At 72.1% G+C, this 56,104-nt stretch carries 55 protein-coding genes (1 of these 55 cut by a window edge); 28 read left to right on the top strand and 27 right to left on the bottom strand.

Annotated features, from left to right (window positions below):
• A protein-coding gene (locus ABZ794_RS20850) for an aldehyde dehydrogenase family protein (RefSeq protein WP_357517036.1) crosses the window boundary here: on the top strand, window positions 1-1,037 show its 3' portion. Its footprint begins 529 nt before the window's first position; the window shows 1,037 of its 1,566 coding nt (coding positions 530-1,566); the start codon falls outside the window, past its left edge; its stop codon occupies window positions 1,035-1,037.
• Window positions 1,038-1,099: 62 nt separating this feature from the next.
• Here ABZ794_RS20850 and ABZ794_RS20845 read toward each other — a convergent pair whose 3' ends face one another.
• Window positions 1,100-2,176 (bottom strand): GNAT family N-acetyltransferase, encoded by a 1,077-nt coding sequence (locus ABZ794_RS20845; protein ID WP_357517035.1) that lies wholly within the window; start codon window positions 2,174-2,176, stop codon window positions 1,100-1,102.
• A gap of 89 nt (window positions 2,177-2,265) precedes the next feature.
• Complete coding sequence (locus ABZ794_RS20840; protein ID WP_238678849.1) at window positions 2,266-2,967, bottom strand: amino acid-binding protein; 702 nt, start codon at window positions 2,965-2,967, stop codon at window positions 2,266-2,268.
• A 151-nt stretch (window positions 2,968-3,118) separates the two neighbouring features.
• Between ABZ794_RS20840 and ABZ794_RS20835 the strand changes: the two genes are divergently transcribed.
• Window positions 3,119-4,198: a phosphotransferase family protein gene (locus ABZ794_RS20835; RefSeq protein ID WP_357517034.1), complete on the top strand. Its 1,080-nt coding sequence runs from the start codon at window positions 3,119-3,121 to the stop codon at window positions 4,196-4,198.
• Complete coding sequence (locus ABZ794_RS20830; protein ID WP_357517032.1) at window positions 4,198-5,409, top strand: acyl-CoA dehydrogenase family protein; 1,212 nt, start codon at window positions 4,198-4,200, stop codon at window positions 5,407-5,409. Before ABZ794_RS20835 ends, ABZ794_RS20830 begins: the two co-directional genes overlap by 1 nt.
• 29 nt (window positions 5,410-5,438) lie before the next feature.
• Here ABZ794_RS20830 and ABZ794_RS20825 read toward each other — a convergent pair whose 3' ends face one another.
• The 6 genes from ABZ794_RS20825 to ABZ794_RS20800 all read right to left on the bottom strand — a co-directional run bounded on the left by ABZ794_RS20825 (window position 5,439) and on the right by ABZ794_RS20800 (window position 12,087).
• Window positions 5,439-6,485 (bottom strand): LacI family DNA-binding transcriptional regulator, encoded by a 1,047-nt coding sequence (locus ABZ794_RS20825; protein WP_210783191.1) that lies wholly within the window; start codon window positions 6,483-6,485, stop codon window positions 5,439-5,441.
• An 82-nt stretch (window positions 6,486-6,567) separates the two neighbouring features.
• Complete coding sequence (locus ABZ794_RS20820; RefSeq protein WP_238690929.1) at window positions 6,568-7,989, bottom strand: GH1 family beta-glucosidase; 1,422 nt, start codon at window positions 7,987-7,989, stop codon at window positions 6,568-6,570.
• Entirely contained in the window at window positions 7,986-8,828 is an 843-nt protein-coding gene (locus ABZ794_RS20815; protein WP_210783187.1) for a carbohydrate ABC transporter permease, read from the bottom strand. The genes ABZ794_RS20820 and ABZ794_RS20815 overlap by 4 nt, the downstream gene beginning before the upstream one ends.
• Before the next feature lie 10 nt (window positions 8,829-8,838).
• On the bottom strand, window positions 8,839-9,810 hold the full coding sequence (locus tag ABZ794_RS20810) for a sugar ABC transporter permease (RefSeq protein ID WP_210783186.1): 972 nt from the start codon (window positions 9,808-9,810) through the stop codon (window positions 8,839-8,841).
• 109 nt (window positions 9,811-9,919) lie between these two features.
• Window positions 9,920-11,209 (bottom strand): extracellular solute-binding protein, encoded by a 1,290-nt coding sequence (locus ABZ794_RS20805; RefSeq protein WP_210783184.1) that lies wholly within the window; start codon window positions 11,207-11,209, stop codon window positions 9,920-9,922.
• A gap of 314 nt (window positions 11,210-11,523) precedes the next feature.
• On the bottom strand, window positions 11,524-12,087 hold the full coding sequence (locus ABZ794_RS20800) for a plasmid pRiA4b ORF-3 family protein (RefSeq protein WP_210783183.1): 564 nt from the start codon (window positions 12,085-12,087) through the stop codon (window positions 11,524-11,526).
• Between the two features lie 150 nt (window positions 12,088-12,237).
• Between ABZ794_RS20800 and ABZ794_RS20795 the strand changes: the two genes are divergently transcribed.
• The 10 genes from ABZ794_RS20795 to ABZ794_RS20750 all read left to right on the top strand — a co-directional run bounded on the left by ABZ794_RS20795 (window position 12,238) and on the right by ABZ794_RS20750 (window position 23,965).
• A complete protein-coding gene (locus tag ABZ794_RS20795) occupies window positions 12,238-12,984 on the top strand; it encodes a pyrimidine reductase family protein (protein ID WP_210783182.1) in 747 nt (248 codons plus the stop codon).
• 148 nt (window positions 12,985-13,132) lie between these two features.
• Window positions 13,133-14,884 (top strand): ATP-binding protein, encoded by a 1,752-nt coding sequence (locus tag ABZ794_RS20790; protein WP_210783180.1) that lies wholly within the window; start codon window positions 13,133-13,135, stop codon window positions 14,882-14,884.
• A gap of 18 nt (window positions 14,885-14,902) precedes the next feature.
• Window positions 14,903-16,051, top strand: a complete 1,149-nt coding sequence (locus tag ABZ794_RS20785) for an exonuclease SbcCD subunit D (protein WP_112584988.1) — start codon at window positions 14,903-14,905, stop codon at window positions 16,049-16,051.
• Window positions 16,051-18,525, top strand: coding sequence for an SMC family ATPase (locus tag ABZ794_RS20780; protein WP_238690925.1), 2,475 nt, complete (start codon window positions 16,051-16,053; stop codon window positions 18,523-18,525). Before ABZ794_RS20785 ends, ABZ794_RS20780 begins: the two co-directional genes overlap by 1 nt.
• Before the next feature lie 96 nt (window positions 18,526-18,621).
• Entirely contained in the window at window positions 18,622-19,581 is a 960-nt protein-coding gene (locus ABZ794_RS20775; protein ID WP_238690924.1) for a hypothetical protein, read from the top strand.
• 18 nt (window positions 19,582-19,599) lie between these two features.
• Entirely contained in the window at window positions 19,600-20,457 is an 858-nt protein-coding gene (locus ABZ794_RS20770; RefSeq protein ID WP_357517027.1) for a fused MFS/spermidine synthase, read from the top strand.
• 125 nt (window positions 20,458-20,582) lie between these two features.
• Window positions 20,583-21,275 (top strand): sigma-70 family RNA polymerase sigma factor, encoded by a 693-nt coding sequence (locus tag ABZ794_RS20765; protein ID WP_091400696.1) that lies wholly within the window; start codon window positions 20,583-20,585, stop codon window positions 21,273-21,275.
• On the top strand, window positions 21,272-22,054 hold the full coding sequence (locus ABZ794_RS20760; RefSeq protein ID WP_210783174.1) for a zf-HC2 domain-containing protein: 783 nt from the start codon (window positions 21,272-21,274) through the stop codon (window positions 22,052-22,054). Before ABZ794_RS20765 ends, ABZ794_RS20760 begins: the two co-directional genes overlap by 4 nt.
• A 203-nt stretch (window positions 22,055-22,257) precedes the next feature.
• The gene (locus ABZ794_RS20755) at window positions 22,258-22,905 is read left to right on the top strand and encodes a hypothetical protein (protein WP_238690922.1); all 648 of its coding nucleotides are present in this window, start codon (window positions 22,258-22,260) and stop codon (window positions 22,903-22,905) included.
• 139 nt (window positions 22,906-23,044) lie between these two features.
• Window positions 23,045-23,965 (top strand): DNA-3-methyladenine glycosylase 2 family protein, encoded by a 921-nt coding sequence (locus tag ABZ794_RS20750; protein ID WP_210783170.1) that lies wholly within the window; start codon window positions 23,045-23,047, stop codon window positions 23,963-23,965.
• Window positions 23,966-23,985: 20 nt separating this feature from the next.
• On the opposite strand, the gene ABZ794_RS20745 is transcribed toward ABZ794_RS20750, so the two are convergent.
• The 3 genes from ABZ794_RS20745 to ABZ794_RS20735 all read right to left on the bottom strand — a co-directional run bounded on the left by ABZ794_RS20745 (window position 23,986) and on the right by ABZ794_RS20735 (window position 25,338).
• Window positions 23,986-24,489 carry a DUF1990 domain-containing protein gene (locus ABZ794_RS20745; RefSeq protein ID WP_210783168.1) on the bottom strand — a complete coding sequence of 168 codons (504 nt, stop codon included), beginning with the start codon at window positions 24,487-24,489 and terminating at the stop codon, window positions 23,986-23,988.
• Window positions 24,490-24,540: 51 nt separating this feature from the next.
• Window positions 24,541-24,963: an SRPBCC family protein gene (locus tag ABZ794_RS20740; protein WP_210783166.1), complete on the bottom strand. Its 423-nt coding sequence runs from the start codon at window positions 24,961-24,963 to the stop codon at window positions 24,541-24,543.
• Window positions 24,964-25,125: 162 nt separating this feature from the next.
• Window positions 25,126-25,338, bottom strand: a complete 213-nt coding sequence (locus ABZ794_RS20735) for a hypothetical protein (protein ID WP_124858806.1) — start codon at window positions 25,336-25,338, stop codon at window positions 25,126-25,128.
• A 135-nt stretch (window positions 25,339-25,473) separates the two neighbouring features.
• Between ABZ794_RS20735 and ABZ794_RS20730 the strand changes: the two genes are divergently transcribed.
• Window positions 25,474-26,589: an ATP-dependent DNA ligase gene (locus tag ABZ794_RS20730; RefSeq protein WP_238690919.1), complete on the top strand. Its 1,116-nt coding sequence runs from the start codon at window positions 25,474-25,476 to the stop codon at window positions 26,587-26,589.
• Window positions 26,590-26,647: 58 nt separating this feature from the next.
• Window positions 26,648-28,219, top strand: a complete 1,572-nt coding sequence (locus tag ABZ794_RS20725) for an alpha/beta hydrolase (RefSeq protein ID WP_210783252.1) — start codon at window positions 26,648-26,650, stop codon at window positions 28,217-28,219.
• Here ABZ794_RS20725 and ABZ794_RS20720 read toward each other — a convergent pair.
• Window positions 28,146-28,658: an ion channel gene (locus tag ABZ794_RS20720; RefSeq protein ID WP_238690918.1), complete on the bottom strand. Its 513-nt coding sequence runs from the start codon at window positions 28,656-28,658 to the stop codon at window positions 28,146-28,148. The genes ABZ794_RS20725 and ABZ794_RS20720 overlap by 74 nt on opposite strands.
• Window positions 28,659-28,732: 74 nt before the next feature.
• Between ABZ794_RS20720 and ABZ794_RS20715 the strand changes: the two genes are divergently transcribed.
• On the top strand, window positions 28,733-29,185 hold the full coding sequence (locus tag ABZ794_RS20715; RefSeq protein WP_357517022.1) for a GNAT family N-acetyltransferase: 453 nt from the start codon (window positions 28,733-28,735) through the stop codon (window positions 29,183-29,185).
• 227 nt (window positions 29,186-29,412) lie between these two features.
• Here the strand turns inward: ABZ794_RS20715 and ABZ794_RS20710 are convergent, their stop codons facing one another.
• From ABZ794_RS20710 to ligD, 9 genes are all read right to left on the bottom strand, one after another.
• Complete coding sequence (locus tag ABZ794_RS20710; protein ID WP_210783249.1) at window positions 29,413-30,138, bottom strand: ABC transporter ATP-binding protein; 726 nt, start codon at window positions 30,136-30,138, stop codon at window positions 29,413-29,415.
• An 11-nt stretch (window positions 30,139-30,149) separates the two neighbouring features.
• Window positions 30,150-31,145, bottom strand: a complete 996-nt coding sequence (locus ABZ794_RS20705; protein WP_210783117.1) for an ABC transporter ATP-binding protein — start codon at window positions 31,143-31,145, stop codon at window positions 30,150-30,152.
• Between the two features lies 1 nt (window position 31,146).
• Window positions 31,147-33,855 carry an FtsX-like permease family protein gene (locus ABZ794_RS20700; RefSeq protein WP_238690916.1) on the bottom strand — a complete coding sequence of 903 codons (2,709 nt, stop codon included), beginning with the start codon at window positions 33,853-33,855 and terminating at the stop codon, window positions 31,147-31,149.
• A complete protein-coding gene (locus ABZ794_RS20695; protein ID WP_357517020.1) occupies window positions 33,852-37,037 on the bottom strand; it encodes an ABC transporter permease in 3,186 nt (1,061 codons plus the stop codon). Before ABZ794_RS20695 ends, ABZ794_RS20700 begins: the two co-directional genes overlap by 4 nt.
• A gap of 130 nt (window positions 37,038-37,167) precedes the next feature.
• Window positions 37,168-37,332, bottom strand: a complete 165-nt coding sequence (locus tag ABZ794_RS20690) for a hypothetical protein (RefSeq protein WP_210787459.1) — start codon at window positions 37,330-37,332, stop codon at window positions 37,168-37,170.
• Window positions 37,329-37,544, bottom strand: coding sequence for a helix-turn-helix transcriptional regulator (locus tag ABZ794_RS20685; RefSeq protein ID WP_030336216.1), 216 nt, complete (start codon window positions 37,542-37,544; stop codon window positions 37,329-37,331). The genes ABZ794_RS20690 and ABZ794_RS20685 overlap by 4 nt, the downstream gene beginning before the upstream one ends.
• Complete coding sequence (locus ABZ794_RS20680; RefSeq protein WP_238690914.1) at window positions 37,544-37,978, bottom strand: DUF2975 domain-containing protein; 435 nt, start codon at window positions 37,976-37,978, stop codon at window positions 37,544-37,546. The genes ABZ794_RS20685 and ABZ794_RS20680 overlap by 1 nt, the downstream gene beginning before the upstream one ends.
• Window positions 37,979-38,084: 106 nt before the next feature.
• Complete coding sequence (locus ABZ794_RS20675; RefSeq protein ID WP_210787457.1) at window positions 38,085-38,699, bottom strand: YdeI/OmpD-associated family protein; 615 nt, start codon at window positions 38,697-38,699, stop codon at window positions 38,085-38,087.
• Window positions 38,700-38,861: 162 nt separating this feature from the next.
• Window positions 38,862-39,899, bottom strand: coding sequence for a non-homologous end-joining DNA ligase (gene ligD, locus ABZ794_RS20670; protein ID WP_210787456.1), 1,038 nt, complete (start codon window positions 39,897-39,899; stop codon window positions 38,862-38,864).
• Window positions 39,900-39,946: 47 nt separating this feature from the next.
• On the opposite strand from ligD, the gene msrB reads away from it, so the two are divergent.
• Complete coding sequence (msrB, locus tag ABZ794_RS20665; RefSeq protein ID WP_091400676.1) at window positions 39,947-40,351, top strand: peptide-methionine (R)-S-oxide reductase MsrB; 405 nt, start codon at window positions 39,947-39,949, stop codon at window positions 40,349-40,351.
• Window positions 40,352-40,374: 23 nt separating this feature from the next.
• On the opposite strand, the gene ABZ794_RS20660 is transcribed toward msrB, so the two are convergent.
• The 3 genes from ABZ794_RS20660 to ABZ794_RS20650 form a co-directional block, all read right to left on the bottom strand.
• On the bottom strand, window positions 40,375-41,001 hold the full coding sequence (locus ABZ794_RS20660) for a DUF305 domain-containing protein (protein ID WP_210787455.1): 627 nt from the start codon (window positions 40,999-41,001) through the stop codon (window positions 40,375-40,377).
• Between the two features lie 64 nt (window positions 41,002-41,065).
• The gene (locus tag ABZ794_RS20655) at window positions 41,066-41,806 is read right to left on the bottom strand and encodes a lytic polysaccharide monooxygenase (RefSeq protein WP_238690912.1); all 741 of its coding nucleotides are present in this window, start codon (window positions 41,804-41,806) and stop codon (window positions 41,066-41,068) included.
• 108 nt (window positions 41,807-41,914) lie between these two features.
• Window positions 41,915-42,190: an isoamylase early set domain-containing protein gene (locus tag ABZ794_RS20650; protein ID WP_210787453.1), complete on the bottom strand. Its 276-nt coding sequence runs from the start codon at window positions 42,188-42,190 to the stop codon at window positions 41,915-41,917.
• A 157-nt stretch (window positions 42,191-42,347) separates the two neighbouring features.
• Here ABZ794_RS20650 and ABZ794_RS20645 point away from each other — a divergent pair, with 157 nt between their 5' ends.
• The 3 genes from ABZ794_RS20645 (at window position 42,348) to ABZ794_RS20635 (ending at window position 44,347) form a co-directional block, all read left to right on the top strand.
• Entirely contained in the window at window positions 42,348-42,608 is a 261-nt protein-coding gene (locus tag ABZ794_RS20645) for a Prokaryotic metallothionein (protein WP_091400670.1), read from the top strand.
• Between the two features lie 82 nt (window positions 42,609-42,690).
• A complete protein-coding gene (locus tag ABZ794_RS20640; RefSeq protein ID WP_210787452.1) occupies window positions 42,691-43,146 on the top strand; it encodes a GNAT family N-acetyltransferase in 456 nt (151 codons plus the stop codon).
• Between the two features lie 118 nt (window positions 43,147-43,264).
• Entirely contained in the window at window positions 43,265-44,347 is a 1,083-nt protein-coding gene (locus ABZ794_RS20635; protein ID WP_357517015.1) for a lytic polysaccharide monooxygenase, read from the top strand.
• 51 nt (window positions 44,348-44,398) lie between these two features.
• Here ABZ794_RS20635 and hemQ read toward each other — a convergent pair whose 3' ends face one another.
• Genes hemQ through hemE form a run of 3 tightly spaced genes read right to left on the bottom strand, consistent with a single transcriptional unit; the run spans window position 44,399 to window position 47,715 of the window.
• Entirely contained in the window at window positions 44,399-45,100 is a 702-nt protein-coding gene (gene hemQ, locus ABZ794_RS20630; RefSeq protein WP_196921722.1) for a hydrogen peroxide-dependent heme synthase, read from the bottom strand.
• A complete protein-coding gene (gene hemG, locus ABZ794_RS20625; RefSeq protein ID WP_357517012.1) occupies window positions 45,097-46,557 on the bottom strand; it encodes a protoporphyrinogen oxidase in 1,461 nt (486 codons plus the stop codon). Before hemG ends, hemQ begins: the two co-directional genes overlap by 4 nt.
• Before the next feature lie 6 nt (window positions 46,558-46,563).
• A complete protein-coding gene (hemE, locus tag ABZ794_RS20620) occupies window positions 46,564-47,715 on the bottom strand; it encodes a uroporphyrinogen decarboxylase (RefSeq protein WP_238690910.1) in 1,152 nt (383 codons plus the stop codon).
• A 138-nt stretch (window positions 47,716-47,853) separates the two neighbouring features.
• Here hemE and ABZ794_RS20615 point away from each other — a divergent pair, with 138 nt between their 5' ends.
• The 8 genes from ABZ794_RS20615 to ABZ794_RS20580 all read left to right on the top strand — a co-directional run bounded on the left by ABZ794_RS20615 (window position 47,854) and on the right by ABZ794_RS20580 (window position 55,945).
• Window positions 47,854-48,426 (top strand): DUF3000 domain-containing protein, encoded by a 573-nt coding sequence (locus ABZ794_RS20615; protein ID WP_091400652.1) that lies wholly within the window; start codon window positions 47,854-47,856, stop codon window positions 48,424-48,426.
• Window positions 48,427-48,521: 95 nt separating this feature from the next.
• Entirely contained in the window at window positions 48,522-49,853 is a 1,332-nt protein-coding gene (locus ABZ794_RS20610) for a ribonuclease D (protein WP_210785188.1), read from the top strand.
• Window positions 49,854-50,085: 232 nt separating this feature from the next.
• Window positions 50,086-51,282 (top strand): thiolase family protein, encoded by a 1,197-nt coding sequence (locus ABZ794_RS20605; protein ID WP_091400648.1) that lies wholly within the window; start codon window positions 50,086-50,088, stop codon window positions 51,280-51,282.
• Window positions 51,279-53,339 carry a 3-hydroxyacyl-CoA dehydrogenase NAD-binding domain-containing protein gene (locus ABZ794_RS20600; protein WP_210785187.1) on the top strand — a complete coding sequence of 687 codons (2,061 nt, stop codon included), beginning with the start codon at window positions 51,279-51,281 and terminating at the stop codon, window positions 53,337-53,339. Before ABZ794_RS20605 ends, ABZ794_RS20600 begins: the two co-directional genes overlap by 4 nt.
• Window positions 53,340-53,510: 171 nt before the next feature.
• The gene (locus tag ABZ794_RS20595) at window positions 53,511-54,350 is read left to right on the top strand and encodes a hypothetical protein (protein ID WP_357517009.1); all 840 of its coding nucleotides are present in this window, start codon (window positions 53,511-53,513) and stop codon (window positions 54,348-54,350) included.
• A 190-nt stretch (window positions 54,351-54,540) separates the two neighbouring features.
• Window positions 54,541-54,849 carry a metalloregulator ArsR/SmtB family transcription factor gene (locus ABZ794_RS20590; protein WP_238690907.1) on the top strand — a complete coding sequence of 103 codons (309 nt, stop codon included), beginning with the start codon at window positions 54,541-54,543 and terminating at the stop codon, window positions 54,847-54,849.
• The gene (locus tag ABZ794_RS20585) at window positions 54,846-55,322 is read left to right on the top strand and encodes an SRPBCC domain-containing protein (RefSeq protein ID WP_210785185.1); all 477 of its coding nucleotides are present in this window, start codon (window positions 54,846-54,848) and stop codon (window positions 55,320-55,322) included. The genes ABZ794_RS20590 and ABZ794_RS20585 overlap by 4 nt, the downstream gene beginning before the upstream one ends.
• Complete coding sequence (locus ABZ794_RS20580) at window positions 55,319-55,945, top strand: dihydrofolate reductase family protein (protein ID WP_210785184.1); 627 nt, start codon at window positions 55,319-55,321, stop codon at window positions 55,943-55,945. Before ABZ794_RS20585 ends, ABZ794_RS20580 begins: the two co-directional genes overlap by 4 nt.
• Window positions 55,946-56,104 lie beyond the last annotated feature (159 nt).

Here is a 56,104-nt window from a genome sequence, read left to right as displayed (position 1 = left end):
CCGAGCTGGTGCAGCTCCTGGCCGGCAACGCGGTCATCGCCAAGACTCCGTCCCAGGGCGGCGCGGTGTGCCTGACCGTCGCGCACGCGCTGATGCGCCGGGCCGGGCTGCCCGCCACACTCGTCTCCGGCAGCGGCGGGGAGCTGTCCGAGGTGCTGGTCCGGGCACCCGAGATCGGCGCTGTGGCGTTCGTCGGCGGTCGGTCCAACGGCGGCAAGGTGGCCGCCGCGCTGCTCGACAGCGACAAGCGGCACTTCATCGAGCAGGAAGGTCTCAACGCCTGGGGCATCTGGAACTTCTCCCAGTGGGACCTACTCGCCACGCACCTCAGGAAGGGCTTCGAGTACGGCAAGCAGCGCTGCACCGCGTACCCCCGGTTCGTGGTGCAACGCGACCTGGTCGACGAATTCCTCGACATGTACCTGCCGGTCGTCCGCTCGGTCCGCTTCGGTCACCCGCTCGCCGTCGGCGACGACTGGGCCACCGGTGACCCGCTGCCCGAGCTGGACTTCGGTCCGCTGATCAGCGCCGCCAAGGCCGACGAGCTACGCCGCACTGTCGACGAGGCGGTCCGCGGCGGGGCGATCCCACTGCACCGGGGCAAGCTCACCGGCGCGCCGTTCCTGCCCGGGCAGGACACCTCGGCGTACGTGGCACCGTCGGTGCTGCTCGCCCCGCCCGGACGGTCCCGGCTGATGCACGCCGAGCCGTTCGGTCCGGTCGACACGATCGTCGTGGTGGACACCACCGACGAGCTGCTGGCCGCCATGAACGCCTCCAACGGCGCGCTGGTGGCGTCGCTGGCCTGCGACGACACCGACGAGGCCGGCAAGCTCGCCGTGGACCTTCAGGCGTTCAAGGTGGGCATCAACAAACCACGCTCACGCGGTGACCGGGACGAACCGTTCGGCGGCCGGGGCGCCTCCTGGAAGGGCGCGTTCGTCGGCGGCGACCTGCTGGTGCAGGCAGTCACCGTCGGCGGCGACAGGCGGCTCTACGGCAACTTCCCCGACTACAACAGCTACCCCACCACCTGAGCACCGCAACGGGAGAGGCCCCCTTGTGGACGCTGGCGCGCACAAGGGGCCCTCGTCGGGCCCTAGACGCCCGGCGTGACGAACGCGGCCTTCCGGTCCGCCGGCGCGGCGACAGCGAGCGGGACGGTGAGGGTGAGCAGCCCGCCGTCGCGCTCCGTCGCGGCGGGCCGGCCCAGCCGGTGCAGCGTACGCAGCATCGGGTCGTTGGTGGCCTGCACGTGCAACACCAGCGCCGCGTACCCGGACCGGTCGGCGTGCTGGACCACCCGGCGCAGCAACGCCGAGCCGAGCCCGCGCCGCTGCCAGTCGTCTCGCACCAGCAGCGCCACCTCGGCCTCGTCGCCCTCGCCGAGCAGGTTCGCCATGGCGACCACCGACTCGGCAGTGCCGTCGGCGCCGGTGGTGCTGGCGATCAGCGTCAGCCCTCGGCTCGGCTCCAGCAGTCGACGCAGGCGGGCCGGCTGCGGCAGCGCCGCGCCGCCCAGGTAACGCCGCTGCCGCGTACGGGGTGAGCACGCCTCGTGCAGCTCCGCCACGCCGGACAGATCGTGGGCGCTGGCTGGCCGGACGGCAACCTCCGCGCCGTCGGGCAGCACCACTGTGACCTGCTCGGCGGCCCGGCGCGCCACTGTGGCGGCCAGCTCGACAAGGGCCTGCGCCCGCGCGTACTCCGCCGGGGTGAAGTCGGGCGCGGCCCGGCGCAGCGCGAACGAACCGCCCGCCGGGTCGGCCAACAGCATGGCGGCCCCGGTGATCCCCCGCTCGCCGCCCACCGACGCCGGTCGCCAACTGACGACGTCGGCGGCGAGCAGGGTCTGCAACGCCTCGCCCGTCGCGTCCGGGTCACGCACCAGCCGGTTGGCCAGCCCGAGCACCCGGGTGGGCTGGTCGGCCAGACCACGCGCCTCACTGCGCGCCACCCAGCAGTCCCGGCCCCGACCACGCTCGACCGCGGCGATCAGCTCGGCCTCGTCGAGCGCGTCCGGCGCGTCGACCAGGAAATCGTCCACCGCGCCCTGCTCGGTGGGCTGCACCTGCACGGTGAGGATGTTGACCCCACGCAGCGCGAGGCTCGCCGTGAGCACCGACAGGTAACCCGGTCGGTCGTCCACAGTCGCTCGGATCCGCCACAACGTCATGGTTGGCTCCCTTCCCCGGTAAGAGCCTCATCCCCGCCTGTTGCCGCCCGGTTGCCCGGCGGTGTCGGCCCGGGAACTCCTCGGGTCGCTCAGGGGCCGGCGACCACCGGCGGCGCGCCGACGAGATCGAGTCGGTCACCGAGGATCACCGCGCAGGCGCGGACGAGCTGGGTGAGCCGATCCACCTCGGTGCTGTGGAACGCCGCGGCGGAGAGGGTCTCGCTGCGTTCACGGGCCACCACCAGCACCAGGCCCGCCCGGCCGAACGGCGCGATCGCGTGGTGGGTGCCGTCGGGTGTGGTCATCGACCGGCCGCGCAGCGGGGTCACCTCCGGCAACCGCGGGGGTACGGGGGCACGCCAGCTCGCGTGCCCCACTGTCGCCCCACCGCCCCCGCTCCGCGAGGCCCAGTCGACCGGCACCACGGCGGCCACGGCCCAGTCGGCGGCCAGCAGCCCCGGCACCGCGTCGACCAGGGTGGCCAACCCGTCGGCCGGGTTGGCCGCGACCTGGGCCAACAGCTCCGCGTCCTGGCCGGTGGTGGTGGGCGCGCCGATCGCCCGCCACACACCGTCCACCCGCACTCCGGGGATCGCCGCGAGGCCAGCCAGCAGCCGCTCCACCCGCGCCGCGCCCGGCCAGACGACAGTGAAGTCGTCCACGGCACGCCCGCCGAGCCGTTCGAGGACCACCACCTGGACGATGTCCGCCCCGGAGACGCCCAAGGTGCGGGCGACCTGACCGAGGGTGCCCGGACGGTCCGGCAGGGTGACCCGAACTCGCAGCAACATGTCTGTCCCTCCGCTCGGCGGGCCGGCAAAAAGAGCGGCCGGCAGGCTGACCCCAGCCTGGTAGTTGACCATTTCGTCCCTGTTGCAGGGGCATGTCCCGAGCGGAAATTCTGACCTTGACAACGTGAGCGGGCTGCCATCAACTAGTCGGATGAGCGATCCGGCCGTCGACGCGTCACGGCCGAGGGCCGATTCCGTCTCCCCGGCGGGGCTGGCCCTGGACCGTCTCGCCGACCATCTGGCAACGCACCGACCCGAGCTGGCCGTCGGGCCGCTGCGCGCCCAGCTGATCGCGGGCGGCAAGTCCAACCTCACCTACCTGCTGCGCCTCGGCGACCGCGAGGTGGTGCTGCGCCGCCCACCGCTGGGGCACGTGCTGGCGACCGCGCACGACATGGCACGCGAGTTCCGGGTCATCTCGGCGCTGGCGCCGACCGAGGTGCCGGTCCCGGGCGCGCTGCTGCTCTGCACCGACCCCGAGGTGATCGGCGCGCCGTTCTACCTCATGGAGCGGATGCCCGGCGAGGTGTTCCGCACCCGCGCGCAAACCGACCCACTGGGCGACGAGCGTCGCCCGGCCCTCGCCATGGCGATGATGGACACGCTCGCCGCGCTGCACAGCGTCGACCCGTCCAGCGTCGGGTTGGCTGACTTCGGCCGCCCCGAGGGCTACCTCGCCCGGCAGGTCCGCCGCTGGGCCGGGCAGCTCGACCGCTCCCGCAGCCGCCCGCTGCCCGGCATCGACGAGCTGCGTGACCTGCTCGCGGCGACCGCCCCGGAGGGCGCGAACGCCGGCCGGATCGTGCACGGCGACTACCGACTGGACAACCTCCTCGCCTCGGCCGACCCGGTCGCCGTGCACGCGGTGCTCGACTGGGAGATGGCCACCCTCGGCGACCCCCTCGCCGACCTGGGGCTACTACTGACGTACTGGGACGTGCTCGGTGGCAGCGACACCGCCGCGGGCAACCCCGTCGCCGACGGGCTCGGCCCGCGCGCCGGCTTTCCCACCGGCGGCGAGCTGATCGACAGGTACGCCGGTCGCAGCGATGTCGACGTCGGGCCGCTGCACTGGCACGTGGCGCTGGGCTGCTTCAAGCTCGCTGTCATCTGCGAGGGCATCCACTACCGCCACACGCTCGGGCAGACGCTCGGCGAGGGCTTCGACCGGATCGGCGAGATGGTGGCACCGCTGGTCGCGCACGGGCTGACCGCCGCCAGGGAGCGGTGATGGACTTCTCATACGACAGCCGGACCGAGGAACTGCGCGCCGAGCTGACCCGGTTCCTGACCGAGCACGTCTACCCGGCCGAGGCCGTGCACGCCGAGCAGGTGGCCACCGGGGACCCGTGGTCGCGTACCCCGGTGTTGGCCGAGCTGAAGGCGGAGGCCCGCAAGCGCGGCCTGTGGAACCTCTTCCTGCCCGACCCGCGCTACGGCGCCGGTCTGACCAACCTCCAGTACGCTCCCCTGGCCGAGCTGACCGGGCGCAGCCCGCACCTCGCGCCGGAGGCGGTCAACTGCGCGGCACCGGACACCGGCAACATGGAGCTGCTGGCCGAGTTCGGTTCGGAGGCGCAGCAGAAGCGCTGGCTGATGCCGCTGCTGGAGGGTGAGATCCGCTCGGCGTTCTGCATGACCGAGCCCGACGTCGCGTCCTCCGACGCCACGAACATCGCCACCCGGATCACCCGCGACGGCGACGAGTACGTGATCAACGGACGGAAGTGGTGGTCGTCCGGGGCCATGGACCCGCGCTGCGAGATCTTCATCGTGATGGGCAAGACCGACCCCGCCGCCGACCGGCACCGCCAGCAGAGCATGGTGCTGGTCCCCCGGGACACCCCCGGGGTGACAGTGCGCCGGGGCATGACCGTCTTCGGCTACACCGACGGTTCTCACGGCGGGCACGCCGAGATCGACTTCACCGAGGTCCGGGTGCCAGCGGAGAACCTGATCGGCGCCGAGGGCACCGGCTTCGCCATCGCCCAGGCCCGGCTGGGGCCCGGCCGGATCCACCACTGCATGCGATTGATCGGAATGGCGGAGCGGGCATTGGAGCTGCTCTGCCGCCGCGCCAACGAACGGATCGCGTTCGGCCGGCCGCTGGCCGAGCAGGGCGTGGTCCGGGAGTGGATCGCCGAGTCCCGGGTCCGCATCGAGCAGGCCCGGCTGCTGGTGCTCAAGACGGCCTGGTTGATGGACACCGTCGGCAACAAGGGCGCGCACACCGAGATCCAGGCCATCAAGATCGGCACGCCGGCCATGGCGGAGTGGGTGATCGACAAGGCCATCCAGGCCTACGGCGGCGCCGGTGTCAGCCAGGACACGCCACTGGCCGCCCTCTGGGCGCAAACCCGCACCCTGCGCCTCGCCGACGGCCCCGACGAGGTGCACCGCAACTCCCTGGCCAAGCGCGAACTCCGCCGCTGGACCCCGTAACCCCCTTCCCGTGTGGGGGTGGTGGTGGGTTAGGCGGAGGCTCGATGGACCAGTTGGGTGTCCAGGAGGATGTGGGAGGCGGGTAGCTCCTCGCCACGGATCCGGGCCACCAGCAGGCGGGCCATCTGCCGGCCCATCTCCTCCACCGGCTGGAACACAGTGGTCAACGGCGGCTCCGCCCGCAGGGCGATCGTCGCGTCGTCGAAGCCGATCACCGCGACGTCCTGCGGCACCCGCCGGCCGGCCTCGCGCAGGGTACGCAGCGCACCGAACGCCATGAGGTCGGAGGCGACGAAGACCGCGTCCAGGTCCGGACAGGCGTCCAGCAGGCGACGCATGGCGGCCGCGCCGCTGCCCTCGCTGAAGTCGCCGTACGCGATCAGGTCGGGGTTGACGCCGGCCCCGGTGGCCTTGACCGCCTCGGTGTAGCCGGTCAGCCGGGCCAGGCCGACGCCCATGTCCTGCGTTCCGGCGATGGTGGCGATGCGCCGCCGCCCCTGCCGGGCCAGGTACTCCACCGCCTGCCGGGCCCCGCCAACGTTGTCCACGTCGACAAACCAGGCCGGTTGGGCGCCGGGTTGCAGCATCCGGGCGGGCCGACCGCCGAGCACGGCCGGCAGGCCGCGCTCCTCCAGCAACGTCGGCAGCGGGTCGGAGTCGTGCAACGACAGCAGCAGTACGCCGTCGACGTGCTGGTTGGTGAGGTGGTGCTCGACCCGCTCCCGTTCCACCGGCGACTGGGCCATGGCCAGCCAGAGCTGCATCGGCGTCTCCAGCAGCCCGGAGCTGATCCCCCGCACGATGCTGGCGAAGAACGGCTCGGTGAAGACCCGCTCGCCGGATTCGGACACCACCAGCGCGACGGAGTCGGTCCGCTGGGTGACGAGCGCACGGGCGGCCCGGTTCGGCACGTACCCCAGCTCTGCGATGGCCTGTTGGACCGCGGCCCGGGCCTCCGGGCTGACCTGGGGCGAGCCGTTGACCACGCGGGAGACCGTGCCCCGACCGACGCCGGCACGCGCCGCGACCGCGTCGAGGGTCGGGCGCCCGAGCGACCGGGTGCGCTGCGTTGTCATCGTCTGCTCCTCCGACGGCGGGCGGACCCGGCGCCACCTGCGAGAGGTGGACGCCGGGGCCGTCCTGATGGCTGGCCCGAGCCTATTGTGCGGCCAGACCGTTGCGCCGGATCACCGAGGCGTACCACTTGGCGCTGGACTTGGGGGTGCGAACCTGGCTGTCGTAGTCGACGTGGATCATGCCGAACCGCTTGGTGTAACCCCAGGCCCATTCGAAATTATCCATCAGCGACCAGGCAAAGTATCCCCGCAGAGGCACTCCGGCGTCGATCGCCTCGTGGGCGGCGCGCAGGTGGGCGTCGAAGTAGGCCAGCCGGTCGACGTCGTCGACCTGCCCGTCGACCACCGAGTCGACGAACGCGGAACCGTTTTCGGTGACGTACAGGGGCAGGTCGGTGTAGCCGTTCACCCGACGCAGCGTCTCGGTCAGACCCGGGGCGTCGATCTCCCAGCCCATGTCGGTGACCGGAACGCCACGGGTGACGAACCGGACGTCCTCGCTGCCCGGCCAGCACGAGGGGGCCGGGTCGGCCGCCACGCCCTCGACCGGCGCGGCGACCACGTGGCGGCTGTAGTAGTTGACCCCGACCAGGTCCAGCGGCGTGGAGATGGTCGCCAGGTCGCCGTCGCGCACGTGCTCGAAGTCGGTCACCGTGCTGAGGTCGGCCACCAGGTCCTCCGGGTACGACCCGCGCAATAGCGGATCCAGGAAGAACCGGTTGGCCAAGCCGTCGATCCGCCGGGCGGCGTCGGAGTCGGCGGGACTGTCACTGGCCGGGTCGACCGGGTAGAGGTTGACGGTCACGCCCACCTCGGCGGCCGGGCGGGCGGCCCGCAGTGCCTGCACGGCCAGGCCGTGACCGAGCATCAGGTGGTGTCCGGCACGCACCGCGTCCGCTCCGTCGGTGCGGCCGGGGGCGTGCACGCCGGAGCCGTAGCCGAGGAACGCCGAGCACCACGGCTCGTTCAGCGTGGTCCAGTAGCGCACCCGGTCACCGAGCGCGTCGGCCACCAGCGTCGTGTAGTCGGCGAACCGGGCGGCGGTGTCCCGCGCCGGCCAGCCGCCGGCGTCTTCCAACGGCTGCGGCAGGTCCCAGTGGTAGAGGGTGAGCCACGGCTCGATGCCGTTGGCCAGCAGCTCGTCCACCAGTCGCCGGTAGAAGTCCAGGCCGCCCGGGTTGGCCGCGCCGGTGCCGGTGGGCTGCACCCGGGACCAGGAGACCGAGAAACGGTACGACTTCAGGCCCAGCTCGGCCATCAGCGCGACGTCGTCGCCGAGGCGGTGGTAGTGGTCGCACGCGACGTCCCCGGTGTGCCCGGCGACGACCCGACCCTCGGTGTGGCTGAAGGTGTCCCAGATCGACGGGGCGCGGCCGTCCACGGCCGCCGCCCCCTCGATCTGGTACGCCGCCGTCGCGGCCCCCCAGAGAAATCCGGGTGGAAAGGTCAGCCCGGGGCGCTCGTCGAGGACGTCGACGGCGGGTGGGCTGGCGGGGTTGCTCACGACTTGACGGCACCTTCCATGATCCCGCCGATGATCTGGCGGCCGAACACGAGAAAGACGATTACCAGGGGGATGGTGCCGATCGCCGTGGCGGCGAACACCTGGGAGTAGTCGGTGTAGTAGGCGTACGAGAGGAAGGAGAGCGAGACCTGGAGGGTCGGGTTCTCCGGGGTGAGGATGGCGTACGGCCAGATGAACGAGTTCCAGGTCTCCATGAAGGTCAGCAGACCGAGCACGCCGGCGGCGGGACGTAGCGCGGGCAGCACGATGCTCCAGTAGATCCGGAACGTGCTCGCCCCGTCGACGCGGCCGGCCTCGATCAGCTCGTCGGAGATGGCCTGGCTGGCGTACTGCCGCATCATGAACACGCCGAAGGCGCTGACCAGGAACGGCACGGTGACCGCGTAGAGGGTGTCGTACCATCCCAGGTCCTGCATCATGGACCAGAGCGGGATGAGGCCCATCTGGGTCGGGATCATCATGGTGACGATGATCGCCAGCAGGAGGGCGTTGCTGCCCCGGAACTTCAGCTTGGCGAAGGCGAACCCCGCCAGTGAACCGGTGAGCACCACCGACACGGTGACCACCGAGGAGACGATGATCGAGTTCATCATGCCGGTGAGGAAGTTGGCGGCGTCGTTGTCGAGCACCCGCCCGAAGTTGTCACCGAACGCGCCACCGGGGGTCAGCGGCGGCGGCACGTCGTTGATGTTGTCCAGGCTGCGACTGCCGATCACCAGCATGTAGTAGAACGGGTAGATCGACAGCAGCGCCGCCAGGACGAGCGCCAGGTAGGTCAGCGGGCTGGTGCGCCACAGGCGCTGGGAAGCCGAGATCATCGATCTCTCCTCACTTCGCCGAGCGGCGGACGAGTAGGAAGTTGAACAGCGACACCACGATGATGATCATGAAGATCGCCCAGGCAACCGCTGCTCCGTAGCCGGCGGTGTTCAGGTTCACGATGCCCATCTCGTACATGTACATGGCCAGCGTCTGGAACTCCCGCTGGTTGCCGCCGATGATGTTGCCGTTGCCGAAGAGCAGGGGCTCGGTGAAGAGCTGCATGCCGCCGATCGTGGACAGGATGACCACGAAGATGAAGGTGGGCTTGAGCATGGGCAGGGTGATCTGCCAGAACTGTCGCCACGGGCTGGCGCCATCGATCTCCGCGGCCTCGTAGAGGTCCTTCGGGATCGCCTGCATGCCGGCGAGCAGGATCAGGGTGTTGTACCCGGTCCACCGCCAGTTGACCATGGAAGAGATGGCCGTCCAGGAGCTCCACCGGTGCCCGTCCCAGTCGACCGGGTCGACACCGACGAAGCTGAGCAGCCAGTTGAACAGGCCGAACTCCCGCTGGAACAACATCCCGAAGACGATCGCGACCGCGGCCACCGACACCACGTTCGGCATGAAGATGGCCATCCGGAAGAAGGTCTTGGCGCGCAGGAGGGTCCGGTTGAGTAGGTTCGCCAGGAAGAGGGCGAGCAACAACTGCGGGATGGTCGACAGGGCGAAGATGCCGAACGTGTTGACCAGCGCGTTCCAGAAGTACTCGTCGGACACCAGCCGGGTGTAGTTGTCGAAGCCGATGAACGTGTGCTCGCCGATCATGTCCCAGTCGTGCAGCGACATCCAGGCGGTACGCAGCATCGGGTACAGCCCGAATAAGCCGAAGATCAGGAAGAACGGGGCGATGTAGAGGTACGGCGAGTACTTGACATCGAGGCGGTTGAGTAACCTTCCCCGTCGACGTCGGCGGTCGACGTCGGGAGAAGGCGGTGCTGCTGGCGACGGCCGTGCCGTCGTGGCCGACAGGCTCATGCGAGTTTCCTTTTCCGGCGAGGCCCGGGGGCCCTCGCGCAGGGCGCTACGCGGAGGGGACCGGCCGGTGGCGTCCGGGAAGCCCCGAACGCCACCGGCAGGGAATCACTCAGAAGGCACCCTGAGTCTTGGCGTCCTTCGTGAACTGCTCCCAGGCCTTGGCCTTGTCGGCCTGCCCGTTCTCGAACGCCCGCAGGGCCGGCTCGAGCGCGTTCTCCTTCACCGCCTGGTGCTTCGGGCCCAGGTGGATCGGCTGGATCTTGGCGACGCTCTCCCCGAAGATCTTGCCGGTCGGCGCGTTGCTGAAGTACTCGTTGGTGTAGCTGAGGAAGGCGTCGTTCTTCAGCGCCTCCAGGTTGGTGGGCAGCGGGCCCTTGAGCTTGAAGGCCTCGACCTGGCTCTTCGCGTTGGTCAGGTACTCGGCGAGCTTCGCCGCCTCGCTCGGGTACTTGCTCTGCGCCGGAACCGCGAGCCACGAGCCGCCCCAGTTACCGCCGCCGCCCGGCACGGACGCGACATCCCACTTGCCCTTGTTGGCCGGACCGGAGTTGTCCGACACGATGCCGAGCATCCAGGACGGGCAGAAGGTCGCCGCGAAGGTGCCCTGCTTGAAGCCACCCGACCACTCCGGCGACCAGGTGGACGCCTTGGCGGAGATGTCCGCCATCGAGGTGGCGGTGTCCCAGGCGTTCTTCACCGCGGGGCTGGTGTCCGCGATGATGTTGTCTTCCTTGTCGTAGAACAGGTCACCGTTGCCCTGGAAGAGCACCCCGTTGGAGACGGCGGTGATCGAGTCGATGAACGCCTTGCCGCCGCTGCCCTGCTTGTACTTCAGACCGGCGTCGTGGAAGCCCTTCCAGTCCGGCCAGAGCGCCGACACCTGGTCGCGCTCGGCGGGCAGGCCGGCCGCCTGGAACAGGTCCTTGCGGTAGCAGACGGCGAGGCTGCCGACGTCGGTCGGCAGGCCGATCAGCCGGCCGTCCGGCGCCTTGCCCAGCTCCCACTTCCAGGGCAGGAATTCCTTCGAGTGGTCGGCGACCAGCGGAGTGAGGTCGGCCCAGTTGCGCGCGTTGGGCTTGAACTCGTTGAGGATGCCCTCTTCCAGGGCGGTGACGTCCGCCGCGCCCTTGCCGGTGGCCAGGTAGCGGACCAGCTTCGGCCGGTACTCACCGAGCTGCGCGGTCTTGCGCAGCTCGACCTTGATGCCGGTGTCCTTCTCGTACTGCTTGACGAGCTCGTCGTAGCCCATCTCGCCGAAGGTGTCGACGACCAGCTTGGCCGGCTTCTCGCCGGCCGCCGGCTTGTCGTCGTCGTTGCCGCAGGCTGCGAGACCGCTGACCGCGGTGATCGCGGCCAGGGCAGCGGCCGCCAGGCGGGTACGCCGCGTGGTGACACTCATTCGCTGACCCCTCTTTCCGGTGGTGAGGCTGATGTGTGTGGTGGGGGGTGCTCATCGCGCCGGGCCGGGGTCCGTGAGTGACACACACCACCTCCGGGAGCGCTCCCATGAGATTGCCGGCGGGTAACGGGAGTGTCAATAGGGCGTTGGGAGCGTTCCCAGATCGTTACCGCTGACCACTCCCACCGCACCAACCCCAACCACACCCCCCGTCCTACCTCGGTGATCAAGAGGTTTCGGTCAGGAAAGGTGGCGCCGCTGACGCAAACTTCTTGATCAACAACACCCGGCCCCGGAGGGCCGGGCGGGGGCGGTCAGCAGAAGCGGCGCAGGAGGGTGGTTGCGCGGGTGGGGTCGAATCGGGACGGGTCGAAGGTCGAACCCGCCCAGTCGCGCAGCATCGCGTGGCGGGAACTGGCGGGGTCGGCCGTGGCGTCCTGGTCGTCCAGGGCTTCCAGGAGCGCCTGGTAGCCCAACGGCCCGCCGACACCCTCCGGCGGGCAGGCCCGCTCGCCGGTCAGGCAGACCGGATACCGCTCGTCGGGGTCGGCGGTCAACGCGTCCTCCACGACCAGGTCGTGTTCCCACCAGTCGCCGAAGTCGTACGTGTAGGAGAACCGGCTGCCCTTGCCGAGCACCGCGTCGAGCCGCACGTCCAGCTCGTCGTGCAACGCCAACTCCCCGTCCGGGTCCGGCTCGCCGTACTGCATCGCGTCGATCTCGAACGAGTGCAGGTGGCAGTCCCGCCAACCCATCGCGTGCTGCACCACCCGGTGCAGCCGGTCCAGCGTGTAGCCGGCCGGCACGAGCACCCGGCGCCACACCGGCGGGCGGGTCCCGGCGAGGGACATCTTCAGCTGGAAGATCTGACGCGACATGCTGTCCTGTCCTCCCGCGGCTTAGGCTGCCAGCATGATCTGCCGAGCGTGCCGGGCCCGGCGACACGACGACTGCCCGGGCCGGAACTGGTGCGACTGCCAGCACCGTACCGCCGAACCCACCCCTCCGGTCACCGGTCCGGCCGGCGAATGACCGTCGGAATTCCGATCCGACGGCTCTGGCCCGAGCCGTCGACGCAGCCGCTCGACGACGCCACGCTGACCGCCCTCTACGGCCGTGCCGACGAGCCCCGACTGCGGATGAACTTCGTGACCAGCCTGGACGGCGCGGTCACCGTGGACGGCTACTCGGCCGGGCTCTCCGGCGAACCGGACAAGCGGGTGTTCGGCCTCCTGCGGATGACCTGCGACGCCCTGGTCGTGGCCGCCGGCACACTCCGCCACGAGGGGTACCGGGCGGTCCGGCTCAACGAGCGCCGCCGCGCCTGGCGTCGCGAGAACGGGCTGACCGAGTACCCGACGCTGGTGGTCGTCTCCGGTTCGCTCGACCTGGATCCGGCACAGGCCGCCTTCGCCGACGCGCCGACCCGCCCGGTGGTGCTCACCCACAGCGCCGCCGATCCGCCGCCCGGGCTGACCGACGTCGCCGACGTGCTGCGCTGCGGCGCCGAGCGGGTCGACCTGGCCGCCGGCCTCGCCGAGCTGCACCGCCGCGGGCTCACCCAACTGCTCTGCGAGGGCGGCCCACACCTGTTCGGCGCACTCACCGCCGCCGACCTGGTGGACGAGCTGTGCCTCACCGTCTCGCCGCTACTGGCCGGGCCCGGCCCCGGCCGGATCACCGCGGGAGACGCCGCACCTCCCCGGCACCTGCCACTGCGCCACGTGCTCGCCGCCGAGGACGGCGTCCTCCTGCTCCGCCACGCCCGTCCGTGACCCGCCGTCGCCCGGTCGCACACCCACCGTCGTCAGTGTGACGGCGCATGGTGTCGTCCGCCGCGTCGCGTGGCGACCTGTCGTACTCCTCGGGCAGGATGCAGGGCATGCGCGCCGACCGTGATGCCCGACCGACCCGAGCCGCCCGATGACCGACGCCGAGCTCGACAGCCCGGGCGAGGTGGTCGGGCGGGTGCTGGGCACCGCCGACGCCACCCCGTTGCAGTTCTGGACGGCCGTGGCGCCCGGCAGTTACCTCCAGCTCGACGACGTCGTGGTCACGCGACGGGAGCTGCCGGACCGGGAGCCGGTGACGATCGCCGGGGTGGTCACCCAGGTCCGCGCTCGGCACGAGGGCGCGCAGTTCGAGTCCGACGTGTTCGCCATCGCCGACGGCACGCTGCCCGCGCAGGTGCAGGAGGCGGCCGAGGTGACCACCACCCGGGTCGATCCCGAGCTGTACGTGCCGCCGACCCCGGGCGCGGTGGTGCACCGGGCCGAGGGGGACGCCCGGGCCCGCGCGCTGCACTTCGACCGGATGGAGCGGCGCATCCCGATGGGGATGGGTCGCGACGGGGTCCCGGTCTACCTCAACGCCGACTTCCTCGACGGCAGTCGGGGTGCGCACGTCTCCATCTCCGGCATCTCCGGGGTGGCCACCAAGACCAGCTTCGCCACGTTCCTGCTCTACTCGGTGTTCCGCTCCGGCGTGCTGGGCGGCGACGCGGTCAACGCCAAGGCGCTGATCTTCAACGTCAAGGGTGAGGATCTGCTCTTCCTGGACCACCCCAACACCCGCCTCGACGAGCCCACCCGCGCGGCGTACGCGAAGCTCGGGTTGAGCGCCGGCGCGTTCCCCGACGTGCGGGTGTACGCCCCGCCGCGCCCCGGCGACTCGGCCGGCACGCCGGATGTGAGCAGCCGGCTCACCGGCGTCGACAGCTTCTACTGGACGCTGAGCGAGTTCTGCACCGACCGCCTGCTGCCGTACGTCTTCGCCGACGCCGACGACGAGCGCCAGCAGTACACGATGGTGGTCCACTCGGTGGCCGCGCACCTGGCCCGTTACGCCCAGCCCGCAGACGGCGGGGTGAGCATCGACGGGGTCCGGCTCGGCTCCTACGGCGATCTGGTCGACCACATCGTCGATCAGCTCAACGACGACGAGACCCGCTCCGACTGGGCGGGCAGCGCGGTGGGGCTGGGCACCGTCAACGCGTTCGCCCGGCGGTTGATCGGCAGTAAGAAGGACCTGGCCCGGCTGATCCGTGGCGACCTCGCCACCCGCCGGCCCCACTCGATCAACACGAGCGAGTCGGCCCAGGTCACCGTGGTCGACCTGCACAACCTTCCGGACCGCGCGCAGCGGTTCGTGGTCGGTGTGACGCTCAAGAGCGAGTTCGAGCGCAAGGAGAAGTCCGGCACCGCCAAGCCGCTGCTCTTCGTCGTCCTCGACGAGCTCAACAAGTACGCCCCCCGGGAGGGCTCCTCGCCGATCAAGGAGGTCCTGCTGGACATCGCCGAACGGGGCCGTTCGCTCGGGGTGATCCTGATCGGCGCGCAGCAGACGGCGAGCGAGGTGGAGCGGCGGATCGTCACCAACTCGGCGATCCGGGTGGTCGGCCGGCTCGACCCGGCCGAGGCGTCCCGCCCGGAGTACGGCTTCCTCCCGCCCGCGCAGCGTCAGCGGGCGTTGCTGGCCAAGCCGGGCACCATGTTCGTCAACCAGCCGGACATCCCGGTGCCGCTCTGCCTGGAGTTCCCGTTCCCGGCCTGGGCCACCCGGGTCTCCGAGGCGGGCCGGGCACCATCGGAGACGCTGCGCTCGATCACCCAGTCCGCCGACCCGTTCGCCGTGGTGGGCTCCGGCGGCGGCACCGACGACGACATCCCGTTCTAGCTAGGGGCCGGCACAGCGATGAAGATCCTGCACACCTCCGACTGGCACGTGGGAAAGGTGCTCAAGGGGCAGTCCCGGGCCGACGAGCACAAGGCCGTGCTGGCCGGGGTGATCGAGATCGCCCGTGCCGAACAGCCGGATCTGGTGATCGTCGCCGGTGACCTCTACGACACCGCCGCGCCCAGCTCGGAGGCGACCCGCCTGGTCACCAGGGCGTTGACGGCGCTGCGGCGGACCGGCGCGGACGTGGTGGCGATCGGGGGCAACCACGACAACGGCCCGGCGCTGGACGCGCTGCGCCCGTGGGCCGACGCCGCCGGCATCACCCTGCGCGGCGGGGTGCGGGAAAATCCGGACGAGCACGTCATCGACGGCACCACCGCCGGTGGCGAGCGGTGGCGGCTGGCCGCGTTGCCGTTCCTGTCCCAGCGGTACGCGGTGCGCGCGTTGGAGATGTACGAGCTGACCGCCGCGGAGACCAACCAGACGTACGCCGACCACCTGGGCCGGGTGCTGGGGCGACTGACCGAGGGTTTCACCGAACCGGACCGGGTGCACCTGGTCACCGCGCACCTGACGGTGACCGGCGCGGCGACCGGTGGTGGCGAGCGCGACGCGCACACCGTGTTGGGCTACGCCGTTCCGGCCACCGTCTTCCCGGCCACCGCGCACTACGTGGCGCTGGGTCACCTGCACCGGGCGCAGCGGGTCGCGGGCCCCTGCCCGGTGCGGTACAGCGGCAGTCCGCTCGCTGTGGACTTCGGTGAGCAGGAGAACATCCCCTCGGTGACGATGGTCGAGGTGACGGCCAGCACCGCCGCCCGGGTGCGGGAGGTGCCGGTGACGGCGGCGAGCGCGCTGCGGACGGTGCGGGGCACCCTGGCCCAGCTCGCCGAGATCGAGGCACCGGACGCGTGGTTGCGGGTGTACGTGCGGGAGCAACCCCGCGCCGGCCTGCGCGAGGAGGTTCAGGAGCTGCTCCCCCGGGCCCTGGAGATCCGGATCGACCCGGAGCTGTTGGCCGCGCCGGGCAGCGGCGCGCGCATCGCCCAGCGGTCGGGGCGTTCGCCCCGGGAGTTGTTCGCCGACTACCTGGACAGCCGGGGCCACGCCGACGAGGGTGTCCGGGAGCTCTTCGACGAGCTTTTCGAGGAGGTCGAGCACTGATGCGTCCGATGCGGTTGGACATGGCCGGGTTCACGGTCTTCCGGGACGAGACCACAGTCGACTTCACCGACGCCGACTTCTTCGCGCTGATCGGCCCGACCGGTTCGGGCAAGTCGACGGTGCTGGACGCGATCTGCTTCGCCCTCTACGGCATGGTGCCCCGCTGGGGTGGCGCCCGGGGGTTGGCGAACGCGCTCGCGCCGTCCGCGACCGAGGCGCGGGTGCGGTTGGTCTTCGAGTCCGGCGGCGCCCGGTACGTGGCGACCCGGGTGGTCCGCCGGGACGGCCGGGGCAACGTGAAGACCGCGAACGCCGGGTTGCAGCTGATGCCGGCCGGCTTCGACGTGACCAAACTGGACACCGGGTTGAGCCCGGACGATCTCGGCGAGGTGGTGGCCGGCACCCCCGCCGAGATGGAGCAGGCGGTGCTGGAGGCGGTCGGGCTGCCGTACGAGCAGTTCACCAGTTGCGTGGTGCTGCCACAGGGGCAGTTCGCCGACTTCCTGCACGCCAAGCCGGCGACTCGGCAACAGATCCTGGTCAACCTGCTCGGCCTCGGCGTCTACGAGGACGTGCAGAAGAAGGCGACGGCGCGCGCCGCGCAGGCGGAGGCCCGGCTGGAGGCGGTCGATCAGGTGCTCGCCGGGTTGACCGGCGTGGACGACGAGGCGTTGGCCGAGGCCGACGCCCGGGTGGAGCGGATGGCCGAGCTGGCGGCCGCGGTGGCCGAGGCGGTGCCGGAGCTGGCTGCGGCCCGGGTCACCGCACGGGAGGCCGCGGCGGCGCTGACCGCGCTGGACGACGAGCTGACAGTGCTGACCGGGGTGCGCGCGCCGGCTGGGGTGACCGCTGTCGCTCGCGCGGTCGCGGCGGCGCGGGCCGACGCCGAGGCGGCTGCGGCGGGGGTGTCGCTGGCCGAGGAGCGGGAGGACAAGCTGCGCGGCGAGCTGGCCGCCGCCGGTGACGAGAGCGCGCTGCGACTGCAACTGCGGGCGTACGACGATCGGGATCGGCTGTCCGGCGAGGCCGACACGGTCCGGGCGACGGTACGCGCGGCGAGTGACGAGCACGCGGCCGCGGTGGCGGCGTTGGCCGCCGCGCGGGTGGTCGCCGAGCGGGCCGACGTCGAGCTGGAGGCGGCCTTCCGGGCGCACGAGGAGGCGAAGGCCACCGACCTGGCGGTGAGTCTGCGGGTACACCTGCATGCCGGTGCCGCGTGCCCGGTGTGTGAGCAGCCGGTGGCCGTGGTGCCGGCGGTGCCGGCCGATTCGGCGGTGGCCGCCGCGACGGCGGCGGGCAAGGCCGCGCGGGCCGCGACAAAGGCCGCGCAGGCGACGGTGCAGGAGCGGGACACGGCGGCGCGGGAGCTGGAGCGGCTGCTGGTGCAGGCGCGCGCCCGGCAGGAGCAGATGGAGGCCCGGCTGGCCGAGCTGAACGGGCAGCTCTCCGGTGCGGCCGAGCCGGCCGTCTTGCGCCGGGAGTTGGCGGAGCACGCCCGGCTGCGACGCGCGTTGGAGGAGGCGGCGACAGCGGTCCGGGCCGGCCGCGAGGCCGCTCGGCAGGCCCGGGCCGCTGTGGACGCCGCCGAGGAGCGGCTGCGGGCGGCGTGGCGGGCCTTTGACACCGCCCGGGACGGGTTGGCCCGGTTCGGCCCACCGGCGACCGATCGGGACGACGTGGCTGCCGCGTGGGCGGCGCTGACCGAGTGGGCGACCACCGAGGCGGACCGCCGCCGCGCCGAGCGGGCCGGTCGGGCCGCCGCCGTGGCGCAGGCCGAGTCGGTGGCCGACGGCGTGCAGCGGGCCATCACGGGCATCTTCGCCGCCGCCGACGTGCCGGTCGGGGACGACCCGGTGCACGCGGCGACGGTGGCGGTGGAGCGGGCCGACGCCGACCGGCGTCGGCTGCACGAGCGTCGCGAGCAGGCCGGGACGTTGCGCGAGCAGCGGGCGGGGCACGAGCGGGAGGCGCAGGTGGCGCGCGCGCTCGCCGGGCACCTGCGGGCCAACAACTTCGAGCGGTGGTTGCTGGCCGAGGCGCTGGACCTGTTGGTCGACGGCGCGTCGGGGATCCTGCGCGAGTTGTCCTCCGGGCAGTACGAGCTGGTGCACGACAAGGGCGAGTTCGTGGTGGTCGACCACCATGACGCGGGGCTGCGTCGCGGCGTGCGCACCCTGTCCGGGGGTGAGACGTTCCAGGCGTCGCTGGCGCTGGCGTTGGCGCTCTCCGAGCAGTTGGCGGGGATGTCCACCACGGCGGCGAGCCTGGAGTCGATCGTCCTGGACGAGGGTTTCGGCACGCTCGACGCCGCCACCCTGGACACGGTGGCGGCGACCCTGGAGAACCTGGCGGCCCGGGGCGATCGGATGGTCGGCGTGGTCACCCACGTGCCGGCGTTGGCCGAGCGGATCCCGGTCCGCTTCGAGGTGCGCAAGGATGCCCGGTCCGCGCGCGTGGAGCGGACGGGCCGGTGAGCGCGAGGAGTGCAGCGCAGCGGAGCCCCGCAGTCGCGAACGAAGGGCCAGCCCGGTGAGCGCGAGGGGTGCAGCGCGGATGGGACGGTCCGGCCGGTGAGTGACGCCGCGTTCTTCGTGGATTCGTGGGATCCGGCGTACGGGGCGTCGTTCGAGGCGTCCGCCGCCGGGCCGGCCGCGCCGAGCAGCGCGCAGGTCGACGCGGACGTGGAGGTGCCCGCCGTGGACTGGCGGGCGATCGGGGTACGCCCCGGGGTGCGGGCGCCCGACGTGGTGTTGCTTGTCGACGGGGTTCGCCGCATCGACGCGAGCATCTGGACGGCGGAGACCGACGGCCTGTCGTTCCCCGGATTGGCCGCCTCGTACGCGGCCGGGGTCGTCCGGTGTGACCTGGGGCGGGGTGCGGCGCAGTTGGCGGGCACCCGGGTCGGTCGGGGCCTGTTCACGGCGAGCCCGTCGGCGCAGGACGTGGTGGCGGGAGCCATCCGTTACCCGGTGCACCGGGTGGGTGGCACCGGTGAGCTGGCGAAGTTGCCGGCCGCCGTGCAGGGCCCGCTGACCGCGTTGGAGGTGGCGGTGTCCGACGCCGCCCGGGTCGACGGTGACCTGTTGGTGGTGGACGGCCCGCTGCGCAGTCGTCGGCAGTTGCCGCGCACCCTGGGCTACATCAAGACGCAGCACAGTCAGTACCTGGATGCCCGGCTGACCGCTGTGGTGACGGGTATGGCGTCGGGTGAGCGGTCCCCGGTGTTCCGGCTCGGCACCGCCTGGGGTGGTTGGTCGTGGTATTTGCGGCTGCCGGTGGCGATCGGCGCGCCGTGGGCGGGCGTCGTTCGGGTGGAGTGCTCCGCCGACCTGCCCGTCGAGGCGGCGATCGAGCTGGCCGACCTGTCCCTGGTGACCCTGCCCCGCTTCGCTTCCACCCCGTACAAGGATCCGCGGGCCCCGCAGAACCTGATCCCGATCGCCGGCCTGGAGCGCCGACTGCGGGCCCTGCTCGGCGACTCCCGGCTGCTGCACCGTGCGTTGACCGCCGCGGCCCGCGCCGCCCGATGAGCGCGGATACTGGTTCCGGTGGGGCGTAAACGGGCGGGTGACCGGGTGGTCGAGCAGGTGGACACCGGGCTGGCGGAGTTGGTGCCGGACCCGGACCGGGCCGGCTCGTGGACGCTGCTGCTGGACGGCGCGCCGCAGTCGCACGTCGACCTGAATGACCCCACTCACCTCGAGTTCGAGTACGTGCGACGGTTGGCCGCCGCCGTGGATCTGATCGCACCGGCCGGTGCGCCGCTGCGGGTGCTGCATCTGGGTGGCGGCGCGCTGACCCTGCCCCGGTACGTCTCCGCCACCCGACCCCTGTCTACCCAGCGGGTGTCCGAGGTGGACGGTGCGCTGGTGGAACTGGTTCGACGGGCGCTGCCGTGGCCGTCCGACGCCCGTTTGCGGGTACGGGTGGAGGACGCCCGGGCGGTGCTGGCGTCCACCCGGGAGGCCAGCTACGACGTGGTGGTCGCCGACGTGTTCGCCGGTGCGCGTACGCCGGCCCACCTCACGTCGGTGGAGTACGCGGCCGAGGTGGCCCGGGTGCTTCGCCCCGGCGGTTGGTACCTGGCGAACCTGGCCGACGGTCCGCCGCTGCGGCACGCCCGTGGGCAGGTAGCCACTGTCCGTTCGGTGCTGCCGCAGGCCTGTCTGGTCGGGGACGCGGCGGTGCTGCGGGGGCGCCGGTACGGCAATCTGGTGCTGGTCGCCGGGCGGTCCACACCACCGGTGCCGGAGCTGACCAGACGCGCTGCCGGCGACTGGTTCCCCGGCCGGGTGGTGGCCGGCGACGACCTGGACCGTTTCGTCGGTGGCGCGCAGGTGGTGCGGGACACCGACGCGACCGGCTCCGATCCGCCACCGCCGGGGCTGTTCTCGGTTCGCCGCTGACCGTCCACTCGACAGCGGCGGGGAAGTTTTTTCGTCGTTCGTTGATCCGCTGGGGTCGGCGCTGCGTACCACCGGGCGGCCCACCTCGTGGGCCGGCGTTGGTCACGGACATCCCGGAGGTCTGCATGCACGCGGTGGCGGCCGGTTGGCATGGCGACGCGGTACGCGCTGACTGGTTGTCGGCGCGGCCCTCGTCACGGTCAACCTCGTCTGCCCGGGGGGTCGACGCGCGGGCGACGCCTCGCCAGAATGGTCCGGTGACGCCGCGACCGGCGCCCGGGCGCCATCAGGCGACGACGACCGAGGCCAGCCACTCCGACCAGTTGATCCGTCAGCTCTATGCCGAGCACGCCGGCCCGTTGCTGATGTTCGTCATGCGCCTCACCGGGGGGGACCGGCAGCGCGCGGAGGACATCGTCCAGGAGACGCTGCTGCGGGCCTGGCGCAACGCGCACCGTCTGGGCACCCAGGGGCAGGGTTCGCTGCGGCCGTGGCTGGTCACTGTGGCCCGCCGCATCGCCATCGACGAGCACCGCAGCCAGGAGGCCCGGCCGCCGGAGACGTACGACCGGGACCTCACCGCGTTCGCCGAGGCGGACAGCACCGACCGGGTGCTGCGGACCATGACGGTGGCGGACGCGCTGCGGACGCTCAGTCAGTCGCACCGGGAGATTCTGATCTCGACGTACTTCCGGGGGCGGACGGTGCCGGAGGCCGCCGAGGAGTTGGGCCTGCCGCTCGGCACCGCCAAGTCGAGGGTCTACTACGCGCTGCGCGCGCTGCGCACGGCTCTGCAGGAGCGGGGGGTGACAGAATGAGCCGGCCGGACCACATGGACGTCGCGGCGTACGCGCTCGGTGTGCTCGACGAGCAGGACACTGAGCGGTTCGAGGAGCATCTCGCCACCTGCTGGGCGTGCGCGGCCGAGTTGGAGACGATGGTGCCGGTGGTCGGGCTGCTGTCCGACATCGACGGCGAGACGATGATGGCGCTGGAGCAGACGGCGACCGACCCGGCCCTGCTGGACCGGACGCTCGGCGCGGTCCGGGCCGACCGGCGGCGTACCCGGTTTCGTCACATGCTCGCGACGGCCGCCGCGGTGGTGGTCTTCGGCGGTCTGACCGGGTACGGCTTCGTCAGCGTGACCGGCAACGGGCAAGCGCCGGGGGTGCTCGCCGAGTCGACGCCGAGCGCGCCGAACGACCCGCCGACGAGCGTGCCGACGGCCGCGCCGAGCGGCCCGGGTGTGGGCGGCACCGAGGTGGAGGGCGACCAGGTCGAGGCGACCGACCCGACCACCGGTGTGCAGACCACCATGTTCCTGGTGACCAAGGACTATGGCACCCGGATCAATTTCAGCCTGCGGAAGCTGCCCGGCCCACGTATCTGCCGACTGGTGGTGGTACGCAAGAACGCCACCACCGAGGTCATCTCGACCTGGTCGGTGCCGGAGGGCGGCTATGGCACCAACACCCGGCCGCAGGGTCTTGAGCTGAGCGCCTCGACGTCGGCTCTACCGAAGGACATCAAGCAGCTCCAGGTGCAGTCGGTGGATGCCAACGGCGTGGCGAGTCCGCTGGTCACCGTACCCATGTAAGAGTGCCTACCGCATCGGCGCCGGTCATTGTGACAATGACCGGCGCCGATCTGTCGTTGGGCGCAGGATCCCTCGCGGGGGCGTACGCATGGCGGCCGGAAACGGTTCAATCGGTTTACGTGAAATTGACCACTGTTACTACTTCAACCTTGACAGCCTGCCCGCCGTACCTATGGGTGAACTGTCAAGAATGAGGAGGGCACGTGGCACAGATGAAGCGGACCGTCATCGTCGCGAGCGCGATGGTCGCACTAACGGCCTGCGCTCCCGCGGGTTACGACGGGGCGAACTCGAGCGCGGCCGAGCCGGTCGCCGTCGCCGCGGCCGAGCCCACCGCGACGGTTGAACCTGAGGCATCGGCTTCCGCGGAGGCGCCCGCCGCCGACGCCCCGCCCGCGGACGTCGACCTGACGGAGAAGTTGGTCGGTAAGAGTGTCGCCCGGATGGGCAAGGTGGTCACCGACCAGGACGGCTGGATCCTGTACCGCTTCGACAAGGACACCGCCGACCCGCCGTCGTCGAACTGCGTCGACAAGTGCGCCGAGGTGTGGCCCCCGGCACTGACCGACGGCAACCCGGAGCTCACCGGCGTCTCGGACGACAAGGTCGGCAGCGTGACCCGGCAGGACGGCACCCGTCAGCTCACCATCGCTGGCTGGCCGGTCTACCGCTACATCGGTGACAAGAAGCCCGGCCAGTGGAAGGGCCAGGCCGTCGGTGGCACCTGGTTCGTGGTCCAGCCGGACGGCAAGAAGAACCTGAGCTGCCTGCCCAAGGGCACGCCGAAGGCGGTCGCACCGCCGGCGGACAGCGGCTCGAACGACGCCGGCGGCGCGGGCTACTCGTACTGAGCCTGGTCGCCCACGAGGGCACGGTGGTCGGTCGTCGCCGGGGAGGGCGCGACCGGCCACCGTCGTGTCCGGGGTGGGTTCCCAGGCCGGACCGGTACGGCGGTCGCCAGCCCCCACGGTGACCTGGCAGAGTGGCGGGGTGACCGCTACCGAACCCGCCGCGACCAGGGTGCTGCGCCCGCCGGTCGGCTACCGGCTGTCCGCCTCGGTCCGCGCGCTCACCTTCAGCCCGTACGATCCGTGCGCCCGGGTGGCGGCCGGCACCTTCTGGTGGGCCACCCGCACCCCGGACGGTCCGGCCACGCTCGCGCTGCGACCGACTGGCGGCGAGTTGCTCGCGGAGGGGTACGGCCCCGGCGCGGAGCACGTCCTCGCCCGCGCCGACGCGATCGCCGGGCTGCGCGACGACCTGACCGGCTTCACCGAACTGGCCGCGGCGCACCCGCTGGTCGCCCGGCTGGCCCGGGAGCACCGGGGCCTCCGGATGCCCGCCACCGGGGAGGTCTTCCCCCGACTGCTGCGCGCGGTCTTCGAGCAGAAGGTCACCGGCAAGGAGGCCTACCGGGCGTACTCGGCGATGGTGCGGCACTTCCGGGAGCCGGCTCCCGGCCCGTTACAGCCGCTGCTCCTGCCGCCCGAGGCAGCCACCGTCGCCGCGGCCCCGTACTGGGTGTTCCACCCGTTCGGGGTCGAGCAGCGCCGAGCCGACACGCTCCGTCGCGCCGCGGCGCTCGCCGACCGCCTGGAGCGCAGCACCGACGCCGCCGACGCCACCCGCCGGCTGACCGCGATCCCCGGCATCGGGCCGTGGACGGCCGCCGAGGTGGTCCGGATCGCGTACGGCGACCCGGACGCGGTCAGCGTGGGCGACTACCACATCCCGAACACCGTGGCCTGGGCGCTCGCCGGCGAACCGAGGGGCGACGACGGCCGGATGATGGCCCTGCTGGAGCCGTTCCGAGGCCACCGGGGCCGGGTGTGTCTGCTGCTGGAGGCGGCCGGCATCCGGGCACCGAAGTACGGCCCGCGCGCCCCGATCCGCTCGTTCGCCCGGTTCTGAGTCGCTCCGGCGCCAGGTGTTCAGCGACCCGCACAGAGCCGACGCAGGGTGCGGCCGAGCCACCAGGCGTACGTGTGCTGCACGGCCCGGACCGCCGGGCCTCCGACGCGGGTGAACCAGCGGTCCGGCAGGCTGAACGCGCGGACCTCGAACCAGACCGCGCCGCTGTCGTCACGGACGACCTCGAACGCCTCCTCGCCCCGCTCCGGGTGCCCGGGCAGGGTGCCGTAGCCGAAACCGGCGAGCGTGGGCGAGTCCGCACTCCAGACCACCTGGCACGGCCCCCAGACGCGGGCCGGGCCGACACCGAGGCCGGAGGTCACCAGCACACCGGCGGTGGCTCTCGGCGCGTCGGTGCGGATCCGGACGCCGGCGGCGCGGTGCAGCCGCCAGCTCAGCACCGCGTCGGCGGCGGTCTCGAAGCAGCCGCCGGGCAACGGATACCGGTGGCGCAGGTGGTGGTACCCGCCGGGCAGCGGCCCGTGCCGGGTCGACCCCACCTCCGGGTACGTCAGCTCGGCCACCGTTGCCCCCTCGACCTCGACCGGACACGGGTCAGGGTACGACCGGCGCGGTCAGCCCCGCTCGCAGCGACGCCTGAGCCCGTCGGCCTCCATCCGCACATAGCGGCGGAACCGTCCGCCGTACAGCCAGCCGATCAGGCCGGCCAGCGGGCCGGACTGGCTGAAGGCCAACTCGACGCGGGTACGCCCGTCGGGCAGCGGCAGCAGCCGGTGCTCTGCGGTGGTCCGCACACCCGGCGCGTCGGAGACCCAGACGAACTCCCGCCGCTCGGTCAGCTCGGTGACCCGCCAGACCGCCGGCCGCAGCTTCGGCTGGGTCAGTCGTGCGGTAGCGCCGACGGTCAGCGGCCCCGGCTCCCCCCGCTCGGCCCGGGTCGCCGAGTCCGTCCACTCGGGCCAGCGGGGCACGTCGACAAGCACCGCCCAGACCTGCTCGGCATCCGCGGCGATCTCGGTATCGGCCTCGAACCGCATGGTGTCCCCTCCCCCGCGGCGCCGCTCGGCACCGCCACGGGTGCAGACGAGGCCGCCGGGAGCATTGTGACACCGGCGTTCAGCGCCGTCCGTCCCTCCTCAGTGGAGGCACCCGGGCCCGGCACCCGGTAGTTCCCGGCCGCACGACGCCGCCCGCGCCGATCAGGCGGCCTCGCGCAGGTCGGCCAGGGTGAGCGGGGTACGCCGACGCAACAGCTCCTCCAGCTCGGGCACCGAGCCGACCTCGCCGAGCACGTTCCGGCCGCCGCCGAACCGCTCCGGGTAGCGGCGGGTCAGCCGGAAGCGGTAGCGGCCCCGGATCAGCTCGACGCTCACCCGCCACCGCCCGCAGCAGTCACAGACCCACTCGGACACCTCGCGAAAGTAGCTCTGACCTGGGGTTGTTCGATTCGCCCGGTGGGGACGAGCGACGCGGAGGGCGACACGCCGCCCCGCCATCCACGGTGATCTGCCTCACGACTGTCGGCACCGTCTGATTGACTGGTCGGCGTGGACCTGCCGATCAACCCTCCGGTCGAGCCGATGCTGGCCAAGAGCGTTCCCAAGCTGCCCACCACGCCCGGGGTGACCTACGAGCCCAAGTGGGACGGGTTCCGGTGCATCGTGTTCCGCGACGGCGACGAGGTCGAGTTGGCCAGCCGGGGCGGCAAGTCGATGACCCGCTACTTCCCCGAGGTGGTCGAGCAGGCCCGCCGGCAGTTGCCGGAGCGCTGCGCTGTCGACGGGGAGTTGATCGTGATTCGACGCGACGGGCCGAGCGGCCAGCCCCGGCTGGATTTCGAGCTGCTGGCCCAGCGCGTCCACCCGGCCGCGTCCCGGGTGAAGATGCTGGCCGAGACCACCCCGGCCGACTTCGTCGCGTTCGACCTGCTGGCGATCGGTGACGAGGCCCTGCTCGACCAGCCCTACCCGCGCCGCCGGGAGCGGCTGGTCGAGGCGCTGGCCGGGGTGCGCCCGCCGGTGCACGTCACCCAGGTCACCACCGACCCGGACACCGCGCGGCGCTGGTTCGACGTCTTCGAGGGCGCCGGGCTGGACGGTTTGATCGTCAAGCCGGCCGACCTGCCGTACGAGCCGGGCAAGCGACTGATGTTCAAGGTCAAGCATGCCCGCACCGCGGACGCGGTGGTGGCCGGCTTCCGCTGGCACAAGTCCGGCCCAGTGGTGGGCTCGCTGCTGCTCGGCCTGTACGACGACGCCGGGGTCCTGCACCACGTGGGCGTGAGCGCGTCGTTCAGCATGACCCGCCGCGCCGAGTTGCTCGACGAGTTGGCGCCCTATCGGGACACCGGCGGCGAGCACCCGTGGGTGCACGGCGACCACGAGCGTGGCCAACGCATCCCCGGTGGGGTCAGCCGGTGGACCGGCACGAAGAACCTGGAGTGGGAGCCGGTGCGCCCCGAGTTGGTGGTCGAGGTGGGCTACGACGCCATGGAGGGCGAGCGGTTCCGGCACACCGCGCAGTTCGTTCGGTGGCGCCCGGACCGCGACCCCCGATCCTGCCGCTACGACCAGCTCGACCGGCCGATCCGCTTCGACGTGGACCAGGTGTTGCGCGGCGACCCGGCGGCCACCGTGGACCGAGCCGCCACCGGCTCGGCGTAGCCTGGCCGTCGACCCGATTCCGGAGGACCACGTGACCCGCACCGCCGACCAGCCTCGGATGGCGTCCAGCCGCCGGGTCCGTCGCACTCTGGCCGCCTTCGTCGTCGCCGCGCTGCTCACCGCCGGTTGCACGCTGCCGGCGTTCGCGCCGCGCACCGAGGTGGAGGGCGCGGCCGCCCCGACCGGCAGCGCACCGAACTGGCGGCCCTGCCCGGAGGTGCCCGACGAGTTGGTCGGGCGGAGCGCACCGAACATGCGCTACGAGTGCACCCGGATCGCGGTGCCCCGTGACTGGGGAACCGGCGGCGGGGCGAGCGCCGGCCCGGGCGCCGGGCAGACCTTCGAGATCGCCCTGCTGCGCGCCCGGTCCACCAAGCAGCGCGACCGGGTGGGCTCCTTGGTGATCAACCCGGGCGGTCCGGGCGGTTCCGGTGTCGACACCGCCGTCTACCTCTCCTTCGGCTCCCAGTTCGGCGGGCTGCCCGCCTCGATCACCGAGCGCTTCGACATCGTCGGCTTCGACCCGCGCGGGGTCTCCCGGTCCAGCCCGGTCAAGTGCATCTCCGACGCCGACCTGGACGCCAGCTTCGGTTTCGACCCGGACCCGACGAGCCAGTCGGCATTCGACGGCTTCGTCGGCCTGAGCCAGCGGATCGGGCGCGGCTGCGGCGACCGCTACGGCGACCAGTTGCCGCTGTACGGCACCGAGCAGGCCGCCCGCGACATGGACGCGGTACGCGCCGCCGTGGGCGACGACAAGCTCACCTACCTGGGCTACTCGTACGGCACCCTGCTCGGCGCCACGTACGCCCAGCTCTACCCGCAGCGGGTGCGGGCGCTGGTGCTCGACGGCGCTGTCGACCCGCAGCAGCGACTGGTCGAGGGCTCGGAGAGCCAGGCCCGCGGCTTCGAACGGGCCTTCTCCAACTTCACCCGCTGGTGCGCGGCGAACGCCGGCCGCTGCCCGATCGCCCCGGACGCCCGCGCCGCTGTCACCTCGGCCATCGACAAGGCCAAGGTCTCCCCGGTACGCGGCGACGACGGGCGGGAGGCCACCGCCGGCTGGGTGTTCTACGCCGTCATCTCCTCGCTCTACACCGAATCAGGCTGGCAGGAGCTGGCCCAGGCGATCGACAAGCTTGCCGAGGGCGACCCGAAGGACGTGTTCCGACTCGCCGACGCGTACGCCGGCCGGGAGGACGACGGCCACTACTCGAACCTGTTCGACGCCAACCTGGCCATCAACTGCGCCGACGAGACGGAGAAGCCGAGCCGGGAGCAGATCCGGCGGTTGCAGTCCGAGTGGCGCGGAAAATACCCGCTGTTCGGGCCGGCGTTGGCGGTCGGCATGCTGAGCTGCGTCGAATGGCCGGGCGGGCGTGACCCGTACCCGACCGGGAAGGCGAACGGCGCACCGCCGATCGTGGTGGTGGGCACCACCGGCGACCCGGCGACACCGTACGAGCAGACCCCGCGGCTCGCCTCGATGCTGGGTGTCGGTCGGGTGCTCACCTGGGAGGGCGAGGGACACACCGCCTACCCGCAGACGTCCTGCATCACCAACGCCGTCGACGCGTACCTGATCGACCTGACGGTGCCACCGGAGGGGCAGCGCTGCCCGGCCCGCTGACCGGCTGGGTCGGCGGCAGTGGGGGCAGATCGATCCCCTGCCGGGCGGCCAACTCCTCCAGCAGCGCCCGCATCCGGCGCACGTCGGCCTTGAGCTGCTCCTGCTCCTCATGCTCGAAGGCGTTGTCGTCGACGATGAGCCGGCTCGCGAAGTGCGCGGTGATCAGCGGGATGACCAGCAGCACCATTGTCGAGATGAGCAGCGCGGCCAGTGTGCGGCCCGCCCAGGTGGTCGGCGAGATGTCGCCGTATCCGACGGTGGAGGCGGTCACCACAGCCCACCAGACGGCGTCGGCCGGGCTGCGCTGCTCGACCTCCCCGTAGATGACCCCGGCGACCACGATCATCAACAGGTACGAGGTGATCAGCGTGCGGGGCGAGTTGGCGAACCACACCAACGCCTGGTACACCCAGCGGAACGGCAGTAGCACTAGCTCCATGCCGCCCCATGCTGCCCGCTGCCCGCAACCGGCACAGGCCCATTCGCCGGTTTCGCTGTGCCAGGATCACCGGCATGAGCGACGTGACCTACCGGGAGGCGGTCCGGGCTGACCTGCCCGCCGTCATCGCCCTGCTCGCCGACGACGTCCTGGGCAAGGCCCGCGACTTCACCGAGGTCGACGAGGCCTACGAGAGGGCGTTCGCGGACATCAGCGCCGATCCGCGCAACCAGCTCATCGTGGCCGAGCAGGATGGCGTGATGGTCGGCTGCCTGCAGATCACCTACATCCCCGGCCTCGGTCGGCACGGCGCCGAACGGTCCCTGATCGAGTCGGTCCGGGTCCGCTCCGACCAGCGTGGTCAGGGGCTGGGCCGGGAGCTGATGACCTGGGCCATCGACCAGGCTCGCCAGCGTGGCTGCGCGCTGGTGCAGCTCACCACCGACAAGACCCGCGAGGACGCGCACCGCTTCTACCTGGGCCTTGGCTTCACGGCCAGCCACGAGGGCATGAAGCTCGCACTCTGACCAGCGGCGCTGACGTCTCGGGCGGCCTCCGCTACTGCTGGACGGACGCTTTGGAGCTGATGTCGCAGACGAGTCACCCGTCCGGCGATTCGTTCACGACATCAGCTCCAAAGCGAGCGCGGACCGCCATCGGCCGCCCAGCGTCCCGAAGGGAGCCGGCGCCCTACGTCACAGTTGTAGGCTCCGGCCGTCGCGGGGCACCGTCGACAGCCCGCCCTCCGGCGGGGTCAGCCGTCGACCAGGCGGCCGTCGCGCAGGACGAGCACCCGGTCGGCGAGGTCGATCAGGGCCGGGTCGTGCGTGGCCACCAGGGCCGTCATGCCGCGGGCGTGCACCACCGCGCGCAGCAGGTCCATGATGGATCGGCCGGTCTCCGAGTCGAGCTGACCGGTTGGTTCGTCGGCGATGAGCAGGTCCGGCTCGTTGGCCAACGCACGGGCCACCGCGACCCGCTGCTGCTGGCCACCGGAAAGCTCGTACGGGCGCTGCGCGGCGTGCCCGCCCAGGCCGACCAGTTCCAGCAGCACCGCCACGCGCTCCTCCCGCTGCGCGGCCGGCACCTGCGCCAGCCGCAACGGCACGCCCACGTTCTCGGCGGCGGAGAGGATCGGCACCAGCCCGAAGGTCTGGAACACGAACCCGACGGTGCCCCGGCGCAGCCGCAGCAGCTCCGCCTCCCCGGCCGAGGTGACCTCGTGCCCGGCCACCACCACCTGGCCGGTGTCCGGCCGGTCCAGCCCGCCGATCAGGTTCAGCAGAGTGGTCTTGCCGGCCCCGGACCGACCTCGGATGGCGACCAACTCGCCCCGGTTGGCAGTGAACGACACGTCCCGCACGGCGTGCACGGCGTGCTCACCACGACCGAAGGTCCGGCTGACCCCACTGACCCGGACCACCTCGTCGGGGTGCACCGAGGGTGCACCGCCGAAGCCGGCCGCGCCGGTCACCACCATGTTCTGCCGGCTCATGCCCGCGCCCCCCGCTCGTCCGAGGCCCGGTTGCCGGGCCGTACCTGCACATGGTCCGGCTCCAGGTCGAGCCGGACCCGCTCCTTCAGCGAGAGCGCGTCGACGAACGCGGCGGGCAGCTGCATCCGACCGTTGCGGTCCAGCACCGCGTACTCCTCGCTGACCAGTTCGGTGTTGCCGTCCGCGTCGATCCGCGCGGTCCGGCGTACCTCGGAGGCGGTCCGGCCGTCGCGGATCGCGACGGTCCGGCGGACCTGTGTGGCCACGGCGTGGTCGTGGGTGACGACCACGATGGTCACGCCCAGTTCCGCGTTGATGGTGCGCAGCGCCGCGAAGACCTCCGCGCCGGTCGCCTCGTCCAGCTCACCGGTCGGCTCGTCGGCGAAGAGCACCTCCGGGTCGTTGGCCACCGCCACCGCCACCGCGACCCGTTGCTGTTCGCCGCCGCTGAGCTGCCCCGGGCGCCGGTCTGCGCAGTAGCCCACACCGACCAGGTCGAGCAGTTCCCGGGCCCGCTCCCGGCGGGCCTTGCCGCTGCGCTTGCCGGCCAACTGCATCGGCAGCTCGACGTTCTCCAGCGCGCTGAGGTACGGCAGCAGGTTGCGGCCGGTCTGCTGCCAGACGAACCCGACCAACTGCCGGCGGTAGCTCAGCCGTCGCTTCGCGGAGAGCGAGAGCAGGTCGTAGTCGGCCACCCGGGCGATCCCGGCGGTCGGGGTGTCCAGGCCGGAGAGGATGTTGAGCAGGGTCGACTTGCCCGAACCGGAGGCACCGACGATCGCCACCAGCTCACCCCGGTCGATGACCAGGTCGAGCCCCTGCAGGGCGACCACCTCCACCCCCTCGGTCTTGAAGATGCGCACCAGGCCGTCGCAGACGATGTGCCCGCGTAGGCGGTCCTGCCCGCCGGCCCGCTCGGCGGCGCGTTGCGCTGCCCGCTGTTGCAGGGCGGCCAGGTCAGGCACCAGTGGAGTCTGGGCGGTAGCGGTCATCTCAGCTCTCCTCTCCGAGCCGAAGCACCTCTCCGAGGCGCAACCGGCGGTTGTTCAGGGCTTCGACGGCGACCGCGAAGCCGAGGGCGACCGCCCCGAGCGCGAGCACCGCGGCGACCAGGCTGGGCTCGAAAGCCACCCGGACCGGCACGCCACTGGTGAACGCGGACAGGCCGAGCACCGGGTTGAGCAGCAGGGGCAGCACCGCACCGACCAGCGCGCCGGTCAGCACCGACACCGCGACCAGCGGGGTCAACTCGACCAGCAGCAGCCCTCGCCACTGCCGGCGGGACAGGCCGAGGGTGCGCAGCCGGGACAGCACCTGGCCCCGGGCCCGCGCGCCGGCCAACACGGTGAACGCGATGGCCAACAGCCCGAGCACTGTGCCCCCGGCGGCGCCGGCCACGAATCCGAAGGCCAGCACCCCGTTCGCCCCGCCCTCGCCGAGATCCCGGCGGACGTCCGCCCGGGTGTCGACGGTGACCCCGATGATCCGTTCCCGACCGGTGACAGTGCCGTCCCGCTGGTAGCGCTCCTGCCCCTGGTCGCCGGCGACGCGCAGCGCCTCGGCGTCCAGCGAGTCCCCGGCGATCAGCAGGCTGGTCGGCACGGGTGTGGTGGTACGCGTCGGCAGGGCCTGCCAGGGCAGGATCACGAACCGGCTGGCGTTCGCCGCCAGCATCGGGAAACCGTCCTCCGTGCCGGCCACCCGGAACTCGTACCGCTGGCCCTGCACGGAGATGAAGGCGGAGTCGTCCAGCCCGGCCTTGGCCAGGTCGGCGGCGACCGCCGGTGAGACGATCGCCGGCAGCGGCAACGGGCCGGGCCCGGCGGTGCGCAGCGCGGCCGGAATCGACAGGTCCACCTGGGAATCGCGGGCCACCTTGTCCAACCCCGGGCCGTCGACCAGCAGCACGTCCGTCTGCCCGATGAAGGCGTCGGTGCCGACAGCGTCGGACGCCAACCGCTCATCGTCCTCGTACAACACCCGGGTGACGGCCCGGACCCCCGGCAGACGGCCCAGCTCGTCGATGGTGTCGGGTGCGAAGCGCTCCCCGCGGATCACCGCGTCGGCGGGCACGATTTGCGCGGCGGCCCGTTCCCGGCTCGCGTCGACGCCGGCGGCCACGACCGCGCAGAACGCCGCGGTGCCGATCGCCAGCACCACCACGACCAGCGGGGCGGCGACCGCCGCGCGGCCGGCGCGGGCCGTGCCGAGGAAGGCCACGCTGCCCCGGGTCCGCGCGGCAAGCCGGCTGACCAGCAACAACGGCCAGGGGTACGCGCGCAGCGCCAGCACCGCCGCCGCGACCGCGAGGAGCACCGGCACCGACACGAGCAGCGGGTCCACCTCGCCGAGGGTCAGGCCACGCCGACGCAGCAGCACCGCGGCGAGCCCGGCCAGGAGCAGCAGGGAGACCTCGACGGTGAGCCGACGGGCCGACGGCCGCACCCGGATCAGGTCCCGGCGCCCCGCTCCGCCGGCCGGTACGGCCAGCGTCGCCAACGGCAGTGCCAGCGTGACCAGCACGGTCACGCCGACGACGTACGGCGTGGTCGGGTCCGGGGCACCGGGGAACAGGGTGCCCAGCCACCAGCCCAGCACGGCGGCGACCGGCACCACCAGTACCGACTCGGCGAGGCTACGCCGGGCGCCGGCGGTGGCCCCGCCGCCCCGGGCGCGCAACAGCGCGAACTCCGAGCGACGTCGTCTGATGGCGAGGCTGGCCGCGAGCACGATGAGCCCCGCCAGGGTGGCCAGGACGCCAGCCGCGATCACCGCGAGCAGGGTCCGGACGGCGTCCATCTGGGCGGCGAACGCGCGCAACGGAACGTCGGCGCCCTGGGTCAGGGTGATCCCCGCCGGCTGGTTGCGCTGCATCACCTGAAGGCCGTCGATCATCTTGTCCAGCTCGCGGGCGTCGATCCGGTCGACGCCCAGTCGGTACCGCCAGTTGGACTGGATCGGCCAGCCCTCCGCGGCCCGCTTGTTGAGGGGCGACTGCGCGACGACGCCGACGATGACGAACGGCTGGCCGTCACCCTGCGGTTCGATGATCCGCAGCAGCTGTGGGAGCCCGTCCCAGATGCCGTTGGCGCGGTCGACGGGGCGGAACAGCCCGGTCACCACCAGCGGCACACCGTTGATGAGTCTGCCCTTGTCATCGGTATTGCCGATGCGCAGTTGGCTGCCGGCGCGCAGGTTGAGCTTGCGGGCCACGTCGACGTCGAGCGCCACCTCGATCGGCCGGTCGGGAACGTAGGTCTCGCTCGGCCACGCCCCCTCGACGAGGGTGCTGGCGCCCTGTATGTCGGGCATGGCCCGCAGGCCCATGTCGACCAGCAGGTTGCGGGCCGCCAGGTCCGGTCCGACCACGCGGGCCTCGGCGGTCTCGACGCTGTACCACCGCTCGGTCACAGCCGTTCGCACCGGCGGCGGCATCTCCGCGGCCAGGGCGTCGAACCGTTCGGCGGCGTCGCCCATCGCCGTCCGCCGCGACGTCGCGGGCTCAAGGCTGGTGGTGTACGAGATGTCCCGGCGGGCGGCCGGCTCGCTGTTGAGTTGTGCTCGCAGCCCCTGTTCGGCGAGCCGGTTGACCAGCCGGGGCACTCCACTGATCAGCAGCGTGACCACCAGGGTCAGCACCGCCAGCAGCAGGAACTGCCCCCCGTACGCCCGGACCCGCCGGACGGCCGCCCCGACGCTCATCGTTCTCCCCCGATTCGCAGCTGTACCGCCGCCACCCGCTGACGGATGCCGGTGGCGATGAACGCGCTGAAGGCGAGCGCCGCCAGCAGCAGACCGACAGCGGTCAGACCGATCGGCACCCAGGGCAGCACGAACGCCGCCGGGGGTGTCGGCCGGCCGGCGGCCGGGGTGAGGATGACCAGTGGGGCCATCGTCGCGCCGACCGCGGTGCCGAGTAACAGCCCGACGCCCACGCCGATGCCGGCGAGGAACGTCTGTTCGGCCAGCAGCGCCCGGGCCATCAGCCGGGGCGTGGCGCCGAGGGTGTGCAGGACCGCGAACTCGCCGAGCCGACGCCGGGCGGTGGCCCACACGTCCACCATCAGGCCGACGAGGGCGAGCAGCACCGCGCCGAGCGCGGCGGCCAGCATGCCGGTACGCGAGCCGCGCCAATACGGGTCGTCGGCGGCCGCCTCGATGGCCGCCTCCCGGTTGAGCACTGTGACGCCCGGGAGCGCGCTGACAGCCTGGGCGGCGGCGTTCGCGTCGGCGGCGCCGACCCACCATTCCGGTACGGGTCGCACCGCGCCGCTGCTCCGGATCATCGCGTCGACAGCGGCCGGCAGGTCCAGCAGGACGCCTTCGCCGGTGGTGGCCGGCACGGCGTCCAGCTCGCCGACCAGGTGCACCGGCAGCGTCGCCCCGGACAGGGTCAGGTCGACGGTGTCGCCGACGCGCAGGCTCAGCGCGTTGCGGACCCCGGAGGTCATCAACACCGGTACGGGCTTGTTGTCTCCGCCCGCCACGACAGCGAACCGGGTGGGCGGCTGGTACGCGAACTGCCCGCCGGGAATCACCTCCACGGCGTGGACCGCCGCGAACCCGGCCCCGGTGGTCTGCACCGGCGTGGACTTCACGCCGGGGGCCGTCAGCGCCCAGTCGCCGCTCAGCTCGGCGGGTCGGGTCGTGCCGTCGCCGTTGACCACCGCCAACCCGTCCAACTGGAGTCGGTAGGCGTTGCCGGCCGCCAGCCCGCCGTCGGCTTCGAACCCGGCCAGCCGCAGTCGCGCACCGCCCAGGTCGGGCAGTTGTACGGAGAACCGGGTGGCCCGGCCGTCACCGTCGGCGTTGGCCGCCGGCAGCCGCAGGGCAAGCCCGTCGGGGGTGGTGACCAGCAGCGTCACCGCGACCTTCAGCGACCGGGCGGCGTTGCTCACCGGGGTACGGACCGTGCCGGTGATCTCACGCGCCCCGGCGGGCAGTTCGACACCGGCGGGGGCCCCGCGCTCATCGATCATGCGCTGGTACTGCTCCGACGCCGATCCGTCGCCGAGGCGGTCGGCGAGCCGGACGACGCCCGGGGCGCTGGCCGGGTCGACACCGATCACGGTCGCCGGCAGGTTCTCCCGTCCGACCCGGATCTCGTCGCGCCACGCCGGCAGTACCCGGTCCACGCTCGGCAGCGCGGCGAGTTCACCGGCCCGGTTCGGGGGGGCGCCTCCGGTCCGTTCGGTCACCCGGAGGTCGGCGCCGACAGTGTGGCCGGCCTGCTCGACCTGGGACCGCTCGCCGGTGCTGATCAGCGACCAGGCCAGGGTGCTGCCGCCGACGGCGAGGGCGAGCAGCAGCACCGGGCCGGCGTGGGGACGCCGGCCGGCCTGCCACATGCCGAACATGGTGGCGGTCCAGGGACGTCGGTCGACGAACCGCTCCGCGAACCGGGTGAGCGGCGGGAGCACCCGCAACGCCAGTACGGCACCGGCCAGCACGCCGAGCGTCGGGGCGGCGACCAGCAGCGGGTCGAGCCCGAGCTGACCACCCGAGCCGGCCAGCGGGGAGGCGTACCGGCGTAGCTGCACCCAGGCGAGCACGGCGAGCGCCACGAGCACCAGGTCGACGCTGGCACGTTGGACGCTCGCGGCCCGGTTCGGCCGGGATCGGGCCGCCATGTCGGCGACGTACGTCCCGGCGCCACGCAGCGTCGGAAGGACCATGGCGACGAGGCAGCCGGCCGCGGTGGCCGCTGCCGCCGCCCAGACCAGTGTGGTGTTGCCTCCGGCGGTGTAGAGGTCACCCGACCCGCCGGGTCGGATGTACCGCAGCGCCTCACCGGCGATCAGTGGACCGAGCACGGCGGCCGGGGCGACCACCAGGGTCGCCTCACGGGCGGCCAGGCCGGCCAACTGCCGACGGGCGGCGCCGCGGGCGCGCAGCAGCGCGGTCTGTGGGCGGCGGTCCTCGTGCAGCAGCGCGGCGACCAGCACCAGCGCGTACCCGGCGAGCACCAGGATGAGCAGCAGCGGGGTGGCCAGCGACGAGCGACCCACCAGGTCGGCGCGGCCGATGCGGTCCAGCAACTGCGGCATCTTGGTCGCCGTCTGCCCGGAGCTGCCCAGTTGGGCGGCCTCGGGCACGGCCGTGACCGCCTCGGTGAGGGCTTTCCGAACGGCGGGCAGGTCGGCGGTGTCGACGGCGCCGAGGTCCGGTTGGGCCAGCCAGGACGCCGACACCGAGCCCGGGAAGGTGGCCGCGAAGTCGGCCGGGTCGAGCGTGAACGGCCCGTACGAGGTGCCGGAACCGGCGCTGCCCGTCCCCACGCCGGGGGCCAGCAGCCAGTACGCGTCCGCCGGGTCGCGGGGCCGCCAGGTGCCGGCGAGCACCAGTTCCCCGCGTCGTTCGGTGGCCCGGTCGCGCACCGGGACGCGTTCGCCGACGGTCAGGCCGAGGGTGCCGGCGACCCGCTCGGGCAGGCTCACCTGGACGGGGTTCGCTCCGGGGGCGGGCCAGGCTCCGCTGGTCAGCTCCGCGTGGCTGGCGAGGTCGGTGAACGTGGCGAGGTTCGCGAAGACCGGTTCGTCGGCCGTACGCGGGATCTGCCCGAGGTCGCCGGTCAGTTCCCGGCCGGTGCCGTAGCGGGCGGCGGTGACACTGACCGGGACGCCGCCGAGCCCGGTGGCGAACTCGGCTCGGACCGCCTTGTCCCGGGTTGCGAACTCGGCCGCGTCCCGCCCACCCGAACCACTGACCAGAAGGCCGCGCTCCTCGGCGGGCGAGGCGGCGACCAGTGCGCGCTGCCCGGCGTCCACCGCCCGACGGTTGTAGTCGGACAGCCCAGTGACCAACGCGACGGCGACGAGGGCAGCGATCACCGCCGCGACCAGCAACCCTCGCGCCTCGCGGGCCCGCCTCCACACCAGCTTCATCCGACGCCTCCCCTGGCCCTGGCGGGCCGACGACCATCAAGACAGGCCACCTACCGGGAAAGGTTCGCGCCCGTTACATGATCGTTATTACGGGAGGGGTCAGCTCGGGCCGGCCAGCGCGCCTGGGCGGCTAACTGCCGCCGCGGAGGTTGCGGATGCCGAACACCACAGCGCCGAGTACGAGCACGACGCCCAGGAGTTGAAGGCCCGGCGAGTCGTCGGCCTCCCCGTGCACGATTCCGGCGACGCCGAGGGCGACCACGAGAACGGCGACGACGGTCAGGACGTACTTCATGGGGTTTCCTCCTCGACCCACTCCAGCAGGTCTCCGGGTTGGCAGTCGAGCACTCGGCACATCGCTTCGAGGGTGCTGAAGCGGACCGCCTTGGCGCGGCCGTTCTTCAGCACCGCCACGTTGGCGGGGGTGAGCCCGACGCGCTCGGCGAACTCGCCGACGCTCATCTTGCGCTTGGCCAACTCCACGTCGATGCGGACGACGATGGGCATCAGATCACCGCTTCCATGTCGGTCCGCAGGGTGGTGGCCTGCCGCAACAGCGCCCGCATCACCACCATGAGGAGCCCCAGCACGCTGACTCCCACCGTCAGCAGGAACAGCAACAGCGGCAGCCCCGGGTCGTCCGCGTTGAACCCCACGTAGAGGAAGACACCCACGAGCACCACCCACGCGGCGGCGATGGCCCACACGATCGCGTCCACCCACCTCAGGGACGCTTCGGTGAAGATGCGGTCACTCTTGACCAGGCTGAGCAACTTCCAGGTCGCGACGATGACGACCTGGACGCACAGCACCCAGAACACCGCCACGACGGTGGCCGGCCACCGGAGGTAGGCGTCCTGCGGCGATTCCGCGGCCATGTGGGCGAACTGTCCGGGCAGGGAGAAGGTCTGAAACAGGACCAGGACCCCGAACAGCACCACGAGGAAAACTCTGAGAGCGGCAACCGCTCGATGCTCCGTAACCATGCATCGAGTTTCGCTCGTTAGCTATCGAAAGTCAATCGGTCACCGGGACGTTGGCGCCCGCTCACGACGACGTCGGCCCGGGTGCCGGCCTTGCCTTCTGGGGATGGAACGTCTCGTGACGGGCCAGCATGGCGACGAATTCGCCGATCTTGCGCTCGCGGGTCTCCGCCCGCTTGACGGCATTGAGGCGATGGATGAGAGCGAACCGGTTGGCCTTGGTGAGCACGTCGAGCATGGCCTGGGCGGCGGGCTCGGCGGCGATGGCGGCGAGCAGGTCGGCCGGCACCTCCGCCTCCGACGGCGGGGCGTAGGCGGCCGCCCACCGCCCGTCCGCCTTCGCGGCGTCCACGGCGGCACGGCCGGCCGGCAACATCCGCCCCTGCTCCTCCAGCCGGGCCACGTGCCCGACGTTGCGCTGGGACCAGGAACTGCGGGGCCGACGCGGGGTGAACCGGATCCAGGACGACTCCTCATCCCGCTTGCGCGCCTGCCCGTCGATCCAGCCGACGCACAGACCCTCGTCGACCGCCTGTTGCCAGGTCAGCGTCGTGACCGTGCCACCCTTCCTGGTCAGGGCGAGCCAGACGCCGGGCGACGTGGCGTGGTTGGCCGACAACCACGCGCGCAGGGCGTCGGCGTCCGCGACGATCAACTCATCCAGCTCGGTGCTCGCCATGACGGCAGGCTAACCGCTGGCGCCGACACCGCGGCTCCGCTGGTCGGCCCGGGCCAGACCGACGCGTCGACACGTTCCGCCGAATGCTGTTCGCGATCATCGGCACGGCGGTGGACCCGGGGTCGTGCCTGTGATGCTCGGCGAGCACAGATGGCTCGGCGCTCAGGCGCTCTCGTCGCCAGGGGTGCGCTTGGCTCGGCTCGGCTGCACCCGCTTGGGTTCGCCGGGCATCTTCGGGTGGTCCGGCGGGTACGGCAGGTCGCCCTGGCCGGCGGCGGCGTCCCGCTCGGCCCACTCCAACAGCGGGGTGATGTCCCACGGTGCGTCGTCGATGCCGGCGTGCGGATCACCTCGCTCGGCGAGCCGGGCCGGCACGGTGCGCAGGTCGAAGTCGTCCGGGTCGACGTCGGGTAGCTCGTCCCAGGTGACCGGGGTCGAGACGGTGGCCCGCGCGTTGGCCCGCAGCGAGTACGCGCAGGCGATGGTGCGGTCCCGCGCCATCTGGTTGAAGTCGACGAAGACCCGGCGGCCGCGCTCCTCCTTCCACCAGGCGGTGGTGACCAGGTCGGGGTTGCGGCGCTCCACCTCCCGGGCCAGCGCGATGGTGGCCCGGCGCACCTCGGTGAACGTCCAGCGGGGTTGGATGCGCAGGTAGACGTGCACACCCCGGCCGCCGGAGGTCTTCGGCCAGCCGGTCGCGCCCAGCTCGTCGAGGAGCGCGCGGACCTGGCCGGCGGCCCGCGCGGCGTCGGCGAAGTCGGTGCCGGGCTGCGGGTCCAGGTCGATGCGCAGCTCGTCGGGGCGGTCGACGTCGGCGGCCCGCACGGGCCACGGGTGGAAGACGATGGTGCCCATCTGCGCCGCCCAGGCCACGTGCGCCAGATCGGTCGGGCAGAGCTCGGCCGCGTTCCGACCGCTCGGGAAGGTGATCTGCGCGGTCGTCACCCAGGGCGGCACCCCCCGGGTGGGCACCCGCTTCTGGAAGAACGCCTCGCCTTCGACGCCCTCGGGGAAGCGTTGCAGGGTGGTCGGTCGGTCCCGCAGGGCGCGCATGATCCCGTCGCCCACCGCGAGGTAGTAGTGGAAGACGTCCGCCTTGGTGAACCCCCGCTGCGGGAAGATCACCCGATCCGGACTGCTCAGCCGGACGGTGTGCCCGGCCACCTCGACCTCTGCGGCCGCAGCCTTGGTGCCACCCATCCCGCGACCTTATGCCACGCCCCCGACGTTCGACGTACCGTTGACGGGTGAGTCTTGACGACAACGAGCTGCCCCGTACCGACGAAGAGTGGCGGGTCCGACTGACCCCCGAGGAGTTCCACGTTCTACGGGAGGCCGGCACCGAACGCCCATGGACGGGCGAGTACGTGGACACGAAGACCCAGGGGGTCTACCACTGTCGCGCCTGCGGGCTGGAGCTGTTCTCCAGCGACACGAAATTCGACTCGCACTGCGGCTGGCCGAGCTTCGACGACGCCATCCCGGGCCGGGTCAAGGAAATCGAGGACCGCACCCTCGGCATGGCCCGTACGGAGATCCGCTGCGCCCGCTGCGACAGTCACCTCGGGCACGTCTTCCACGGCGAGGGCTTCACGCCCAAGGACACCCGGCACTGCGTCAACTCGGTCTCCATCAAGCTGGAACCCCGCTGACCCGCGTGACGGCGTGACAGTGCTCAGGGCGTACCCGTACCCCTGAGCAACTCGACCTCGGCGGTCCGGGACTGTTCGATCCGCCGGGCCAGGTCGCGGACCCGCTCGTTGCGGCCGACGCCGACGTGGGATCGGGCCAGGTCGGCGGCCGATCGCTGGTGGTCGGCGAGCACGTCGCGCAGCACTCGGTCGACGTCCGCGTCCGGCGCGGTCCGCAGCCGGTCGAGCGCGGCGTCGTCGCCGTGCCCGTCGTGGTGTGCGGCCGCGCTGGCACCCGGCCCGGTCGTGGGCAACCAGCCGCGCATGGCGGCCAGTTCGTCGGCCTCGGTCGCCTCGACGGCGGCGGCCAGGGTGCGCAGCGCGTCGTCGCGCACCCGGTCCCGGGCCAGCCGGACGATCTGCAGGGTGCGTTCGCTGTGCCCGACCATGGTGCTCAGGAACACCACGTCGATCCCGCTCATCGCGTCCGCCTCGGTCGCGGACCCGACGCCCCCGGAGCCGGCCGCCGCGTCCCCGGCCGCCGCCGAGCCGGCCGGGGACGCGGGGGCCGGCTGCGGCAGGGCCGACGGGGTCGACGTGGGCGGTCCGGCGCAGGCTCCGGTGAGCAGCAGGGCCGCAACGAGGGACGCCAGCGGGGTACGGCGGGACATGCCGGTTGCTCCGTTCACGCGAGGGCGGCGACACGGGTGCGACCAGGAGGCCGCACCCGTGCGGTCAGACCTGGAGCCAGAGCGCCGGCACGTTCGGCGGCTCCCAGCCCGGGATCGCGGTGTGCGCCTGCCGGCAGCGGTACGTCGCTCCGCCGTAGGTGACCTGGTCGCCGACCTGGTACGCCCGGCCCGTCGTCCAGCTGCCGCCCGGCGCGGGCGGAGTGGTCGGCGTGGTGGTCGGGGTGGGCCGTGGGGTGGGTGAGGTGGTGGGGGTGGGCGTCGGGTTCGATCCTCCGCCGCCGATCTGCACGTCGACGCAGGAGTAGAAGGCGTTCGCCGTGTCGGAGATGTTCCACACCGCGAGGATCTTCTGCCGGCCGGAGAAGCCGCCGAGATTGACGTTGTGCGACACGGTGGCGCCCGGCTGCTGGCCGTTGCCGTTGACGACGCCGACCCGGGTGTTGCCGATCCAGTACTCCCAGTTGCTGGTGGCGTGCCGGGCGGTGTTCACCCAGGTGAAGGTCAGCGAGCTGCCCACCGAGGTGGCCGGCCAGCCCCGACCGTCGTCGTTGAGGACGGCGAACTGGGCGATTCCGGCGTTGCAGCTGCGCAGGCCCTTGGGCCCTTCGACGCTCTGCGGCTCGTACTTGATCTGCCCGCAGTCGGGCACCCGGCCCTGCGCGCAGAGCGCCTGCCGGCTCGGTGGGGCGGAGACGTAGCCGTGCGCCTGCGCGGGGGCGGCGACGGTGAGGGTGGCGGCGACGGCGCCCGCCGCCACCAGCGGGACGGTGATTCTTCGACGCATGGGGGCAGCTCCTTCTCCAGGTCCGGTGAGGTGCCCCCAAGGTAATTTAAACATTGTTAACAGTAAAGACTCTCATCGATAAATCCATCGATGGCGGCAGTTTTCTTCTCAGAGCCGGAGCAGGCTGCCCCGGTCGTCGACCTGGTCGGCCGACTCGTCGTCCAACCAGACGCCGCCGGCGCCGAGGTACCGGAACCGGTACTCCCCCGGCGGCAGCTTCACTGTCACCGTCCTGGTGCCGTCGCGACGGGCCACCAACTCGTGTCGACCCGGCTGCCAGCCGTTGAAGGAGCCGACGACGCTCACCGGGCCGGGCGGGACGTCGCGGGGCAGACAGAAGGTGACCCGGGTCTGGTTGCCGAAGAGCCTGTTGCGCTTGATCACGGTGATCCTCCGGGGGTTGCGGCGGTTCACCAGGCATAACGGGCAACACGCCGACGCCGACACGCCGCCACCGTGGCCAGACATCGACGTTCCGCTCCCACGTCGAGGCCATCTGAGGGATTCTGTAAGCACTTGTCCATATAACGGAGGGTTTTCGGTGGCAACCTGCGAGGTCTGCGGCAACGACTACTGGATGGCGTTCGAGGTGCACACCGTCAGCGGCGATGTGCACACCTTCGACTCGTTCGAGTGCGCGATCCAGCGCATGGCACCGATCTGCGAGCACTGCCAGGTCAAGATCGTCGGGCACGGCGTCGAGGTCAACGGCCGCTTCTTCTGCTGCGCGCACTGCGCCCGCGCTGTCGAGGGCGCGGTGGGCGCCGAGATCCGCGACGCCGTCGGCGCCCGCCCGGCCTGACCGCGCCCGCCCGGCCGCCGCCACCTACCTCGCACCCGACCGGGCGAACCCCAGGTGAACCCGCCCGACCTACCATCGGTGGATGCCCCAGCAGACCACCGAGCTCCGGACGGCCTCCTTCGCCGACCTGAACGCCCGCACCCTCCACGACCTGCTCAAACTGCGCATCGACGTGTTCGTGGTGGAACAGAACTGCCCGTACCCGGAGCTGGACGGGCGGGACGTCGAGCCGGGCACCCGGCACGTCTGGCTCACCGACGGCGGCGCGCCGCTTGCGTACCTGCGGATTCTGGCCGACCCGGACGGTGTCGCCCGGATCGGTCGGGTCGTGGTGGCCCCGACGGCGCGCGGCGGCGGACACGCCGGCCGGCTGATGACAGCGGCGCTCGAGGTGGTGGGCAACCGGCCGTGCGTGCTGGACGCCCAGTCGCACCTGGTCGCGTTCTACACCCGGCACGGCTTCACGGTCAGCGGCCCCGAGTACGTCGAGGACGGCATCCCGCACACCCCGATGCGGCGCAAAGCCATTGACGGCTGACGATCGAACTGGCATCGTGCCCGGGTAGAGCCATCGCGGGAGCCAGCGATCAGGCACGGGAGTGGGCACTCCCGGCGATCCGGGTGTCGACGTCCGACCTCATCCCCCCGGGGGCTCCATGTCCACTCTCACCCGATCACCACGCGTGCTCTGGCTGTTCGCCATCGTGGCGACCACCACGCTCCTTTTGACGACCGCAGTGACCACCATGCGGGCCGATCCCGCCTCTGCGCACGGTTCGGTCGTCGACCCGGCCTCGCGTAACTACGGCTGCTGGCAACGTTGGGGCAGCGACTTCCAGAACCCGCGGATGGCCACCGAGGACCCGATGTGCTGGCAGGCCTGGCAGGCCGACCCCGCCGCCATGTGGAACTGGAACGGCCTGTACCGCGAGGGTGTGGGAGGCAACCACCAGGCCGCCGTCCCCGACGGCCAACTCTGCAGCGGCGGACGCACCCAGAGCCCGCGCTACAACGCGCTGGACACCATCGGCGCCTGGAAGACCACAGCGGTGTCGAACAACTTCCGGCTCCGCTTCGTCGACCAGGCCCGTCACGGCGCCGACTACATCCGGGTGTACGTGACCAAGCAGGGCTTCAACGCCGCCACCCAACCACTCGGCTGGGGCAACCTGGAGTTGGCGGGACAGATCGGCAACACCCCCGCCTCCCAGTGGAGCCCGGACCCCAGTGGTGTCTCGATCCAGATCCCGGTGAGCGCGCCGGGCCGCACCGGACGGCACATCGTCTACACCGTCTGGCAGGCCAGCCACCTGGACCAGTCGTACTACCTGTGCAGCGACGTCGACTTCGGCGGCGGGTCGACCACCCCACCCACCGATCCCCCGCCGACGACCCCGCCGCCCACCACTCCCCCGCCGACCACCCCGCCGCCGGCCGGTGCCTGCACGGCTACGTACCAGGTGACCGGTCAGTGGTCCGGCGGCTTCCAGGCCGACGTGAAGGTGACCGCGGGTGGCTCACCCACCCAGGGCTGGTCGGTGAGCTGGAACTACGGCAACGGCCAGCGGGTCACCTCGTCGTGGAACGCGACGGTCAGCACCAACGGCACGCTGGTCACCGCACGTAACACCAACAACAACGGCACCCTTGCCGCCGGAGCGAGCACCACGTTCGGTTTCCTCGGCTCGTGGAACGGCAGCAACCCGGTTCCGCTGGTCTCCTGTACGACGACCAGTTGATCCCCGTCCGGCGCCGCACCCGGGCGGGGGTGCGGCGCCGGCCGGCGGGGGTCAGACCAGGCAATTGACGATCTCGGCCACCGAACGGCGGCGGCCGGTGTAGAACGGGACCTCTTCGCGGACGTGCCGGCGGGCGCCGGAGGCGCGCAGGTCCCGCATCAGGTCGACGATCCGGTGCAGCTCGTCGGCCTCGAAGGCGAGCATCCACTCGTAGTCGCCGAGCGCGAACGAGGCGACAGTGTTGGCCCGCACGTCCGGGTAGCCGCGGGCCATCTTGCCGTGCTCGGCCAGCATCTCGCGCCGCTCGGCGTCGGGCAGCAGGTACCACTCGTAGGAGCGGACGAACGGGTACACACAGATGTAGGGGCGAGCCTCCTCACCGGCCAGGAACGCCGGGATGTGGCTCTTGTTGAACTCCGCCGGCCGGTGCAGCGCCATCTGCGACCACACCGGGGTCAGCGCCCGCCCCAGGGTGGTGCGGCGGAACCGCAGGTAAGCGTCCTGGAGCGCGTCGGGGGACGCGGAGTGCCACCAGATCATCACGTCCGCGTCGGCGCGCAGCCCGGAGACGTCGTACACGCCCCGGACCACCACGTCCTTGCCGGCCAGCTCGTCGAAGAGGGACACCACCTCGCCGGTGACGTTGTCCCGCAGCGACGGCAGCGGGGAGCTGGCCCGGAACACCGACCACATGGTGTAGCGGATGCTGTCGTTCAGCTCCCGCAACCGGGCCGCGTTGGTCTGCTCGGTCATCTCGCCGATCCTCCCAGTGCTGTGATGATCTCTTCGGCCGCCGTCTCGCCGGAACGGACGCAGACCGGGATGCCGACGCCGTCGTAGCCGGCGCCGGCGAGGACCAGTGTGGGGTGCGCGGCCCGCAGCGCCGTCCGCGCGGCGTCGAGCCGGTCTGCGTGCCCCGGCGCGTACTGCGGCAGCGCACCGCCCCACCGCTGCACGTGCCCGTCGACCGGGGCGGGCAGCGGGGTGCCGAGCACCGCCGACAACTCCCGGTGCACGGTGGCCGCCAGGTCCGCGTCGGGGCGCTGAAGGTGCGTCTCCTCGCCGTACCTGCCCACCGAGGCGCGCACCAGCGCCAACCCGTCCGGCCGGCGCAGGTGCCCCCACTTGGTGGTGAAGAAGGTCGCCGCCTTGATCAGCAGGCCCTCGGTGCTCGGCACCAGGAAGCCGGACAGCTCGGGCAGTCGCGGGTGCGGCAACGCCATGGTGACCAGCGCGACGCTCGCGTAGTCCAGCGCGCCGACGCCCGCCGCCACCGCCGGCGCGGGGCCGGCGAGCAGACGCGCCGCCGGTCGCGCCGGCACCGCCAGCACCACGGCGTCCACGTCCACCATCGACGACTCCAGCTCGGCGCGTCTGGCGCCGCGCCGCGACCTGGAGCCGTCGTCAGGGTCACGGGTCGGGCCGACGGTGAGCCGCCAACCCGTGTCGGTCGCTGTCAACTCGCGCACTGCGGCGTCCCGCCGTACCGTCGCGCCGCTGGCCGTCACGGCCGCCTCGACCAGGGTGCTGAGCCCACCGACGAGGGTGCCGAAGACCGGGGCGCCGGGCGCACGCGGCGCGGCGGCCTGCGCGGCCCGGACCGCGCCGACCAGGGTGTGCTCCACCCGGGCCGTGCGGGCCAGCGCCGGCATCGTCGTGACCAGTGAGAGATCGTCGGCGCGGCCCGCGTACACGCCGCCCAGCATCGGGTCGACCAGCCGCTCGACCACCTCGTTGCCGAAGCGGGACCGGACCAGCGCGCCCACCGAGACGTCCGCGTCCGGCCCGACCAGCGGCCGACCACCGTCGGTGTCGGCGTCCGCGGCCGGGCGGGCGACAGTGGCCACCCGATCCAGATCCCCGGGTACGCCCACCAGGGTGCCGCCCGGGATGGGGCGCAGCCCCCCGTCGATGACCAGCGCGGCCTGCCCCACAGTGGGGTGCACGATCTTCTCGGCCAATCCGAGCCGGCGGGCCAACGCCACCGCCGCGCTCTCGGCGCCGGTCGGGTCGCGCATCAGGAACGACTCCGCGCCGAACTCGACCGGCTGACCAGCCAGCTCCCTGGTGCGCAGCTTCCCGCCCAGCACGCCGGACTGCTCGTACACAGTGATCTCGGTGCCGGCCGGCGCGCGGTCGCGCAGGCGGACCGCGGCGGCCAGACCGGCGATCCCACCGCCGACCACCGCCACCCGCCAGGGCCGCCGCATTCCCGGTCAGCCCTGGTCGGCTCGGCGGCTGGACAGCTCGTGCACCAGCGCGACCACCCGGGTCAGCACCTCCGGGTCGGTCTCCGGCAGCACCCCGTGGCCGAGGTTGAACACGTGCCCGGGAGCCGCCCGGCCCTGCTCCAGGATGCGGCGCACCTCGGCCTCGACGACCGGCCACGGCGCGAGCAGCACGCACGGGTCCAGGTTGCCCTGCACCGCCTTGTCCGCGCCGATCCGGCCGGTGGCCACGTCCAGTGGCGTACGCCAGTCGACGCCGACCACGTCGGCCCCGGCCTCGCCCATCGCGCCGAGCAGCTCGGCGGTGCCCACCCCGAAGTGGATCCGGGGCACCCCGGCATGCGACGGCTCCGGCTCGGCGCGTCCGTCGCCGCGCCCCGACCCGGAGCGATCGTCGACCAGCCCACTCAGCACGGCTGTCGAGTGCGGCAACACGAAACGGCGGTAGTCGGCCTCGGAGAGCGCGCCGGCCCACGAGTCGAACAGTTGCACGGCGGAGACGCCGGCCTCGATCTGCACCCGCAGGAAGGCCAAGGTCACCTCGGCCAGCCGGGCGCAGAGCGCGTGCCACAGCTCCGGGTCGCCGTACATCAGGGCCTTGGTCTTCGCGTGGGTGCGCGACGGCCCGCCCTCGACCAGGTAGCTGGCCAGCGTGAACGGCGCGCCGGCGAAACCGATCAGCGGGGTGTCGCCCAACTCGACCACCAACTGCCGGACGGCCTCGTCCACGTACGAGACGTCGTCGCGGGTGATCTGGCGGATCCGTTCCACGTCGGCGGCGGTGCGGATCGGCTCGGCCACCACCGGGCCGGTGCCCGGCACGATGTCCAGGTCGATCCCGGCCGCGGCGACGGGCACCACGATGTCGCTGAACAGGATCGCCGCGTCCACGCCGTGCCGGCGCACCGGCTGGAGGGTGATCTCGGTGACCAGATCCGGGCGGCGGCAGGACTCCAGCATCGGCACGCTCGCCCGGATCTCCCGGTACTCCGGGAGGGAACGGCCGGCCTGGCGCATGAACCAGACCGGGGTGTGCGGGACGGGCCGACGTCGGCAGGCCCTGATGAAGGGCGAGTCGGCCGGTCCGCCGGGGCGGGAATCTCCGTCTCGGGCGACAGTGCCCGTGGTGTCCGTGGTCATCGCCGCAATCGTGCCACGCCCGCCACCCCCAACCGGGTGGGGGTGAGAGGAAGGGCACCGTTCCTTACGCCCCGGTGCCCTTCGTGAGCGTCGGCGCGCCGTCGAAGCGGGCGACGGACGGCGGCATAGGCTGCCGACATGGCCCCCCCGATCGCGCTCCCGGAGACGTTCGCCCGCGCGGTCGCCGGGCTGCGGTCGGCCGCCCCGCGGCCGGAGATCACCCTGGAGGAGGTCGGCGCCCCCCAGCGGCTGGCCCCGTACGCGTTCGCGCTCGCCGCGACGGTGCTGCGCGACGACGACGAGGTGGCGACCGGCCGACTGATCCTGCTGCACAACCCGGTCGGGCACGAGGCGTGGCAGGGCACCCTGCGGCTGGTCACCTACGTGACCGCCGAGTTGGAGGTCGATCTGGCCGCCGACCCGCTGCTGCCCGGGGTCGGCTGGACGTGGCTGACCGACGCGTTGGACGCCCAGGACGCCGGTCACCGGGCGATCGGCGGAACGGTGACGCAGACCATGTCGACCCGGTTCGGCGATCTCGCCGGGCCACCGACAATCGGTGACATCGAGATCCGCGCGTCCTGGACGCCGATCGACGACGACCTGACCCCACACCTGCTCGGCTGGTGCGCGTTGCTCGCCTCGACCGCCGGCCTCCCCCCACCCGGCGTCACCGCCCTCTCCGACCGCCGCCCGGCCGGCGCAGCCTGACGTTCGGCCCTCGGGAGGACACTTTGCGGACACCTGATCGACACACGCCGGACCGGCTGCACCCGCCGGATCTCCGCGCGCACTAGGGTTGGCAGGTGACCGACGAACCACCCCTGCGCCGTCGGCCCACCGAAGAACTTCCGGGAAACGCACCCCAGCACCCGCCGTCGGCCCAGCCGCAGCCGGCGGGCGAGGGGGCCGACCCGGCCGACGGTGGGCCCGTTCCGCTGATCGCCCCGCGTGACGGCACCCCCGATCCGGTGGCCGCCCCGGCCGAGCTTGCCGAGGTCGTGGCCCGCTTCGCGGCGGGCACCGGCCCTGTCGCCCTGGACGCCGAACGGGCTTCCGGCTACCGCTACAGCCAACGCGCGTACCTGGTGCAACTGCGCCGGGCCGGTGCGGGCACGGCACTGATCGACCCGCTGCCCCTGCCCGACCTCAGCGCGCTGGACGCGGTGATCGGTGAGGCCGAGTGGGTCCTCCACGCGGCCAGCCAGGATCTGCCCTGCCTGGCGGAGGTGGGGTTGCGTCCACGCCGCTTGTTCGACACCGAGCTGGCGGCTCGGCTGGCCGGCTTCGAACGCGTCGGGCTGGCCGCGCTCACCGAGCAGCTGCTCGGGTTCACCCTGGAGAAGCACCACTCGGCGGCCGACTGGTCGAGCCGACCGCTGCCCGAGTCGTGGTTGACGTACGCCGCCCTCGACGTGGAGCTGCTCACCGACCTGCGCGACGCGCTCGACGCCGAGTTGACCCGGCAGGGCAAGTCGGCCTGGGCCGCGGAGGAGTTCGCCGCGCTGGTCCGCACCGGGGCACGCCCGCCCCGGGTTCGGGCGGAGCCGTGGCGGCGTACCTCGGGCATCCACCGGCTGCGGGGGGCGCGGGCGCAGGCCCGGGTCCGCTCGATGTGGTATGCCCGGGACCAGATCGCTTCCCGGCGGGACGCCGCTCCGGGTCGGGTGCTGCCCGACTCGGCGATCATCGCCGCGGCCGAGTTGGACCCGAAGGACGAGAAGACCCTGCTGACCCTGCCCGGTTTCGGTGGTCGGTCGGTCCGTCGGCTGGCCCGCACCTGGCTCGCCGCGCTCGACGACGCGCGGCAGCTGCCGGAGGATTCGCTGCCGGTTTCGCCGGCGGTGGAGGGCCCGCCCCCGCCGCACCGATGGGCCGAGCGGGACCCGGTGGCGGCCGGTCGGCTGGCCCGCTGCCGGGAGGTCGTGATCCGCATCGCCGGCGAGCACAACCTTCCGCCGGAAAACCTGATCACTCCGGATTCGGTCCGCCGGCTGGCCTGGACCCCGCCCGAGGAGATCACCGAGGAGTCGGTGGCGGAGACCCTGCGTGGCCTCAACGCCCGCGAGTGGCAGATCGGCCTCCTCACCCCCGACCTCACCGAAGCCCTGACCCCAAAAACCCCAACCCTCTCCTGATCCGCCCCTCCCGCTGTTGATCATGAAGTAATTGCCGCACGCACCGGCGTGTCTCGGCAATAACTTCATGATCGACCGTAGGCGGGTGTGGGGTGGGCCACAGGCGGGGGTGGGGACGGGGTTGGTTACTGGCGAGTAGCATCCGAGGGAACGTGCCCGTGTCGGCGACCCTTGTTCGGTCCGACGTGCCGCCCGGCGCGAAGGCCGAATCACGGTCGAATAGGAGGCTCAAGTGCCCCGTGAAGTTCGCGACGTCGTCTTCGTCGACGGCGTCCGTACCCCGTTCGGCAAGGCGGGTGGCATGTACGCCAACACCCGCGCCGACGACCTGGTGATCCGCTGCATCCGGGAACTGCTGCGTCGCAACCCGCAGCTGCCCCCGGAGCGGGTCGAGGAGGTCGCCATCGCGGCCACCACCCAGATCGGCGACCAGGGCCTCACCATCGGCCGCACCGCCGCCCTGCTGGCCGGGCTGCCCAAGACCGTTCCCGGCTTCGCCATCGACCGGATGTGCGCGGGGGCGATGACCGCGGTCACCACGGTGGCCAGCGGCATCGCCATGGGCGCGTACGACATCGCCATCGCCGGTGGCGTCGAGCACATGGGCCGCCACCCGATGGGTGAGGGCGTCGACCCCAACCCGCGCATCATCGCGGAGAAGCTGGTCGACCCGTCCGCGCTGGTGATGGGCTCCACCGCGGAGAACCTGCACGACCTGGTCCCGCACATCACCAAGGCACGCACCGACGCGTTCGCGCTCGCCTCGCAGCAGAAGACCGCCAAGGCGTACGCCAACGGCAAGCTCCAGGACGACCTGGTGCCGATGTCGATCCGCGACGCGGAGGGCGGGTGGGGTCTGGCCACTGTGGACGAGGCCCCGCGGGACACCTCGCTGGAGAAGCTGGCCACCCTGAAGACCCCGTTCCGCCCGCACGGCAAGGTCACCGCGGGTAACGCGGCCGGCCTGAACGACGGCGCCACAGCGAGTCTGCTGGCCGACGAGGCCACCGCCCGCGAGCTGGGCCTGCCGGTCGCCATGCGGCTGGTGTCGTTCGGCTTCGTCGGAGTCGAGCCGGAGGTGATGGGCGTCGGCCCGATCCCGTCGACGGAGAAGGCGCTGCGCCTCGCCGGGCTCAGCATCGACGACATCGGCCTGTTCGAGCTGAACGAGGCGTTCGCCGTGCAGGTGCTCGCCTTCCTCGACCACTTCGGCATCGCCGACGACGACGCGCGGGTCAACCCGTGGGGCGGTGCGATCGCCATCGGTCACCCGCTGGCCTCCTCCGGCGTACGGCTGATGACGCAGCTGGCCCGCCAGTTCGCCGAGCACCCCGAGGTCCGGTACGGCCTCACGGCGATGTGCATCGGCATCGGCATGGGCGGCACGGTCATCTGGGAGAACCCGCACTGGGAGGGTGGCAACAAGTGAAGGCACCGAACGAGGTCGTCACCCGGGCGCTGCTGCGCCAGGTGAACGTGCCGGGGCTGGACCGGCCCGCCGCCCTGATCACGCTGGACAACGGCTTCGACCACACCAAGCCGAACACCTTCGGCCCGGGTGGGTTGGCCAGCCTGGACGAGGCGATCACCGCCGCGCTCGCCGCCGACCCGGCGTTCATCGCGGTCACCGGCAAGCCGTACATCTTCTGTGTGGGCGCGGACATCGTGGGTCTGCCGCAGCTCGCCGACCGCGCGCAGGCGCTGGAGATCGGCCGGCTCGGCCACCGGGTCTTCGCCCGGCTCAAGGACAGCAGCGTTCCCACCTTCGCGTTCGTCAACGGCGCGGCGATGGGCGGTGGCCTGGAGCTGGCGCTGCACTGCCACTACCGGACGCTCTCCGGCGGTGCGGCGGCCCTCGCGCTGCCTGAGGTCTCCCTCGGTCTGGTGCCCGGCTGGGGCGGCACCCAGCTGCTGCCGAACCTGATCGGCATCCCCGCCGCGACCCAGGTGATCATCCAGAACCCGCTGATGCAGAACAAGATGCTCAAGCCGAAGCAGGCGGCCGAGCTGGGCATCGCGGACATCCTGCTGGAGCCGGCGGACTTCCTGGAGCGGTCCCTGGAGTGGGCTGCCGGCGTGGTCCGGGGTCAGGTCACAGTGACCCGACCCGAGGTCGACAAGGACATGTGGGCGGGCGTGCTCTACTTCGCCCGCGAGACGCTGAACCAGCGGCTGCACGGCGCGGTCCCGGCCGCGTACAAGGCGCTCGACCTGCTGGAGACGGCGAAGGACGGCGACTTCGCCGCCGGCACCGCCGCCGAGGACGAGGCCCTCGCGGACCTGGTCTTCTCCGAGGAGCTGCGCAGCGGCCTGTACGCGTTCGACCTGGTGCAGCGGCGGGCCAAGCGCCCGGCCGGCGCACCGGACAAGGGCCTGGCTCGCACAATTACCAAGGTCGGCATCGTCGGCGCGGGCCTGATGGCCAGCCAGCTGGCGCTGCTGTTCGCCCGCCGCCTCCAGGTGCCGGTGGTGATGACCGACCTCGACCAGTCCCGGGTGGACAAGGGCGTCGGCTACGTGCACACCCAGATCGAGAAGGCCGTCACCAAGGGCCGGATGGACAAGGGCACCGCCGCCAAGCTGTACGGCCTGGTCAGCGGCACTGTCGACAAGAGCGCCTTCGCCGACGCGGACTTCGTCATCGAGGCAGTCTTCGAGGACCTGGGCGTCAAGAAGCAGGTCTGGGCCGAGTTGGAGAAGATCGTCTCTCCGGAGGCGGTGCTCGCCACCAACACCAGCTCGCTGTCGATCACCGAGATGGCCGCCGAGTTGGAGCACCCGGAGCGGGTGGTCGGCTTCCACTTCTTCAACCCGGTGGCGGTGCTGCCGCTGCTGGAGATCGTCCGGGGCGAGCGCACCGACGACGTCACCCTGGCGACCGCGTTCGCCGTGGGCAAGCAGCTCAAGAAGTCGAGCGTGCTGGTCAAGGACGCTCCGGCGTTCGTGGTGAACCGGCTGCTCACCCGCTTCCTGGGCACCGTCTTCGCCGCCGTCGACGCGGGGACTCCGCTGGACGTGGCGAACAGCGCACTGGACCCACTGGGCCTGCCGATGCGTCCGCTCGCCCTGCTCCAGTTGGTCGGGCCGGCCGTCGCGTACCACGTGGGCGGCACCCTGCACGCCGTGTACCCGGACCGGTTCTCCGTCAGCGAGAACCTCAGGCGGATCGCCGACTCGGGCCAGCCGCTCGTGGTCGACGACCAGGTCAACGAGGAGGTCGCCAAGCTGCTCGTGGTCGGTGACCAGCCGCTGACCGCCGAGCAGGTACGCCAGAACGCCCTCGACGCGCTCGCGCAGGAGATCCGGCTGATGCTGGACGAGGGTGTGGTCGCCGAGGCACAGGACATCGACCTGTGCATGATCCTGGGCGCCGGCTGGCCGTTCCACCTGGGCGGCGTCACGCCGTACCTGGACCGGACCGGCACCTCCGAGCGGGTCACCGGTCAGCGGTTCCTGCCGCGCGGCGCGGCGAGCCTGCCGGCCTGAGAAAAGCGCAGTACCACCGTCGCGGTGGTCGGGCCGTCCCTCGTGGACGGGCCGGCCACCGCGACCGTTTGTGATCGGTCGATCGCCGGGTGGGGCTCTCCGCAGGGACAACGGCGGGCTCCGCACCGGGTTAGGATCACGCGTTTTGCACACCCATCTTGGAGCTGACTGATGTCCCAGCCGCCGGCCAATCCCTACGGCCCGCCGCACGATTCCCCCGACCCGTCGCAGCAGCCGGGCCAGCAGCCTGGCGGTTGGCCGCCGCCGCAGCAGCAGGGACAGCCGCAGCAGCCCGGTGGTTTCCCACCCGCGCAGCCGGGCTTCCCACCCGCGCAGCCGGGCTTCCCACCCGCGCAGCCGGGCTTCCCACCGGCACAACCGGGTCAGCCGTACGGTGACCCGAACCTGGCCGGCGGCCCTCCGCCGGCGAAGAAGTCGAACGTCGGCAAGATCGTGCTGATCGTGTTGGCCGTGGTGCTGGTGCTCTGCGTCGGCGGCGCGGCGATCACCTGGCTCGTCGTCAAGGACGACGTGGGTGCCGTGGTGGACGCCAGCAAGACCCGGGTGGTCGCGCCGGCCACCCTCGCCGACCGGCCGAAGCTCACCAACCCGGAACTCCTGACGGCCGCCGAGCAGGCGGTCGCCGGGATGAAGACGGCGGCGGGGAACGAGACCAGCACGGTCGCCGCCTTCTACGGCGACCCGACCAAGCAGGACCTCGTCATGATCGCGGGCGTGTCCGGGCTGCTGTCGGACCCGAAGAAGGAGCTCGACGCCTATGTGGACGGGCTGTCCAAGCAGCTGACTGTGGACAAGATGACGGCCGTCGACGCCGGCCCGCTCGGCGGTGAGGCGCGCTGCGGCGACGGCAAGGCCGATACCGTGCCGCTGGGCATCTGCGTCTGGGCCGACCGGGGCAGCCTTGGCATGGTGGTGATGTACTTCAAGTCCGCCGACCAGGCGAAGGCCGAGTTCATCACGATCCGGGGCCAGGTCGAGCAGCAGTCCTGATCCGTACGCGACCGGGGCCCCGGCCACCCTCGGGTGGCCGGGGCCCCGCTGCTTTCCTGAGGCGCGTCGGACCAGCCGCCGCCGCTACGGCAGCCACCCCCTGAGGCCCGCAAATACTTTGCCCTTGCGCTAAGTGTCACCCGGGGTAACACTTAGCCTTATGGCACAGTATTCGGCGCAGCTCGACGGCGTGTTCGTCGCCCTCGCTGACCCGACCCGGCGCTGGGTCATCCGACGCCTCGGCCACGGTCCGACGAGCGTCGGCGACCTCGCCCGCGAATTTCCGATGACCCTTCCCTCGTTCATGAAGCACGTGCAGACGCTCGAATCGAACGGACTGATCCACACGACCAAGTCCGGCCGGGTGCGCACCTGCGTGCTCAACCGCGAGCGCCTCGCCGTCGTCGACGACTGGCTCGCGGAGCAGCGCCGGATCTGGGAAGAGCGCACGGATCGCCTGGAACGCCTCGTCACCGATCAGCAGGAGAACCAGCAATGAATCCCGACCTGGACCTGACCATGGCGCGGGTCATCCGCGCCCCTCGCGCCGCCGTGTGGAGCGCCTGGACCGACCCGTCCCGCTTCGAGAAGTGGTGGATACCGGCACCGGCCCTGTGCCGCGTCGATCGTTTGGACGTCCGGCCCGGTGGGGCGCTAGTGACCCGGCTGAGCGAGGACGGGGTGGAGTTCGTCCCGCACCTCGACGCGTGCTTCCTCGTCGTCGACGACCTGGAACGGATCGTGTTCACCAACGTGATCGACAGCGCCTGGCGGCCTGCACACCCAACCCCGGTCCCGATGACCGCGGAGATCACCATGAAGGACCATCCGGACGGCACGGACTACCGGATCATCGTCCGCCACGGTGATCCCGCCGCTCGTGACCTTCACGAGAAGATCGGCTTCGCGGACGGCTGGGGCTCGGTCACCGAACAACTCGCCGGGCTCGCCGAGAGCCAGGGGGCGCTGTGAAGATCGTCCTTACCGAGTTCGTCACTCTCGACGGCGTCAGCCAGGGGCCCGGCTCGCCGACCGAGGACACCAGCGGCGACTTCACCCGGGGCGGCTGGCTCGTGCCCTACCTGGACGAGGTCTTCGTCCGCCGGACCTCTGACTGGTTGGGTCTCGCCGACGGTCTGCTGCTCGGACGGCGGACCTACGAGGCGTTCGCTCGCGACTGGCCGCGGATCACCGACCCGGACGATCCGTTCACCGAACGGATGAACTCACTACCGAAGTACGTCGTGACCAACACCCTGGCGGAAGGTAGCTGGCACCCGACGACGGTGCTCCACGGCGACCCGCTCCACACCGTCGGGGAGCTCAAGGCACAGCCAGGACGGGAGCTCCAGATCCACGGCAGCGCACGACTTGGCAAGGCTCTGTTGTCAGCCGGCCTCGTCGACACACTCCGACTCGTCGTGGCCCCCACCGTGGCCGGTTCCGGGCGGCGGCTGCTCGACCATCCGAACGCATCCGTCGGCCTCCGGCTGGTTCATCACGAAGCGACGGCGAAGGGCCTGCTCCTGCTCGAGTACGAGCATGTCGGCGCCGCCCCGGTGGCGGAGTACGAGGGCGCGACGGCCTTCGTCTAGTCACCCGCGCCACGGCACGGCCCGGCCACGGCCTGAATCTCGCGGCCAGGTTCCGCCCCGGCAGCGCGGCACCGGGCCGGACTTGGTCGTGTGGATCAGTCCGTTCGATTCGAGCGTCTGCACGTGCTTCATGAACGAGGGAAGGGTCATCGGAAATTC

Source organism: Micromonospora sp. NPDC047187, from assembly GCF_040643355.1.
GTDB classification, from domain to species: Bacteria; Actinomycetota; Actinomycetes; order Mycobacteriales; family Micromonosporaceae; genus Micromonospora; species Micromonospora salmantinae.
This window is presented reverse-complemented; position numbering and strand designations above follow the sequence as displayed.

Excerpts from the sequence above, each read along its gene's own strand:
- ABZ794_RS20845 (WP_357517035.1), bottom strand. The coding sequence starts at position 2,176 with ATGACGTTGTGGCGGATCCGAGCGACTGTGGACGACCGACCGGGTTAC.
- ABZ794_RS20840 (WP_238678849.1), bottom strand. The coding sequence starts at position 2,967 with ATGTTGCTGCGAGTTCGGGTCACCCTGCCGGACCGTCCGGGCACCCTC.
- ABZ794_RS20835 (WP_357517034.1), top strand. The coding sequence starts at position 3,119 with ATGAGCGATCCGGCCGTCGACGCGTCACGGCCGAGGGCCGATTCCGTC.
- ABZ794_RS20830 (WP_357517032.1), top strand. The coding sequence starts at position 4,198 with ATGGACTTCTCATACGACAGCCGGACCGAGGAACTGCGCGCCGAGCTG.
- ABZ794_RS20825 (WP_210783191.1), bottom strand. The coding sequence starts at position 6,485 with ATGACAACGCAGCGCACCCGGTCGCTCGGGCGCCCGACCCTCGACGCG.
- ABZ794_RS20815 (WP_210783187.1), bottom strand. The coding sequence starts at position 8,828 with ATGATCTCGGCTTCCCAGCGCCTGTGGCGCACCAGCCCGCTGACCTAC.
- ABZ794_RS20810 (WP_210783186.1), bottom strand. The coding sequence starts at position 9,810 with ATGAGCCTGTCGGCCACGACGGCACGGCCGTCGCCAGCAGCACCGCCT.
- ABZ794_RS20805 (WP_210783184.1), bottom strand. The coding sequence starts at position 11,209 with ATGAGTGTCACCACGCGGCGTACCCGCCTGGCGGCCGCTGCCCTGGCC.
- ABZ794_RS20800 (WP_210783183.1), bottom strand. The coding sequence starts at position 12,087 with ATGTCGCGTCAGATCTTCCAGCTGAAGATGTCCCTCGCCGGGACCCGC.
- ABZ794_RS20795 (WP_210783182.1), top strand. The coding sequence starts at position 12,238 with ATGACCGTCGGAATTCCGATCCGACGGCTCTGGCCCGAGCCGTCGACG.
- ABZ794_RS20790 (WP_210783180.1), top strand. The coding sequence starts at position 13,133 with ATGACCGACGCCGAGCTCGACAGCCCGGGCGAGGTGGTCGGGCGGGTG.
- ABZ794_RS20785 (WP_112584988.1), top strand. The coding sequence starts at position 14,903 with ATGAAGATCCTGCACACCTCCGACTGGCACGTGGGAAAGGTGCTCAAG.
- ABZ794_RS20780 (WP_238690925.1), top strand. The coding sequence starts at position 16,051 with ATGCGTCCGATGCGGTTGGACATGGCCGGGTTCACGGTCTTCCGGGAC.
- ABZ794_RS20765 (WP_091400696.1), top strand. The coding sequence starts at position 20,583 with ATGCACGCGGTGGCGGCCGGTTGGCATGGCGACGCGGTACGCGCTGAC.
- ABZ794_RS20760 (WP_210783174.1), top strand. The coding sequence starts at position 21,272 with ATGAGCCGGCCGGACCACATGGACGTCGCGGCGTACGCGCTCGGTGTG.
- ABZ794_RS20740 (WP_210783166.1), bottom strand. The coding sequence starts at position 24,963 with ATGCGGTTCGAGGCCGATACCGAGATCGCCGCGGATGCCGAGCAGGTC.
- ABZ794_RS20725 (WP_210783252.1), top strand. The coding sequence starts at position 26,648 with ATGGCGTCCAGCCGCCGGGTCCGTCGCACTCTGGCCGCCTTCGTCGTC.
- ABZ794_RS20720 (WP_238690918.1), bottom strand. The coding sequence starts at position 28,658 with ATGGAGCTAGTGCTACTGCCGTTCCGCTGGGTGTACCAGGCGTTGGTG.
- ABZ794_RS20715 (WP_357517022.1), top strand. The coding sequence starts at position 28,733 with ATGAGCGACGTGACCTACCGGGAGGCGGTCCGGGCTGACCTGCCCGCC.
- ABZ794_RS20710 (WP_210783249.1), bottom strand. The coding sequence starts at position 30,138 with ATGGTGGTGACCGGCGCGGCCGGCTTCGGCGGTGCACCCTCGGTGCAC.
- ABZ794_RS20705 (WP_210783117.1), bottom strand. The coding sequence starts at position 31,145 with ATGACCGCTACCGCCCAGACTCCACTGGTGCCTGACCTGGCCGCCCTG.
- ABZ794_RS20700 (WP_238690916.1), bottom strand. The coding sequence starts at position 33,855 with ATGAGCGTCGGGGCGGCCGTCCGGCGGGTCCGGGCGTACGGGGGGCAG.
- ABZ794_RS20695 (WP_357517020.1), bottom strand. The coding sequence starts at position 37,037 with ATGAAGCTGGTGTGGAGGCGGGCCCGCGAGGCGCGAGGGTTGCTGGTC.
- ABZ794_RS20690 (WP_210787459.1), bottom strand. The coding sequence starts at position 37,332 with ATGAAGTACGTCCTGACCGTCGTCGCCGTTCTCGTGGTCGCCCTCGGC.
- ABZ794_RS20685 (WP_030336216.1), bottom strand. The coding sequence starts at position 37,544 with ATGCCCATCGTCGTCCGCATCGACGTGGAGTTGGCCAAGCGCAAGATG.
- ABZ794_RS20675 (WP_210787457.1), bottom strand. The coding sequence starts at position 38,699 with ATGGCGAGCACCGAGCTGGATGAGTTGATCGTCGCGGACGCCGACGCC.
- ligD (WP_210787456.1), bottom strand. The coding sequence starts at position 39,899 with ATGGGTGGCACCAAGGCTGCGGCCGCAGAGGTCGAGGTGGCCGGGCAC.
- ABZ794_RS20660 (WP_210787455.1), bottom strand. The coding sequence starts at position 41,001 with ATGTCCCGCCGTACCCCGCTGGCGTCCCTCGTTGCGGCCCTGCTGCTC.
- ABZ794_RS20655 (WP_238690912.1), bottom strand. The coding sequence starts at position 41,806 with ATGCGTCGAAGAATCACCGTCCCGCTGGTGGCGGCGGGCGCCGTCGCC.
- ABZ794_RS20640 (WP_210787452.1), top strand. The coding sequence starts at position 42,691 with ATGCCCCAGCAGACCACCGAGCTCCGGACGGCCTCCTTCGCCGACCTG.
- ABZ794_RS20635 (WP_357517015.1), top strand. The coding sequence starts at position 43,265 with ATGTCCACTCTCACCCGATCACCACGCGTGCTCTGGCTGTTCGCCATC.
- hemQ (WP_196921722.1), bottom strand. The coding sequence starts at position 45,100 with ATGACCGAGCAGACCAACGCGGCCCGGTTGCGGGAGCTGAACGACAGC.
- hemG (WP_357517012.1), bottom strand. The coding sequence starts at position 46,557 with ATGCGGCGGCCCTGGCGGGTGGCGGTGGTCGGCGGTGGGATCGCCGGT.
- hemE (WP_238690910.1), bottom strand. The coding sequence starts at position 47,715 with ATGACCACGGACACCACGGGCACTGTCGCCCGAGACGGAGATTCCCGC.
- ABZ794_RS20615 (WP_091400652.1), top strand. The coding sequence starts at position 47,854 with ATGGCCCCCCCGATCGCGCTCCCGGAGACGTTCGCCCGCGCGGTCGCC.
- ABZ794_RS20595 (WP_357517009.1), top strand. The coding sequence starts at position 53,511 with ATGTCCCAGCCGCCGGCCAATCCCTACGGCCCGCCGCACGATTCCCCC.
- ABZ794_RS20585 (WP_210785185.1), top strand. The coding sequence starts at position 54,846 with ATGAATCCCGACCTGGACCTGACCATGGCGCGGGTCATCCGCGCCCCT.